This window comes from Acinetobacter sp. GRABPA_MV_2 (assembly GCF_056725885.1).
Genome location: NZ_JBWZNA010000005.1, coordinates 57,672 through 115,342, shown reverse-complemented (window position 1 = coordinate 115,342; position 57,671 = coordinate 57,672). Strand labels below are relative to the sequence as shown.

General features: G+C 39.7%; 52 protein-coding genes, 6 tRNA genes and 1 pseudogene (2 of these 59 cut by a window edge). 34 read left to right on the top strand and 25 right to left on the bottom strand.

The features are described from left to right. On the top strand, positions 1 to 148 hold the final stretch of the coding sequence (locus ACXM0J_RS06630) for an antibiotic biosynthesis monooxygenase family protein (protein WP_086264766.1). It extends 158 nt beyond the left edge of the window; 148 of the gene's 306 nt are visible here — the last part of the coding sequence; the start codon falls outside the window, past its left edge; its stop codon occupies positions 146 to 148. Positions 149 to 183: 35 nt separating this feature from the next. Here ACXM0J_RS06630 and ACXM0J_RS06625 read toward each other — a convergent pair whose 3' ends face one another. Further along, positions 184 to 1,086, bottom strand: a complete 903-nt coding sequence (locus ACXM0J_RS06625) for a DMT family transporter (protein ID WP_086264767.1) — start codon at positions 1,084 to 1,086, stop codon at positions 184 to 186. Positions 1,087 to 1,183: 97 nt separating this feature from the next. On the opposite strand from ACXM0J_RS06625, the gene ACXM0J_RS06620 reads away from it, so the two are divergent. Then, a complete protein-coding gene (locus ACXM0J_RS06620; protein WP_199964072.1) occupies positions 1,184 to 1,735 on the top strand; it encodes a helix-turn-helix domain-containing protein in 552 nt (183 codons plus the stop codon). 68 nt (positions 1,736 to 1,803) lie between these two features. On the opposite strand, the gene hisA is transcribed toward ACXM0J_RS06620, so the two are convergent. From hisA to hisB, 5 genes are all read right to left on the bottom strand, one after another. Then, on the bottom strand, positions 1,804 to 2,535 hold the full coding sequence (hisA, locus tag ACXM0J_RS06615; protein ID WP_000905538.1) for a 1-(5-phosphoribosyl)-5-[(5-phosphoribosylamino)methylideneamino]imidazole-4-carboxamide isomerase: 732 nt from the start codon (positions 2,533 to 2,535) through the stop codon (positions 1,804 to 1,806). 94 nt (positions 2,536 to 2,629) lie between these two features. Next, positions 2,630 to 3,271, bottom strand: a complete 642-nt coding sequence (locus ACXM0J_RS06610) for a 3'-5' exonuclease (protein WP_086264769.1) — start codon at positions 3,269 to 3,271, stop codon at positions 2,630 to 2,632. 86 nt (positions 3,272 to 3,357) lie between these two features. After that, positions 3,358 to 3,906, bottom strand: coding sequence for a DUF805 domain-containing protein (locus ACXM0J_RS06605; RefSeq protein WP_086264770.1), 549 nt, complete (start codon positions 3,904 to 3,906; stop codon positions 3,358 to 3,360). Positions 3,907 to 4,057: 151 nt separating this feature from the next. Next, positions 4,058 to 4,675 carry an imidazole glycerol phosphate synthase subunit HisH gene (gene hisH / locus ACXM0J_RS06600; protein WP_086264771.1) on the bottom strand — a complete coding sequence of 206 codons (618 nt, stop codon included), beginning with the start codon at positions 4,673 to 4,675 and terminating at the stop codon, positions 4,058 to 4,060. Beyond that, positions 4,675 to 5,268, bottom strand: coding sequence for an imidazoleglycerol-phosphate dehydratase HisB (hisB, locus tag ACXM0J_RS06595; RefSeq protein ID WP_002116767.1), 594 nt, complete (start codon positions 5,266 to 5,268; stop codon positions 4,675 to 4,677). Before hisB ends, hisH begins: the two co-directional genes overlap by 1 nt. A 102-nt stretch (positions 5,269 to 5,370) precedes the next feature. On the opposite strand from hisB, the gene ACXM0J_RS06590 reads away from it, so the two are divergent. The 3 genes from ACXM0J_RS06590 to ACXM0J_RS06580 all read left to right on the top strand — a co-directional run bounded on the left by ACXM0J_RS06590 (position 5,371) and on the right by ACXM0J_RS06580 (position 6,138). Further along, entirely contained in the window at positions 5,371 to 5,754 is a 384-nt protein-coding gene (locus ACXM0J_RS06590) for a GNAT family N-acetyltransferase (RefSeq protein ID WP_002116928.1), read from the top strand. A gap of 106 nt (positions 5,755 to 5,860) precedes the next feature. Then, positions 5,861 to 5,936: transfer RNA gene (locus ACXM0J_RS06585), tRNA-Phe, on the top strand. 126 nt (positions 5,937 to 6,062) lie between these two features. Continuing rightward, positions 6,063 to 6,138 (top strand) — tRNA-Phe (locus ACXM0J_RS06580). Positions 6,139 to 6,306: 168 nt separating this feature from the next. Here ACXM0J_RS06580 and ACXM0J_RS06575 read toward each other — a convergent pair. The 5 genes from ACXM0J_RS06575 to ompR form a co-directional block, all read right to left on the bottom strand. Beyond that, positions 6,307 to 6,738 (bottom strand): GNAT family acetyltransferase, encoded by a 432-nt coding sequence (locus ACXM0J_RS06575; RefSeq protein ID WP_002116887.1) that lies wholly within the window; start codon positions 6,736 to 6,738, stop codon positions 6,307 to 6,309. A gap of 130 nt (positions 6,739 to 6,868) precedes the next feature. Continuing rightward, complete coding sequence (locus ACXM0J_RS06570; RefSeq protein ID WP_002116671.1) at positions 6,869 to 8,383, bottom strand: acetyl-CoA hydrolase/transferase family protein; 1,515 nt, start codon at positions 8,381 to 8,383, stop codon at positions 6,869 to 6,871. 35 nt (positions 8,384 to 8,418) lie between these two features. Beyond that, a complete protein-coding gene (locus ACXM0J_RS06565; RefSeq protein ID WP_086264772.1) occupies positions 8,419 to 8,541 on the bottom strand; it encodes a hypothetical protein in 123 nt (40 codons plus the stop codon). Positions 8,542 to 8,574: 33 nt separating this feature from the next. Further along, complete coding sequence (locus ACXM0J_RS06560) at positions 8,575 to 10,032, bottom strand: ATP-binding protein (protein WP_086264773.1); 1,458 nt, start codon at positions 10,030 to 10,032, stop codon at positions 8,575 to 8,577. A 17-nt stretch (positions 10,033 to 10,049) separates the two neighbouring features. Beyond that, positions 10,050 to 10,814: an osmolarity response regulator transcription factor OmpR gene (gene ompR / locus ACXM0J_RS06555; RefSeq protein WP_000060753.1), complete on the bottom strand. Its 765-nt coding sequence runs from the start codon at positions 10,812 to 10,814 to the stop codon at positions 10,050 to 10,052. Positions 10,815 to 11,471: 657 nt separating this feature from the next. Between ompR and ACXM0J_RS06550 the strand changes: the two genes are divergently transcribed. Further along, positions 11,472 to 13,820: a Tex family protein gene (locus ACXM0J_RS06550; protein WP_086264774.1), complete on the top strand. Its 2,349-nt coding sequence runs from the start codon at positions 11,472 to 11,474 to the stop codon at positions 13,818 to 13,820. Between the two features lie 296 nt (positions 13,821 to 14,116). Next, the gene (locus tag ACXM0J_RS06545) at positions 14,117 to 16,303 is read left to right on the top strand and encodes a SulP family inorganic anion transporter (RefSeq protein ID WP_005067022.1); all 2,187 of its coding nucleotides are present in this window, start codon (positions 14,117 to 14,119) and stop codon (positions 16,301 to 16,303) included. Positions 16,304 to 16,371: 68 nt separating this feature from the next. Here ACXM0J_RS06545 and ACXM0J_RS06540 read toward each other — a convergent pair whose 3' ends face one another. Continuing rightward, positions 16,372 to 17,262, bottom strand: a complete 891-nt coding sequence (locus ACXM0J_RS06540; protein WP_002116932.1) for an SDR family NAD(P)-dependent oxidoreductase — start codon at positions 17,260 to 17,262, stop codon at positions 16,372 to 16,374. Positions 17,263 to 17,537: 275 nt separating this feature from the next. Continuing rightward, on the bottom strand, positions 17,538 to 18,815 hold the full coding sequence (locus ACXM0J_RS06535) for an O-acetylhomoserine aminocarboxypropyltransferase/cysteine synthase family protein (RefSeq protein WP_086264775.1): 1,278 nt from the start codon (positions 18,813 to 18,815) through the stop codon (positions 17,538 to 17,540). A 295-nt stretch (positions 18,816 to 19,110) separates the two neighbouring features. Between ACXM0J_RS06535 and ettA the strand changes: the two genes are divergently transcribed. Then, positions 19,111 to 20,772 carry an energy-dependent translational throttle protein EttA gene (gene ettA, locus ACXM0J_RS06530; protein ID WP_086264776.1) on the top strand — a complete coding sequence of 554 codons (1,662 nt, stop codon included), beginning with the start codon at positions 19,111 to 19,113 and terminating at the stop codon, positions 20,770 to 20,772. Between the two features lie 41 nt (positions 20,773 to 20,813). On the opposite strand, the gene ACXM0J_RS06525 is transcribed toward ettA, so the two are convergent. Together ACXM0J_RS06525 and ACXM0J_RS06520 are read right to left on the bottom strand one after the other, a co-directional pair. Then, entirely contained in the window at positions 20,814 to 21,197 is a 384-nt protein-coding gene (locus tag ACXM0J_RS06525; protein ID WP_199964073.1) for a tetratricopeptide repeat protein, read from the bottom strand. A gap of 366 nt (positions 21,198 to 21,563) precedes the next feature. Next, positions 21,564 to 22,256, bottom strand: a complete 693-nt coding sequence (locus ACXM0J_RS06520) for a YidX family protein (RefSeq protein ID WP_086264777.1) — start codon at positions 22,254 to 22,256, stop codon at positions 21,564 to 21,566. Between the two features lie 150 nt (positions 22,257 to 22,406). On the opposite strand from ACXM0J_RS06520, the gene ACXM0J_RS06515 reads away from it, so the two are divergent. The 9 genes from ACXM0J_RS06515 (at position 22,407) to ACXM0J_RS06475 (ending at position 31,485) form a co-directional block, all read left to right on the top strand. Next, positions 22,407 to 22,805 carry a cation efflux protein, CzcI-like gene (locus tag ACXM0J_RS06515; RefSeq protein ID WP_199964074.1) on the top strand — a complete coding sequence of 133 codons (399 nt, stop codon included), beginning with the start codon at positions 22,407 to 22,409 and terminating at the stop codon, positions 22,803 to 22,805. A gap of 56 nt (positions 22,806 to 22,861) precedes the next feature. Continuing rightward, a complete protein-coding gene (locus ACXM0J_RS06510; protein ID WP_086264779.1) occupies positions 22,862 to 23,056 on the top strand; it encodes a hypothetical protein in 195 nt (64 codons plus the stop codon). Further along, positions 23,047 to 23,664: a methyltransferase family protein gene (locus ACXM0J_RS06505; RefSeq protein ID WP_086264780.1), complete on the top strand. Its 618-nt coding sequence runs from the start codon at positions 23,047 to 23,049 to the stop codon at positions 23,662 to 23,664. Before ACXM0J_RS06510 ends, ACXM0J_RS06505 begins: the two co-directional genes overlap by 10 nt. A gap of 144 nt (positions 23,665 to 23,808) precedes the next feature. Beyond that, complete coding sequence (locus ACXM0J_RS06500; protein ID WP_199964075.1) at positions 23,809 to 23,982, top strand: hypothetical protein; 174 nt, start codon at positions 23,809 to 23,811, stop codon at positions 23,980 to 23,982. A 198-nt stretch (positions 23,983 to 24,180) separates the two neighbouring features. Beyond that, entirely contained in the window at positions 24,181 to 24,576 is a 396-nt protein-coding gene (locus tag ACXM0J_RS06495; protein WP_336237515.1) for a cation efflux protein, CzcI-like, read from the top strand. A gap of 57 nt (positions 24,577 to 24,633) precedes the next feature. After that, on the top strand, positions 24,634 to 26,043 hold the full coding sequence (locus ACXM0J_RS06490; RefSeq protein WP_086264781.1) for a TolC family protein: 1,410 nt from the start codon (positions 24,634 to 24,636) through the stop codon (positions 26,041 to 26,043). Continuing rightward, positions 26,043 to 27,248: an efflux RND transporter periplasmic adaptor subunit gene (locus tag ACXM0J_RS06485; RefSeq protein WP_086264782.1), complete on the top strand. Its 1,206-nt coding sequence runs from the start codon at positions 26,043 to 26,045 to the stop codon at positions 27,246 to 27,248. The genes ACXM0J_RS06490 and ACXM0J_RS06485 overlap by 1 nt, the downstream gene beginning before the upstream one ends. Next, the gene (locus ACXM0J_RS06480; RefSeq protein ID WP_086264783.1) at positions 27,238 to 30,396 is read left to right on the top strand and encodes an efflux RND transporter permease subunit; all 3,159 of its coding nucleotides are present in this window, start codon (positions 27,238 to 27,240) and stop codon (positions 30,394 to 30,396) included. Before ACXM0J_RS06485 ends, ACXM0J_RS06480 begins: the two co-directional genes overlap by 11 nt. Positions 30,397 to 30,528: 132 nt before the next feature. Next, positions 30,529 to 31,485, top strand: a complete 957-nt coding sequence (locus tag ACXM0J_RS06475) for a cation diffusion facilitator family transporter (RefSeq protein ID WP_057085355.1) — start codon at positions 30,529 to 30,531, stop codon at positions 31,483 to 31,485. Between the two features lie 19 nt (positions 31,486 to 31,504). On the opposite strand, the gene ACXM0J_RS06470 is transcribed toward ACXM0J_RS06475, so the two are convergent. Continuing rightward, on the bottom strand, positions 31,505 to 31,843 hold the full coding sequence (locus ACXM0J_RS06470) for a hypothetical protein (RefSeq protein WP_002117013.1): 339 nt from the start codon (positions 31,841 to 31,843) through the stop codon (positions 31,505 to 31,507). Positions 31,844 to 32,116: 273 nt separating this feature from the next. On the opposite strand from ACXM0J_RS06470, the gene ACXM0J_RS06465 reads away from it, so the two are divergent. Beyond that, complete coding sequence (locus ACXM0J_RS06465) at positions 32,117 to 33,064, top strand: hypothetical protein (protein ID WP_086264784.1); 948 nt, start codon at positions 32,117 to 32,119, stop codon at positions 33,062 to 33,064. 89 nt (positions 33,065 to 33,153) lie between these two features. Here ACXM0J_RS06465 and ACXM0J_RS06460 read toward each other — a convergent pair. The 8 genes from ACXM0J_RS06460 to ACXM0J_RS06425 form a co-directional block, all read right to left on the bottom strand. After that, a tRNA-Glu gene (locus tag ACXM0J_RS06460) sits at positions 33,154 to 33,229 on the bottom strand. Positions 33,230 to 33,257: 28 nt separating this feature from the next. Next, positions 33,258 to 33,333: transfer RNA gene (locus tag ACXM0J_RS06455), tRNA-Glu, on the bottom strand. 121 nt (positions 33,334 to 33,454) lie between these two features. Further along, positions 33,455 to 34,354, bottom strand: coding sequence for a PGAP1-like alpha/beta domain-containing protein (locus ACXM0J_RS06450; protein ID WP_086376066.1), 900 nt, complete (start codon positions 34,352 to 34,354; stop codon positions 33,455 to 33,457). 120 nt (positions 34,355 to 34,474) lie between these two features. Next, a complete protein-coding gene (locus ACXM0J_RS06445) occupies positions 34,475 to 35,896 on the bottom strand; it encodes an amino acid permease (RefSeq protein WP_086264786.1) in 1,422 nt (473 codons plus the stop codon). A gap of 128 nt (positions 35,897 to 36,024) precedes the next feature. Continuing rightward, a tRNA-Glu gene (locus ACXM0J_RS06440) sits at positions 36,025 to 36,100 on the bottom strand. Between the two features lie 25 nt (positions 36,101 to 36,125). Beyond that, positions 36,126 to 36,201 (bottom strand) — tRNA-Ala (locus tag ACXM0J_RS06435). Between the two features lie 57 nt (positions 36,202 to 36,258). Beyond that, on the bottom strand, positions 36,259 to 37,767 hold the full coding sequence (gene gltX / locus ACXM0J_RS06430) for a glutamate--tRNA ligase (protein WP_086264787.1): 1,509 nt from the start codon (positions 37,765 to 37,767) through the stop codon (positions 36,259 to 36,261). Positions 37,768 to 37,883: 116 nt separating this feature from the next. After that, positions 37,884 to 38,183: a hypothetical protein gene (locus tag ACXM0J_RS06425; protein ID WP_016142869.1), complete on the bottom strand. Its 300-nt coding sequence runs from the start codon at positions 38,181 to 38,183 to the stop codon at positions 37,884 to 37,886. Positions 38,184 to 38,582: 399 nt separating this feature from the next. On the opposite strand from ACXM0J_RS06425, the pseudogene ACXM0J_RS06420 reads away from it, so the two are divergent. The 9 genes and pseudogenes from ACXM0J_RS06420 to ACXM0J_RS06380 all read left to right on the top strand — a co-directional run bounded on the left by ACXM0J_RS06420 (position 38,583) and on the right by ACXM0J_RS06380 (position 48,164). Continuing rightward, positions 38,583 to 39,584 (top strand): annotated as a pseudogene (locus ACXM0J_RS06420) (sulfate ABC transporter substrate-binding protein). A 230-nt stretch (positions 39,585 to 39,814) separates the two neighbouring features. After that, positions 39,815 to 40,738 (top strand): 16S rRNA (cytosine(1402)-N(4))-methyltransferase RsmH, encoded by a 924-nt coding sequence (rsmH, locus tag ACXM0J_RS06415; protein WP_033848923.1) that lies wholly within the window; start codon positions 39,815 to 39,817, stop codon positions 40,736 to 40,738. Next, positions 40,738 to 41,070, top strand: a complete 333-nt coding sequence (gene ftsL, locus ACXM0J_RS06410; RefSeq protein WP_086264788.1) for a cell division protein FtsL — start codon at positions 40,738 to 40,740, stop codon at positions 41,068 to 41,070. Before rsmH ends, ftsL begins: the two co-directional genes overlap by 1 nt. 11 nt (positions 41,071 to 41,081) lie before the next feature. Next, the gene (gene ftsI / locus ACXM0J_RS06405; protein WP_086264789.1) at positions 41,082 to 42,914 is read left to right on the top strand and encodes a penicillin-binding protein PBP3; all 1,833 of its coding nucleotides are present in this window, start codon (positions 41,082 to 41,084) and stop codon (positions 42,912 to 42,914) included. Positions 42,915 to 42,917: 3 nt separating this feature from the next. After that, positions 42,918 to 44,417: a UDP-N-acetylmuramoyl-L-alanyl-D-glutamate--2,6-diaminopimelate ligase gene (locus tag ACXM0J_RS06400; RefSeq protein WP_086264790.1), complete on the top strand. Its 1,500-nt coding sequence runs from the start codon at positions 42,918 to 42,920 to the stop codon at positions 44,415 to 44,417. Between the two features lie 8 nt (positions 44,418 to 44,425). Further along, a complete protein-coding gene (locus ACXM0J_RS06395) occupies positions 44,426 to 45,826 on the top strand; it encodes a UDP-N-acetylmuramoyl-tripeptide--D-alanyl-D-alanine ligase (protein ID WP_086264791.1) in 1,401 nt (466 codons plus the stop codon). Next, entirely contained in the window at positions 45,827 to 46,945 is a 1,119-nt protein-coding gene (gene mraY, locus ACXM0J_RS06390) for a phospho-N-acetylmuramoyl-pentapeptide-transferase (RefSeq protein ID WP_002116751.1), read from the top strand. It abuts the gene before it with no gap. Positions 46,946 to 47,004: 59 nt separating this feature from the next. Further along, positions 47,005 to 47,337: a DUF7709 family protein gene (locus tag ACXM0J_RS06385; RefSeq protein WP_002116981.1), complete on the top strand. Its 333-nt coding sequence runs from the start codon at positions 47,005 to 47,007 to the stop codon at positions 47,335 to 47,337. Between the two features lie 2 nt (positions 47,338 to 47,339). Then, a complete protein-coding gene (locus tag ACXM0J_RS06380) occupies positions 47,340 to 48,164 on the top strand; it encodes a putative RNA methyltransferase (RefSeq protein WP_086264792.1) in 825 nt (274 codons plus the stop codon). A gap of 15 nt (positions 48,165 to 48,179) precedes the next feature. Here ACXM0J_RS06380 and ponA read toward each other — a convergent pair whose 3' ends face one another. Next, complete coding sequence (gene ponA, locus ACXM0J_RS06375) at positions 48,180 to 50,741, bottom strand: penicillin-binding protein PBP1a (protein WP_139841463.1); 2,562 nt, start codon at positions 50,739 to 50,741, stop codon at positions 48,180 to 48,182. A 161-nt stretch (positions 50,742 to 50,902) separates the two neighbouring features. Between ponA and ACXM0J_RS06370 the strand changes: the two genes are divergently transcribed. From ACXM0J_RS06370 to aroB, 7 genes are all read left to right on the top strand, one after another. Then, entirely contained in the window at positions 50,903 to 51,961 is a 1,059-nt protein-coding gene (locus ACXM0J_RS06370) for a pilus assembly protein PilM (protein WP_199964076.1), read from the top strand. Then, positions 51,961 to 52,602, top strand: a complete 642-nt coding sequence (locus tag ACXM0J_RS06365) for a PilN domain-containing protein (RefSeq protein WP_086264794.1) — start codon at positions 51,961 to 51,963, stop codon at positions 52,600 to 52,602. The genes ACXM0J_RS06370 and ACXM0J_RS06365 overlap by 1 nt, the downstream gene beginning before the upstream one ends. Continuing rightward, on the top strand, positions 52,599 to 53,336 hold the full coding sequence (locus ACXM0J_RS06360; RefSeq protein WP_086264795.1) for a type IV pilus inner membrane component PilO: 738 nt from the start codon (positions 52,599 to 52,601) through the stop codon (positions 53,334 to 53,336). The genes ACXM0J_RS06365 and ACXM0J_RS06360 overlap by 4 nt, the downstream gene beginning before the upstream one ends. Before the next feature lie 10 nt (positions 53,337 to 53,346). Further along, positions 53,347 to 53,874, top strand: coding sequence for a pilus assembly protein PilP (locus tag ACXM0J_RS06355; protein WP_086264796.1), 528 nt, complete (start codon positions 53,347 to 53,349; stop codon positions 53,872 to 53,874). Between the two features lie 62 nt (positions 53,875 to 53,936). After that, positions 53,937 to 56,051 carry a type IV pilus secretin PilQ gene (locus tag ACXM0J_RS06350; protein ID WP_086264797.1) on the top strand — a complete coding sequence of 705 codons (2,115 nt, stop codon included), beginning with the start codon at positions 53,937 to 53,939 and terminating at the stop codon, positions 56,049 to 56,051. Positions 56,052 to 56,062: 11 nt separating this feature from the next. Continuing rightward, positions 56,063 to 56,632 (top strand): shikimate kinase AroK, encoded by a 570-nt coding sequence (gene aroK / locus ACXM0J_RS06345; protein WP_086264798.1) that lies wholly within the window; start codon positions 56,063 to 56,065, stop codon positions 56,630 to 56,632. 28 nt (positions 56,633 to 56,660) lie between these two features. Further along, a protein-coding gene (gene aroB / locus ACXM0J_RS06340; protein WP_479750345.1) for a 3-dehydroquinate synthase crosses the window boundary here: on the top strand, positions 56,661 to 57,671 show its 5' portion. 72 nt of this gene lie beyond the right edge of the window; only the first 1,011 of its 1,083 coding nucleotides appear in the window; the start codon lies at positions 56,661 to 56,663; its stop codon lies off the right edge, out of view.

Genomic DNA, 57,671 nt, shown 5'->3' with positions numbered 1-57,671 from the left:
GATTTTCTGGGATGAAATTGAAAACCATACAGAAGGGTTTAGAAAGTCTGAGGCTTATCAGGAATGGAAGACTTTGCTCCATCCATTTTATGACCCAATGCCGACGGTTGAGTACTATCAACCGTGTACGTTATTGAAGAAAAAATGATAGATAGTAAAAAAGAGAGCATTAAGCTCTCTTTTTTATTCTTGAACACTTTTATTTTTCTTAATCGGCAGTTTAATTTTTAACTCACTGATTAAAACACCTAAGACCACTAACGCACCCCCAAAAAGGGCAATCAATGGCAAACGCTCACCGGCAATTCTGCCAATAATGCCCGCCCAAACGGGTTCGCCTGCATAGATAATTGCAGCGCGTGAAGGATCAACCACACGTTGAGCCCAGTTCATAACAAATTGAATGAGCGCACTCGCTAAACCTAATGCAACAGCAATGAGTACTAGGGGCCATGAAAATGCAGGAATCGTATGTTCACCTACCATAGGCATGATGGCGAAAGAAAGTAGAGACGCCACACCAAGTTGAATGATTGTGACACGGCGTAAATTTACCTTTCCGGCAAAGTAGCTAATAAAAATAATTTCTAAAGCAATCGCAAAGGCGCCGAGTACTGTTAAAAGCTGTCCAAAACTTAAGGAAATTTGCTTAAAGCCATTTCCCGTCAATAAAACAAGACCAGTAAAAGCCAGAGCTGCTCCCACCCAAGTCATGATGTGTGGAGTTTTTCTAAAGATGAGCCACATTAAAATAGGAACAAGTGGAACATATAGCGCTGTTAAAAATGCTGATTCACTACTCGGAATGGTTTGTAGGCCAATGGTCTGGGTGCCGTATCCTGCCGCAATCACAAGACCAATCGCGCAACCCGCACCTAAGTCTTTTAACGTAACACCTTTCATACTTTTTAATGAAATAAGAAGCAAAGTAAGAGCCGCGACAGCAAAACGGCAACCTACAAAAAACATAGGCGATGAAAAATTCAGTGCATACTGCACAGTAAGAAATGTTCCACCCCAAATGATCGTAATCAAAATGAGTGCTAACTGTGGGGCTTTGCTTGAACTCAGAGAAATTGGCGACATACTCAAATTAATATTAATTGTGCAATATACTGCACATATTGCGCTATTCTTTTGTTTTGTGCAATATATTGCTCAAATTTTCTTATTGATCCATTCTATGAGCCAGTCGAGTACCGTTTTACAGCACGTAGGCACAAATATTCGTTCCTTAAGAGATGAGCGAGATTTGAGCCAGCAAGATTTGGCAGATCAGGCCGGAGTCAGTAGACGTACCATTGCTGCTTTGGAAACAGGGCAAGTCAATATTAGCTTAGCTAAACTCGATGCAATTGCGGCAGTGTTGGGCGTCGATTTTAGAACGATTGTGAGTGCACCTGAGCACAAAGAACAAGCTTTGGTCAATGCACTGGCTTGGCAAGGTGAAAAAGAAGAAAGCAGAGCAACCTTACTCGCTTCAGTTCCATCTCGTTCCCAAGTTGAACTTTGGATATGGTCCTTGGCTGTAGGGGAGTCTTACGTTGCGGAAGCAGATGCAGATGGATGGCAGGAAATTATTTACGTACTAGAAGGTGAATTGACCATACAATTTACTGACAGCAAAAAAATAATATCTGCTGGTTCGTCTTTTATTTTTGAAAGTTCTGTTACTTATACCTATATCAATAGTGGTAACCAAGTGCTTAAATTTACTCGTAATGTGGTGTATTGATTTGGAATATATTTTCATGACAGCAATAAAAAAGAGCCTAAAGCGGCTCTTTTTTTACATCTTAAAAATTAAAGACGGTTTTCATCCAACAAAAGCTGAGCTTCACGAAGATTTAAAGTACCTTCATAAATTGCGCGGCCTGTAATCGCACCTAAAATGCCCGGTTGGCCTTTTAAGTTACGAACGTCATCAAGGTTGGTTACACCACCAGAAGCAATTACTGGTAAACCTGAGTATTGAGCCAAGTTTACAGTTTGCTCAACATTTACACCTTGCATCATGCCGTCACGTGCAATGTCCGTGTAAACAATGCTAGACACGCCCGCATCTGCAAAGCGTTTCGCTAAATCAGTTGCTTTCACATCAGTAACGTTTGCCCAGCCATCAGTTGCAACCATACCATTCATGGCATCAATACCAACAATGATGTGACCAGCAAAGCGTTTACAAGCTTCTTCTACAAATTCAGGCTCTTGAACTGCTTTAGTACCGATAATGACAAAAGTCACACCAGCTTCTAAATAGTGTTCAATCGTTTCTAATGAGCGAATACCACCGCCAATTTGAATTGGTAATTCTGGCTGAGCTTTAGCAATCGCTTCAACAACAGGCTTATGAATAGGCGTACCTGCGAAAGCACCATTCAAATCAACCAAATGCAAACGGCGCGCACCTTCATTTACCCAATGCTGGGCAGTTGCAACCGGATCGTCAGAGAAAACGGTATCGTCTTCCATACGCCCTTGTTTTAAACGCACACATTTACCATCTTTCAGGTCAATTGCTGGAATGATTAGCATGCTTCCGCTCCTTGCTTCATCATGATTATGAAATTGTGCACATCTTAGCAAAGTATTGATCAATCGCTAAGCCTTAGAAAAGACTTTTATTACTTTACGCCTGAAGCACGGTTTGAATCGTTTGTGAAATGTGGGCGGGTAATAGTTTTTGGTTTCTGAGTTCTTCAAATACCAGTAATGCAGCATAAGCATCAGCGGCGGCATAATTTATTTGCTGAGATGTAAGTGGCTTTCGTGCCCAGTTTGAAGTCCCGACTTTTTTCGACTTTGCCAGATATTGTCCAAATAACAGTGCTACCGCTTTTTGTAGACCGATCTGCTGTTTAAAACCAAAGTGACTAAATCCTTTGGCAAGGTCAACACAACTTTCTAGCTCTATGCCTTTTTTATGAAAAATGTGCTTATCATTTTTAAGGCCAAAGCCAACTTTAATTTGTTTTTGGTTAGATAAAATGGGCTGCAAGAATTTTAAAGTCGATGAATTAACATGAAATAAATAGGCTTTTTGTGCTGTAGCAAGTTGAATCAAGTGTGGCCCAGTTGAGATTTCACCCACTTTAAATGTAGGTTTAGACTCAGAATCAAATCCCAAAATTGCAGCGTTTTTTAATTCTTCTTCAATATTTTTGCATTGCTCAAAATTTTCAATCACCACAATATTATGGTGGTTAAGATTTTCAAAAGGAGGAAGCTGCTGAATAGAGGCTTTATCAAGGAGGGCAACGGCTTCGGACATATTTAATAGCGTACAAATGAATTGGGCTATTTACTTTATATATGAATAAAGCCTAGAGGACTAGGCTTTATGAATGTCTTTAAAAATTATTGAGATTGAGAAGGTGTACCAATGACCACACTTTCGCTTTTCTCAACATAGCCTTCATAGGTCGGAGCCATGATTGTAGCAACAATGGCAAAAACAAAAGCAAGTGGAATTAGGACAATATAAATCCAGCCTAAAACGCGTTCCCAACCAGGGGTAGGGCGCTGCGGACCATAATCATTATTGCCTTCCGTACCTTTTGCCGCAAAGAGATAAATCATAAAAATGAGGTTTACGGCAGGGATCAGCATCAGTAACGATAGCCATCCTGTATTATTGCGGTCATGCAAACGGCGGATGGTAAATACAAAGCTTATATAGAGGCAAACAATATAAAGAATGGCGATAACAATCATGCCTGCCGTAGAAAGGCCTGTTAGTTCCTGACTAGATGTAAATCCAAAAGTAAAAGCGATGATGACAACAGCGATACCGATCACGAGTGAAAATAAGAATGTCCAAGCAGCATAAGAGAGTCGTCCAAAACGACCACTAGCTTTAAAGGGTGAATCTTGTTGAAGTGGCTGATTTTCAAAAGGTGAATTCATTTTGTTTTCCTGATCATTTGGTTTTATTTAAAAGTATAAATATTCAATATTTTGTTGAATAAAATATCATTCTATAAATGATTAGTTGTTATTATAAATAAAAAAAAAGATCAGGCCATCTCGACCTGATCTTTTTCAGTTTTGAATCAGATTAAATATTCCATTCCACAAAGTTTTTAAGTAACTGCAAACCAGCAGTATGACTTTTCTCTGGGTGGAATTGAGTCGCGAATAAATTATCTTTGTGAATGGCTGTGCAGAAATTCACACCATACTCACATGTGGCGGCAACTAAGCTTTCATCTTTTGGTTCGACATAGTAGCTATGTACAAAGTAGAAGCGAGCATCTTGTTCGATGTTGTTCCACATTGGATGGCTTGGGTCCATTTGGTGAACTTGGTTCCAGCCCATGTGTGGTACTTTTAAACCTTCCATTTGAGGGAAATGTTTTACTACGCCGTCAAAAATACCTAATGCGTCTACACCGCCATTTTCTTCAGAACTTTGTAGTAATGCTTGCATGCCTACGCAAATCGCAAGAACAGGTTTATTAAAAGCGGCTTTACGTACTACTTCATCGATACCTGCTTCACGCATACCTTGCATGCAGTCACGCATTGCACCAACGCCCGGAAAAACAATTTTGTCAGCTTGTGCAATTAACTTTGGGTCATTGGTTACATCGACTGTTGCACCTACATGCTCAAGTGCTTTAGCTGCTGAGTGTAGATTGCCCATGCCATAATCAAGCAATGCGATACGTGTCATTAGAGGCTACCTTTTGTCGATGCAATCGTGTTTTCTGCACGTGGATCAACTTCACATGCCATACGTAAAGCACGAGCAAGTGCTTTAAAAACACTTTCGATTTGATGATGGCTATTTTTACCTTTTAAGTTATCGATGTGTAAGGTCATAAGCGCATGGTTTACGAAGCCTTGGAAAAACTCGGAAAATAAATCGACATCAAAGGTACCGATGCGTGCACGGGTAAATGGAATATCCATGAATAAACCTGGACGACCAGATAAATCTACGACAACACGAGATAAAGCTTCGTCTAATGGTGCGTAAAAATGACCATAGCGTTTTAAACCTTTTTTATCGCCCAAAGCTTGTGCAAAAGCTTGTCCAAGCGTGATACCACAGTCTTCTACGGTGTGGTGATCATCAATCTCAAGGTCTCCGTCACAATGAATATCGATATCAAATAAGCCATGTCGCTTGATTTGATCAATCATATGGTCTAAAAATGGAACTCCAGTGTTTAGTGTGCCTTGACCAGTACCGTCGAGATTTAAACGAACTCGAATTTTGGTTTCATTGGTATTTCTAACCACTTCACTGATACGTTGCGTCATGGACACGTTCCTCAAAAAACGTCAAAAATGATTGGATGTTAACGACAATTTCGCTGTGACGAATTCGTGACAGCATCATAGTTTGCTCAGGAGGGTTAATCAATGCCTATTACCGTACATGCTTATAGTTCTCTAGATAATTCAGAGATCCGCGATCAGCTTGAGCGACTGTATGATACAAGTCCGGAGTTTGGTGACGGGCACGATGCGATTGAACAACTTGAACAAGATTTACAACAGTATACCACGCTATACACTGCCGAATTTAACACCAAAATTATAGGTGCAATTTGGTCTTCAGGACAAGGCGAAAGCAAGGTTCTTGAATATATTGTTGTGCACCCTGCTAACCGTGGTCGTGGGGTAGCTGAGCGCTTAGTTGAAGAAGCTTGCCGCATAGAAGAGTCAAAAGGTGTTAAAACTTTTGAGCCAGGCTGTGGCGCGATTCATCGCTGTTTGGCTCACATTGGTAAACTACATCACTAAAAATTTCTATTATTTTGTAGTTGTGATTTAAAAATAATCACTTGTTACAAAAAACGCGGAAGTTGCTTGACGTCTTCTTATAAACATTGTTTAATACGCCCACTTCGGCGTGATAGCTCAGTAGGTAGAGCAACGGATTGAAAATCCGTGTGTCCCCAGTTCGATCCTGGGTCTCGCCACCATTATTTGTGTTTTCAATCCCTGATCCCATCAGGGATTTTTTTTAAGTATAAAAAATACTCATTTAAATCAGAAACTCAGGATAATTGTTGACTATTGTTCTGAGATACGGCTTAATACAGGCCATCGGCGTGATAGCTCAGTAGGTAGAGCAACGGATTGAAAATCCGTGTGTCCCCAGTTCGATCCTGGGTCTCGCCACCATATTCAAAAAAGCCCCATACATAATGTATGGGGCTTTTTTCATGCCTGTTTATTTAATAATAAGATTAAGACTTTACCTGTGTATAAATCTCATTTTATCCACAAGCAAAGAGGGTTATCCCCAATATCGCCTTAAGTTTTTAAAAATGGCTCAACCGAAACGTGGTTCTAATCATGAGAACTATCACGAATAAGTCGTTTTCCTAAGCACACGGCTTCTACCTCGTCATAGCCAAGTTGTTCGTAAAAATTCAATACATTCAAATTGTCTTTACGGACTAATAATTGAAGCTTTGGGCAGCCACGAGCAATGAGACGCTTCTCAAGCTGCTGAACAAGCGCTGTAGCGATTCCTAAGCGTTGTTGGTGGGGGTGAACAGCCAAATAGTTAATCCAGCCTCTATGGCCGTCGTAGCCGCCCATAAGCGTACCAATCAGTTGCTCATCTTTAATAGCAACCAAAAACAAATCATCCTGTTGTGAGACTTTCCTGAAAATATCGGTTTCCGGATTATTCCAAGGGCGGGTCAGTCCACAGCTTTCCCATAAAATAACGACATCATCCAGATCTGCATTTGTAAATTGACGAATAATAAACATATGGATTTCTACTTTTTGTTTTGATGTGCTCAAAAGATAAAATAAAAATTCGAGCTTGAGCAGTTTTTTATTAATAATTTAAACAAATAAAAAAGCACCCCCGAAGGAGTGCTTGGATTCAACCAGTGATTTAAGCTGATTTTGCAACTGGTGCTGCTTGAAGCATTTGACCTGTTTCTTCGAAGTTTGCATGCCAAGACAATGCTTCACGAAGTAAGTGAGGGGTATGTCCACCTTTAGCACATGCACGGTCAAAGTAGTCATTTAATGCATCACGATAAAGTGGGTGTACACAATTATCGATAATTGCACGAGCGCGTTCACGAGGCGCTAAACCGCGTAAGTCAGCTAAACCTTGCTCTGTCACTAAAATATCAACGTCGTGTTCACTGTGATCAACGTGGCTCACCATTGGCACGATAGAAGAGATATCGCCGCCTTTAGCAATTGATTTGGTTACAAAGATCGCCAAGTGGGCGTTACGAGCGAAGTCACCTGAACCACCAATACCGTTCATCATTTTAGTGCCGCACACGTGAGTTGAGTTCACGTTACCGTAAATATCAAACTCAAGCGCAGTGTTAATGCCGATAATTCCTAAACGACGAACCAATTCAGGGTGGTTAGAAATTTCTTGTGGACGGAGCACTAATTTATCTTTGTAAGCTTCGATATTACCAAAAACTTTTTCGCCACATTTTGCAGAAAGGGTAATTGAGCTACCAGAAGCAAATTTCATTTTGCCTGCATCAATGAGTTCAAAAGTACAGTCTTGTAGTACTTCTGAGTACATGATGAGGTCTTCAAAATCAGAATCTTTTAAACCTGTTAGTACAGCGTTGGCAATAGAGCCAATTCCTGCTTGTAATGGACCAAGGTTTTTCGGTAAACGTCCTTCTGCAACTTCTTTATTAAAGAAAGCAATTAAGTGGTTTGCAATGCCTTGAGTCTCATCATCTGGAGGAGTTACTGTTGATGGTGAGTCATGTGTATCGTTAAATACAATACCTACAATTTTTGCAGGATCGATTTGGATTGCCGTTGTACCAATACGCTCATCCACTTTTGTTAATGGAATTGGAGTACGTGTTGGACGGTAAGTCGGAATATAGATGTCGTGTAAACCTTCAAAGCTTTCGCTTAAAGATGTGTTGATTTCAACAATAACTTTTTCGGCAAAAATAGCAAAGCTTGCAGAGTTACCTACAGAAGTTGTTGGAATAATGCCGCCATCTTCAGTAATCGCAATTGCTTCAATTACCGCAACGTCTGGACGTTTAAGTTGTTGGTTACGCATTTGCTCAACAGTTTCTGATAAATGTTGATCAATAAACATAACTTCGCCGTTGTTAATCGCACGACGTAAAGTGTTGTCTACCTGAAATGGCATACGACGAGATAAAACACCTGCTTCCGTGAGTTGTTTGTCTAAGTCATTACCTAAGCTAGCACCCGTAATTAACGTGATTTTTAACGGATTTTTCTTTGCATGTTCTACAAGTGCTTGTGGAACAGCTTTAGCTTCACCGGCACGAGTAAAACCACTCATACCAACGGTCATTCCATTTTCGATGAATTGCGCAGCTTGTTCAGCACTGATGACCTTGTCATGAAGAGAAGCTAGGCGAATACGACTTAAAGACATTGGACATCCTCAATATTGTCAAAACATACGGGATTTTAGCTATGAAAAATTGAAAAGTGCATAGGTGTTAGGCTAAGGTCTAATTTTGTAAATAAATGGCGGTATAAATTATATTTATAGTATTTATTTAATTGATTTTTATTGCTTTTATTTATCATTAAAACAAGGCTTTTAATTGCTGATTGATCAAATTAAAAGCGCTCACTTAAAGTTTGTTTTATTTTTTCCAATGGATTGGTTGAGGTATTTTCTTCGGTACTCGGTTTTGGAATTGGTAAAGAAATAATAACTTCTAGACCACCTTGTTCACGGTTATGAATTTGAATCTCGCCATGATGAATATCGACAATACGTTTAACAATAGCCAGCCCAAGACCACTACCTTGAATGGTTCTTGCTGAGTCTCCGCGAACAAAAGGTTGCATTAATTCTTCAATTTGATCTGCTGGAATGCCTTCACCATGATCGGCAACAGTAATTAAAATAGATTCATTTTCAACTTTTGCACTGAGCTCTATCGGTTCGGCACCATAGCGTTTTGCATTATTAATTAAGTTGGCAATCAATCTTTTTAAAGAAAGACTACGTGCCGGAATAATAGGTACATCCTGCATCTCGAATTGAATATCGAGAGGTTTAAATTGCACAACAAGTTCTTGCAAAAGCATGTTGATATTGGTGTCTTTCAACTCCTCATCTGAGCCATCGCGCATGTACGAAATGAACTGATTAAGAATTGCATCCATATCATCTACGTCATAAACCAAACCTTCACGCAAAAACTCATCAGGTAGCATCTCTGCTGTTAAACGTATGCGTGTAAGAGGAGTACGTAAATCATGTGAAATACCTGCCAACATAATACGTCGCTCACGCTCAGTCTGATCGAGTGTATAGACCATACGATTAAAGGCTTGGTTTACTTGACGAATTTCTAGTGGACCGTGATTGGTATCAAGGTATGGCGCTGTTCCGGATTTACTGTATTCATTGGCAGCATTCTGCAAACGACGCAGAGGGCGGTTCATCTGTCGAACCAAAATTAAAATAATGATAGCCGACAGTAATGGAACACCTACGACCCAACCCACTAAAAGTTCAGGACTATAGTTAGCATAGGTTTTTAAAGGCTCACGAACCCAGTTCCCATGCATTTCAGGTGTTTGAATCCAAATGCGTGGGCTCGGTTTAAACTGGAAGTAAACGGTAACATCTTTAGTCCCAATCTCATTTGCCAGCTTATTTTCAACGTGATTGGTAAAAAACTCGGCAATGACCTTTTCTCGGACACTTGGATATTCTTTGGGGTTGGTAACGTATTCAATACCGACTCGATTACGCAACCACGCATCAATATCTACTTCATTTTCACGATGAAAAATTCGTATATCAGGATTATTGACGAGCTCAAGCTCAACCGCAAGATAACGGGCGTGCTGTTGAATTTCAGGTAAATAAAGAGTGCGCCAAAAGAACCATAACGACATAAATAAGCTAAAGAACACCACCAGCAGTACCAGAATAGTGGTACGCATGGCAGCAGAACGTGGCTTTATTTTGTCGAGAAAACGTTCCCATCGAGTCCGTTTACGTTCTGAATAGGCAACGTAATCGGTAAAGTTCTGTGGGGCGATTGGTTCTAAACTCACTCTATTTTATCTCAAGCTTATTCAGCACCGTCCGGAACGAATACATAGCCTACACCCCATACAGTTTGGATGTAACGTGCACGTGCAGGGTTATCTTCAATTAAACGACGTAAACGAGAAACTTGAACGTCAATTGAACGTTCCATTGCACCCCATTCACGGCCACGCGCCAAGTTCATCAGTTTATCCCGTGTCAATGGTTCACGTGGGTGTTGTACTAATGCTTTTAATACTGCAAATTCGCCAGTTGTTAAGGTAACGATTTGTCCTTCACGTGTCAGCGTACGAGTAGACAAGTCTAGAGACCATGGACCAAAGCTTACAACTTCAACTTGTTGGCTTGGTGCACCCGGAACTTCGCGAACTTGGCGACGTAATACTGCACGGATACGTGCTAAAAGTTCATTTGGGTTAAATGGTTTTGGCAAGTAGTCATCTGCACCAGCTTCAAGACCTGCAATACGGTCTGAATCGCTACCACGTGCTGTTAACATGATGATTGGCGTATCAATATTTGATTGGCGCAAACGACGGCAAATACTTAAACCATCTTCAACCGGTAACATAAAGTCGAGTACGATAAGTGAAAATAACTCACGTTGTAATAGGCGGTCCATTTGCGAAGCATCGTGGGCAGTTTTTACAACAAAGCCTTTATCTTCCAAAAAACGTTGCAAGAGGGTACGTAAACGCACATCGTCATCGACCACTAAAATACGTTCGACACGATCCGTTTCGTTGTGTACGGTTTCAGGATGTTCAGCAGGTACAACTAAACTCATGATGTACTCCCTTTTAAAGTCATAATTTATATATTATTGGGTCGGATAGGCTTATTGCCAACAAGCCCTCAGTATAATGCCGATGTTCTTGTTTAGACTATGTATCAATTTGCTCAAAATTACAATTTTCAAGGTGGTTTGAAACCAAAAAACAACATCTTAAGCCCATAATTTAGCAAAGATAGATCTAAAACAACAAATAGTTAAATTTTCAATAAATTTCTAATCACTCAATAGTAATAACTAATTGTTTCAAATAAGTTATTTGAAATAAATATAATAGGCTTTTGATTGTTGAATAAGATAAAAAAACTGAGTAAATAACAAATTAGAAGAATAAAGTAGTGCTCGACCTTAATATTTTTGTCTTTTGGGCTATGTATCAATATGATCAATTTCTCATAAATTATATTAATTTTTTGTCACGTTCATGACACAAGTCATACGTTTATATTTTTTAAAGATTAAAAGGGAGGGGTTGCTCTCAAATTTTTCATACTTAAATCACTGTTTTTATGTGCTCTAGTAGTCGTAAAAAGTATAAATATTCAGAGTCAATACAAAAAAACGTTTTGAATACGCAAACAAGTGTGGATTTTATGGGCTTGGTCTTTATAATCAGTGCTTTTAAACTTTATCCTTGTGGGATCAAACACGATGACTGACTTAGTTCAGCAGTTGGCAAGTGAGCTTGCCGTACGTCCAAACCAAGTAGAAGCTGCCATCCGCTTAATTGACGAAGGTGCCAGTGTTCCATTCATTGCCCGTTACCGTAAAGAAGTAACACAAGGTTTAGATGATACGCAGTTACGCCAATTAGATACTCGTTTAGCGTATTTACGTGATTTATATGAGCGCCGTGAAAAGGTCATTCAGTCTTTGCAAGAACAGAATAAATTGAATGATGACTTGTTGGCGCGGGTGAATGCAGCCGAAACAAAAAATGCTTTAGAAGAAATTTATGCACCGTATCGTCCTAAGCGTACAAGTAAGTCTTTTAAAGCAAAAGAAGCAGGTTTAGGACCAATTGCTGAAAAAATTATTGCAGAACAAGTTGACCCGACAGAAGCAGTGGCTGGGTTTAGTCATGAAGACTATCCAGATGTTGAAAGTCAGTTAGATGCGATCCAGCATATTCTGATTGATGACTGGGCACAAAATATTGCGCTTACTACAGAATTAAAAGCAACTTTTGCAAAAACTGCGGTTTTAAAAAGTACTGTTGCTTCTGAAGAAAAGAAAGAAGTCGGTAAAAAATTCCGTGATTACTTTGAATTTTCTGAAGGTTTAAACAAATTACCTTCACACCGTTTATTGGCGATGTTGCGTGGTCGTCAAGAAAATGTATTAGGTTTAAAAGTTGATGGTGAAGATGATGCGCCATTAGCGCGTATTGAAACTGAATACAACCTTGAGCAAATTCAACCTCAAGCACGTCAAGATTTCTTAAAACAAACTGCAAAATTATTCTGGTTAGGTAAAGTTCGTCCTCAAATCGAGCATTCATTGCTAACAGAGAAACGACTTACTGCCGAAGCAGAAGCAATGCAGGTATTTGCTGAAAATCTTCGTCATTTATTATTATCAGCGCCAGCAGGTGGTCGTACTACTTTAGGTGTTGACCCTGGTATTCGTACTGGTGTGAAACTTGCGGTAGTAAGCGATGCAGGTGATGTACTTGCCCATAGCACGATTTACCCATTCGCACCTAAAGAAGATAAAGAAGGTTCTATTACTGAACTTGCACGTCTATGCCGTGAATATAATGTAGAGCTTATTGCTATTGGTAATGGTACAGCTAGCCGTGAAACAGAAGCTGTAGTGGCTGAAATGATGGCTGCTAATACAGACCTTAAATTAACACGTGTGACTGTAAGTGAAGCGGGTGCATCTGTTTACTCTGCAAGTGAGCTTGCTGCGGCAGAACTTCCAGAGCTTGATGTTTCAATTCGTGGTGCAGTGTCGATTGCTCGCCGTTTACAAGATCCACTTGCTGAACTTGTTAAGATTGATCCGAAATCAATTGGTGTAGGTCAATATCAACACGACGTAAATCAAACTGGTTTGGCTAAAACACTTGATGCGGTAGTTGAAGACTGTGTGAATGCTGTTGGTGTTGATGTAAATACGGCGTCGCCAGCAATCTTGGCTTACATTGCAGGTTTGAATAAAGCCATTGCTCAGCAAATTGTTGAATATCGCAAAGAGCATGGTCGTTTTGATAACCGTCAAGCTTTGAAAAGCGTACCACGTTTAGGTGAGCGTACGTTTGAACAAGCGGCTGGTTTCTTACGCATCCAAAATGGTTCTGAACCTTTAGACGCTTCTGCTGTTCACCCTGAAAGTTATGGTCTTGTTGAGAAAATTGTTGCTGCAAAAGCGACAACTGTTAAAGACATCATTGGTAATACCGAAATCATTCGCCAAGTAAAAGCTGATGAATTTGTTGATGACAAATTTGGTTTGCCAACAGTTCAAGACGTATTAGCTGAACTTGAAAAACCGGGTCGTGACCCGCGTCCAGAGTTCCGTACTGCTAAATTCCGCGAAGATATCACTGAAGTTGGTCAATTAACTGAAGGTATGCAGCTTGAAGGTGTGATCACTAATGTCACAAACTTTGGCGCCTTTGTTGATATTGGCGTGCATCAGGATGGTCTAGTTCATATTTCTGAATTAGCGAATGAGTTTGTTTCTGACCCGCATAAAGTTGTAAAACCAGGTCAGATCGTACAAGTGCGTGTTATGCAGGTTGATGTTGAACGTAACCGCGTGAACTTAAGTATGCGTGCTGAAGGCTCTGCACCTGTAAAAGCACAGCGTCCACCACGCCGTGAACAAAGTACAGAACAGCGTTTTGAACGTAAGCCTCAAGGTAAACGTCCTCAACCACGTAAAGATCAAGCTGAACGCCCTCAGCGTAGCAAGCAAGAGAAACCACAAGAACAAAAGATCGGTGGTTTAGGTGCATTGTTATTACAAGCAGGAATTAAAGGTTCTAAATAAGAGTCTTTAGTTGATAAAAAGGCCTCCAATTGGAGGCTTTTTTATGGGTTAAATATTATGTTTTTAATAACTATATAAAAGCAAAATAAGAAAAAAGCAGTCGTAAAGATGAGGTGAATCTTAAGATCAACAAATCGTTGTTAAATACACAATTAAATACACAACGTTATAGCATAACTAAACTTTAATGATATTCAGTTGTTCGACATCATCAACCCAGCCTTGAAGCATTTACTCACTTTCAGGCTGTAATAGTACAACTTTGCTTATTTCTTTTTATTATAAATGGTTGTTTTATGTCGGTTTTAAACCTGAAAAATAGATTTCATTTAAAAGACCTCTTATCCGGAGTTGTCGTATTCCTCGTGGCATTACCACTATGCTTGGGTATCGCTTTAGCCTCAGGTGCTCCCATCATCTCTGGTATTATTGCAGGTATTGTAGGCGGCATTATTGTGGGTTTACTGAGTGGTTCTCACATTAGCGTTGCAGGCCCAGCGGCAGGGCTGACTGCTGTCATCCTTGTGCAATTAGAACAATTGGGCGGCAATTATGCCGCCTTTTTATTATGTATTATTTTTGCCGGTGTTCTACAAATTCTATTTGGATTATTTAAGTTAGGTTTTTTTGCGAACTTTATTCCAAATAATGTCATTTTAGGGTTATTAGCCGCTATTGGTGTCATCCTGATTGCCACACAATTGCCTTATCTGTTTGGACTTTCTGATTTTTCATGGAAACAGGTTTGGACTTCAACACCAGATGCATTCCTTCAACGTTTTGATGGAGGAGCGGCACTTATTGGTTTGCTCAGTCTATTCTTAATTTTAGCATGGGATAGCAGCCCGCTTAAAAAACTAGCTTTACCTTCGGCTTTGATTGCGGTTGTGCTCGCAGCAGTTTTAAATTTTATTTTAGTGAGTATGGGTTCTTCATGGGCAGTACAAATTGATAATCTTATTCAATTGCCGAATATATTACAGGCACCCGAAAAAGTATTAATTTTCCCTGATTTTAGCTACTTAGCGGAACCTATGATTTACACAGGGGCAATTACTCTGGCTGTTGTGGCCTCTTTAGAAACCTTATTGAATTTAGAGGCAGCAGATAAAATCGATCCTCAAAAACGCTCTTCTCCTCCTAATCGCGAACTCTGGGCACAAGGTACAGGGAATATCGTCTCTGGCTTAATAGGTGGCATGCCCGTCACTTCCGTGATTGTGCGAAGTTCGGTGAATGCGAATACAGGTGCGCGTAGTAAATGCTCTACCATTATTCATGGGGTATTGTTGCTGTTGGCGGTTTTGTTCTTTGTGCCATTAATGAACATGATTCCTCTGTCTGCATTGGCTGCGATCCTTATTGTGACAGGCTTTAAACTTACCCATCCAAAACTATTCAAACAGCTTTATCAAAAAGGTTGGAAACAGTTTTTACCTTTTATTATTACCTTGGTTGCAATTTTACTGACCGATCTTTTAATGGGAATTTTAATTGGTCTGTTCACCAGTAGTGCTTTTATTCTCTATGGCAATTTTAATAAAGGTATTCGTGTTTATAGAGAGAAGCGTTTACATGGCGTAGTGACTCGTATTGAACTTCCATCACAAGTGACTTTTCTTAATCGTTCTGCGCTTATTTCGGCATTAGAACATGTGCATAAACATCAACAACTCATTATTGATGCAACTCAGTGTGATTCGATCGATCCTGATATCTATCAAGTTATTCAAGATTATCAAAGTGAAACGGCTATCAAACGCCAAGTAAATCTTAAATTGGTTGGATTCAAACAGCACTATCAAGACGTTGATGATGCGGTACTTGATATTGATATTAGTACACATGATTTGCAACAAAAGCTGAGTCCACAACAGGTCGTTAACCTACTTAAAGAAGGGAACGAACGTTTTGTAAAAAATGAACGCCTTCAACGAGATATTTACCGACAAATTCGTGTGACTGCAGATGAAGGGCAACATCCGATCGCAGCAGTCCTTGGGTGTATGGACTCACGTGCTCCTACCGAAATGATTTTTGATGTGGGTATTGGTGATCTGTTCAGCTTGCGAATTGCAGGTAATATTGCTGGGCAAAAAGTATTGGGTTCACTTGAATTTGCGTGTCAGGCTAAAGGTTCTAAAGTAATCGTTGTTTTAGGACATACTGATTGCGGTGCGGTGACGAGTGCATGTCAATTGCGTTTAGAACAAAAACAAGTATCTGATGTGAAGGAAATGCCACACATCCAATATGTACTTGGACCATTAATGCATTCGGTTGATAGCGTATATGACATTATGCAACCACGTGAATTAGGTAATGCTTTTATTAGTCAAGTCACAGCAATGAATGTTCATTACAACATCCAGTACATTATTAATAATAGTAGTGTGCTTAAAGATATGGTTGATCGAGGTGAGATCGTAGTTGTGGGTGCAATTTATGATGTAAAAACAGGGCACGTTCAGTTTCTTGATTGATCAGTTCTTTAGTTAAAAAAAGCGCCTTATTTAAGGCGCTTTTTATTCGTTATGCGATTAACTCAAAATTACCAGTGTTCACCTGGGAAAATACGTGCATATGCTTTTTGTGCCCAGTTTAATTTCTCGGTTTTTTGTCCCTTCGCTGCATCTGAACTTGGGAATAAACGGAAACCAATCGACATGAACATATTATTAATGCCTGGCGCTACAGAATAAGTCATTGAAGCTAAGCGGCCTAAGTTAGTTGCCATACGTTTTGGACGTTTCACAATTGCATAAGCAATTAAGTCAGCAGCCTGCTCAGGTGAAAGTGTTGGTACATATTTATAAATTTTAGTTGGTGCAATCATTGGGGTACGAACCAATGGCATATAAATTGAAGTAATCGCAATTTTGTGTGCATGAACTTCGGCAGATAGGCAGCGGCTAAATGCATCAAGAGCGGCTTTAGACGCGACATATGCAGAGAAGCGAGTAGCGTTTGCTAAAACACCAATCGAGCTAATATTAATAATTTGTCCGTCTTTACGCTGAATCATATGCGGCAAGATATTGAGAACTAGACGAACCGCGCCAAAATAATTTAATTGCATGGTGCGTTCAAAGTCATGAAAACGATCATAAGATTCATGTACAGCACGGCGAATAGAGCGACCTGCGTTATTAATTAAAATATCAATGTGATCAACAGTCGCTAAAATTTCTTTAGATACTTGGTCAATCATTTCCATATCGTTAAGATCACACGGGAAAATTGATGCCTTACCGCCACGTTTTTCGATATCTGCTTTTACTTCTTCCAAAGTTTCTTGAGTACGGGCAACCAGTAAAACATGGGCACCAGCATCAGCAAGTTTGTTTGAAATCGTTAATCCGATTCCACTCGAGGCGCCTGTCACTAAAATGACTTTATCTTGTACCTTTTCCTGGAACAGAGCTTCTAATTTTTTATTCACAGCATTTTACCTAAGTAGGGGCAGGGACTATTTATTCCGGTATGTAATTTTTATTTTTTACAACCGTAGGTTCATCCAAATGAACTCATAAATGTTGTTCTTATCTTAATAGATGTTTAAAAATTGTCTAGTCTGTAAATATATGAAATTTAACAATTTATTTAGAGTAAAAACTCTAAAATAGTATCTTAATCCATTAATTATTTTTAGTTATATAATGAACAAAAAAATGAAAAAAGCCTCTATTTCCAGAGGCTTGATAAATAGTTTAAAAGTTATACAGCTGAAAGTGCTTGTTCTAAATCGGCAATTAAGTCATCAATATGCTCAATTCCAATGGAAAGACGAACCATATCTTCACTTACACCAGCAGATTTAAGTTCTTGTTCATTAAGTTGACGGTGAGTTGTAGTTGCAGGGTGGCAAGCCAAACTTTTCGCATCACCAATATTCACAAGACGAGTAAATAGCTGAAGAGCATCGATGAAACGAGTACCTCCTTCACGTCCATCTTGCACCCCGAAAGATAAAATTGCAGAAGGTTTGCCTTTTACATATTTTTGAGCAAGTTGGTGCTGTGGATGATCTTTTAAACCTGCGTAGTTCACCCATTTTACTTTTGGATGGGTCTGTAAATATTCCGCAATTTTTTGCGCATTTTCAGTATGACGTTCCATGCGGAGGTTTAGAGTTTCTAAACCTTGTAAAATTAAGAAAACACTCAGTGGGCTAATTGCCGCACCTGTATTACGTAATGGCACTACGCGAGCGCGTGCTATATAGGCAGCCTCACCTAATGCTTCGACATAATTAACTCCGTGATAGCTTGGGTCTGGTGTATTTAAAACTTTAAAACGCTCTGGATATTTACCCCAAGGAAATTTACCACTATCGACAATTGCACCACCAATGCTATTACCATGACCACCAATATATTTAGTAAGAGAATGAATAACGATATCGGCGCCATATTGAAATGGTTTTAATAAGGCAGGGGTGGCAACCGTATTATCGACGATGACAGGTACGCCATATTCATGTGCAATTTTTGAAATTGCTTCTAAATCGATAATATTTCCGAGTGGGTTACCAATCGACTCAACAAAAACAAGTTTAGTTTTATCATCAATTAAATTACGTAAGCTTTCAGGCTGTTGATAATCAAAAAAGCGAACTTCAATGCCTTGTTTTGGTAAGGTGTGGGCAAATAAATTATAAGTTCCGCCATATAAAGTTGAGACGGAGGCAATGTTGTTTCCCGCTTCTGTAATCGTTTGGACAGCATAGGTAATCGCTGCCATTCCAGAAGCCAAGGCTAAAGCACCAATTCCGCCTTCGAGTGCAGCAAGGCGTTGCTCAAGTACAGCAGTAGTCGGGTTCATAATCCGGGTATAAATATTGCCCTGAACTTTTAAATCGAAAAGGTCAGCGCCGTGCTGTGTATTATCAAATGCATACGAAGTTGTTTGATAAATAGGGACCGCAACCGCTTTTGTTGTTGCTTCGGGTGAGTAGCCAGCGTGAATTGCTAATGTTTCATCTTTATAAGTCATGATTACTTCATCTTCGTGAGTTAAATATTGAGCGAGTCTAGCCTAAAATTTATGTACAAAATTGCAGAAATTCTGGTTTGTTTTCTAATTTTAGGAATAAAGATAGAAAAATATACGCTGAAAAGCTGTATAAATCTTATCCATAAACATTTTGCAACTTATTGAAAAAGAAAATTGTTTGATAAATCCGTACGATGGAAATCATAACTTCAAGTTGTTGGGGTTTTCAGCGTATAATACGCGCGATTATTTATCGCTTATGCGATGTATTGGTTTTTCAATTGAGGAGTCCTGCGTGGCCCAATATATTTATACGATGAACCGAGTGTCTAAGATGGTTCCGCCAAAGCGCGAAATCTTAAAAGACATCTCTTTATCATTTTTCCCGGGTGCCAAAATTGGTGTGCTCGGTTTGAACGGTGCAGGTAAATCTACCTTGCTTCGTATTATGGCTGGCGTAGATAAAGATTTCTCTGGTGAAGCTCGTGCACAACCTGGAATTAAAATCGGCTATTTAGAGCAAGAGCCACCTCTTGATCCGACTAAAGACGTTCGTGGTAACGTTGAAGATGGCGTGCGTGAAGCTTTAGATGCTTTAGAACGTCTTGATCAGGTATTTGCAGAGTATGCAGACCCGGATGCTGATTTTGATGCACTTGCAAAAGAGCAGGAAAAATTAGAATCAATTATCCATGCTTGGGATGCACATAACTTAAATAACCAGCTTGAAATCGCGGCAGATGCCTTGAACCTTCCAGCTTGGGATGCAGACGTAACTAAGCTTTCAGGTGGTGAGCGCCGTCGTGTAGCGCTTTGTCGTTTATTGCTTTCGAAGCCAGACATGTTGCTTCTTGACGAACCGACGAACCATTTGGATGCAGAATCTGTATCTTGGTTAGAGCGCTTCTTGAAAGATTTCCCTGGCACAATCGTTGCGATTACGCATGACCGTTATTTCTTAGATAACGTTGCCGAGTGGATCTTGGAGCTTGACCGTGGACATGGTATTCCTTACCAAGGTAACTACTCTTCTTGGTTGGAACAGAAAAATGCTCGTTTAGAACAAGAGCAGAAACAAGAAGAATCTTTTGCTAAAGCATTGAAAAAAGAACTTGAATGGGTTCGTTCAAATGCGAAAGGTCAGCAAAAGAAAAACAAAGCGCGTATGGAACGTTTTGAAGAGCTTAACTCTAAAGAGTTCCAGCAACGTAATGAAACGTCTGAAATCTACATTCCACCTGGCCCTCGTTTGGGTAATAAAGTTGTGGAAGTGGAAGGTATCAGCAAATCATTTGACGGCCGTTTATTGTACGAAAACTTAACGTTTACCGTGCCTCCAACAGCAATTGTGGGTATCGTTGGTCCAAATGGTGCGGGTAAAACGACTTTATTCCGTATGATGACCGGTGAACAGCAACCTGATACAGGTACTGTGACTTTAGGTGAGTCAGTTAAAGTGGCTTACGTAGGTCAGATTCGTGACACTCTAGACAATAACAAAACTGTTTGGGAAGAAGTGTCTGGTGGTTTAGATATCTTGAAAGTGGGCGATTATGAAATTGCTTCACGTGCTTATATCGGCCGCTTTAACTTTAAAGGCCAAGACCAGCAAAAACGCGTAGGCGAATTGTCTGGTGGTGAGCGTAACCGTTTACAACTTGCGAAAATTTTACAGCAAGGTGCAAACGTTATCTTACTGGATGAGCCATCAAACGACTTGGATATTGAAACTTTACGTGCGCTTGAGGATGCAATTCTTGTATTCCCAGGTACGGTAATGGTGGTATCGCATGACCGTTGGTTCCTTGACCGTATCGCGACACACATCTTGTCATTTGAAAATGAACAGCCAGAATTCTACACAGGTAACTATGCAGAATATGAAGCATACCGTCAGTCACGTTTAGGTGAAGACGCTGTTCAAAAACGTACTAAATACAAAAAAATTAGCGGATAATCTCTGTTAATTTAAAAAACCAGCCTAAGGGCTGGTTTTTTTTATGAAAATGCGAGTTTACTAAAAGCTTCTTGTAAGCAATGCTCAGCATCGGGATGTCCCTGACTTGCTGCTTTTCTAAGCCATTTTTCAGCTTCGTTATAGTTTTTATCTAATCCAAATTGACCATTGAGATAACCAATACCAAGTTTAAAAGATGCATCGGGACTACCTCGTAAAGCTGCTCGTAAGTAGCACCACATAGCATTTCGGTCATTAGCAGTTACATCTAACCAGTTTTGCATACGTTCATGATCTTGCTCAGCTAACTCTTCAAAGCGTAAACCCTGTTCAATTTCATCAACTGCTTGCGAATGCATATCAGAAGGTAAGTTTTCAAAAGCAAACAAGTGATTAAGTCCATGCTTGATTGATTTCATATTCATGATAGTCTCCCTTGTTCCTCAATTTGATTGAATTGACTCACACTTTTAAGCTAGTCCCTTATATTGAAATATTATGTTTTTTTTTGTAAATGTGATATAGTGTATTTGGATGAAAAATAGTGAAGTTTTGGCTTACATAAAAGTTACACGTGTTTTTATGCTAAGTGAAATTAATCTAGCTCTTCTCTATATACTTTATCTATAGCGGTGTTTTGATAGCTAGAAAATAATCATTTTTTGATAATGTATCTATTTTCTTTTTGATCAAAAAAGCATGAGTAAAAATTATAAATAACAAACAAAAGATAAATTTTTAAACAAAACCAGCCTAAGGGCTGGTTTTTTAAATTTAAGGATTTGGAAATATTAATTATTAAATTCGCCTCGTAAATCAGCCCACATCAGTGATGGAACGACCGTAATCACATCGAAGGTCATGGCAAATGGATAGAGCACCATACGGGTCGCCTTTTTCAAAGGATGTTTTTGGGTAATTTTATTTTCCTGTTGCAGGATAATTGGATAAGGTTGCACTAAAGTTTTTTGGATCTTTTTAGCTTCCTGTGATTGATAAAGCTGGCCCTTAAAGAAAATATTGATATAAGGATAAGGTGCCGTTTGTTGATTTTGAATGATATTGAAATTTTGTCTAAAGCCGAGAGACTTTAATAAATTTTTTTGCGAGTCATTTAAATCAACCATACGTGTGTTATAGCGTATTTGTAAAACGCCATGAAAATGATTGGGGTCATCCATGGTCAGTACTAGTGGGGATGGACTGGTCAGACTCCGTTGGTCTGCCGGGATTGCATGAAGAAGTTTTGATAGCTCAGCGCTTCCCTCGGTCATTAAATAGCTGAAATCTTGGCCTACAAATACGATCCCTTGTTCTTGCTGGTTTTGAACAGCTTGCCCTAAAGCAATGATTTGATCTTTTGCTAAAATGATCTTCTCGATTCTTGTGGTTTCATTAGGAAGGGCTTCTGAAAGCAATGTCGTGGCACAAGCACTCAAATTTAAACAGACGATAACGATTAGGGTGGAAAATAGTTTATACATTGCAGGAACTCAAATAGGAAAATAATTTTTCTAAAGAAAAAACTTTTTTAAAACAGCGATAAATTGACCAAAAATTATTTTGTAATTTTATTACATTGGTATCACTTGCTATAGTGACTTTGTGCAATTTCTAATTATCATGGTGTACGGTTGCCACGTTCTACAATTTTTATGTCCGTCTTGTTTAGCTTGCTCATATTCCAAAGCTTATGGAATGTGGCGGCGGCATTTTGCGTGCATGAAAATAGGGGAGCGGCATTACAACATTTCGGTCATCATGCAGATTTAAATGTGTATCAATCTTCAGACCATAGGCAGACTGAACATGTTGGTATTGTAGAAAATTCTGATAATGCTCCATTAAGCTGGCAAGATCACCATGATCATTTACCTTCGTGTTTTCATGTAGTGATGACTGAAAATGCACAACAAGCTCAAGAACCTTTTGTGCGTGTACATGAGCTTTCACAAATTTATTACTGGTCTAATTCTTATCAGTCTCCGTATCTTGGCTCTTTAAATCCCCCTCCTGTCTTAACCCTGCTATAGGTGGGGTAGCCGAAAAATAACCCACCAGAAATTTATTTATTTCAAAGGGTTATTTCATGCTTAATTATATGTGCAAACAAAGCGCAGCAATCTTCTATGTAGATTACTCGCTTAAACATTCACGTCCTTATGTTAATGACAAGGCGGGATATAAGATTCTGTCAAATCTTTCCGGAAAACAAAAATATCATTTTAATGAATCGGTTATCTCATCTCTGATGATTCACAGTGATGGAGGTTTATGGAGATGAATATTTTATTTTCCCCCCGCGTTAGAACTGTGAGCTCCCGAGTGATTGGGTTTATTTTAGCTATTATTCTCGCTTTCAGCTTTAGTAAATGGCATTTCCAGGCGGCATTTATAGAACATATTTTATGGTTCTTTGGATGGTTTTTTGTGGGCATAGGAGTAATGGGAAGAATATGGTGCAGTCTTTACATTTCTGGATTTAAGAATGCCAAGTTAGTAACCGACGGTCCCTATTCTTTATGTAGAAATCCACTCTATCTGTTTAGTTATCTGGGTGGGGTCGGGATTATGTTGATTACAGAGACGTTTATCTTCCCAATATTATTCACGCTTTATTTTCTCTGTTACTACCATTATGTCATACGCCAAGAAGAACAGTTCCTGAGTGAAAAATATGGAACTGCATATTCAGATTATATAAAGACAATTCCACGCTTTTTACCAAGTTTCAAAAATTTTAAAGAGCCTGAGTTCTATCTGGTTTCGCCGAAGCATTTCCGCATTTTTTTGACGCAGGTGGTGTGGTTTATCTGGGTTGCGGCCTTAGTCCAACTTTTTGATGAGTTGCGTCTCCACGGTGTTCTCCCTTCATTGTTTAGTTGGTTCTAAAAATGAAATGAAAGTATATCCGCATGTTTCTTAGAGACTCAGAAGATTTGTCCTGAGTTGATTAACTAAAGCATGCGAAAAATTAATTTTATTTCTGGGTTAAGTCCTGAAATAAATTCGGAATATTTAGATCAGGTGATTATTATGTCTATTAAACTAAACACAAAATCAGTTTTGATGGTTTTACTTCTTTCAACAAGTTTGGCTCATGCTGATGGAGGGTTAATATTCCTCGAAAAGAATATTAAGTCTCAGCAAGAAACAAAAGCTAAAGCTGAAAAAAGTAAGAATCCTCATTTAACTTGTAAGCGTAAATAATTTTTATTTTTTAGGAAACTAATTACTTAATAATTAGTTTCCTATGAGTAAAGATAAAAATTCTTAATGATTTATTCTTATCTTTACTCAGGCGAGATTAGGATCGCTTCTATACTGCTATTTATAGATGTAATTTTATTACATGCCGATAGCCTGCTATAGTGGCTTTGTTCAACTTCTTAGTTTAATGGTGTGCTGTTGCCACGTTCTGCACTTTTCATGTCCGTCTTATTCTGTTTGCTTATATTCCAAAGTTTATGGAATGTGGCAGCGGCATTTTGCGCCCATGAAAATCAGGAAAAGGCATTACATCATTTTGGTCATCATGCAGCGTTGAGTTATGAAGCTTTACAGCATAGCCATACGGAAAAGTCAGATATCGTAGGAACTACTCATAAAGCTCCTTTAACTTTGTCTGATCATCATGACCATTTACCTTCATGTTTTCATGTTGTGATTGTAGAAGCACAAGAAAAACTTGTTTCACCGTTAATACTGTCATCTGAGCCAAAACAACAATATTATTGGTCCAATTCTTATAAGTCCCCTCATATTTCTAAACAAGACCCGCCTCCTGTTTTAACCCTGCTATAGGTGGGGTAGCCGAAAATTAGCCCACCAGAAATATTATTTATTTCATAGGGTTATTTTATGTCTATTTTTTTATACGAAAAGCGTTTCGTTAGTCTGAACACATCTTGGGTACTTAAATCATTAGTTGTTGCAGTTGCGCTTTCAACTAGCGTTGTAACAACTGCTGCTAATTCAAATCAGAATCTTGCTGAGAATACTCAATCGCAGCAGGTACAGAATGTTTTAACGTTTGAGCAGGTGCTTGATCAGGTTAAGCAATTTCAGACTCAAACAGGAATTTGGCAAACTCAACAAGATATTGCCGAGAGCAATATCAAACAGAGCCAGCTATGGGAAAACCCGACGGTTTCTGTACAGCAAACGGGTTTTAAATCTGGAAAAGATCAGGAATTAGAACTCGGAATCTCGCAAAAACTAGATATTTTTGGTGTACGTTCCGCAGCAAAAAAACTAGCAAGTGTTCAGCAAAATCAAGTTGAGTTAAATCAGGTTTTATATGAGGCTCAACTGAAGCTGGCGGTAAAATATTTATGGTCACAAGTATCTATTTTAGAGCTTGAACATGAAGTTGCTAAAGCCCAGTTAAAAACGAGTAAAAATCTTCTTGATGCTACCCGCTTACGCTTTCAGGCCGGCAGTATTGCTCAGGTTGATTTAGATCGAACTCTTATGACGCATGTTGAAAATCAGCGTTTATATCAGGAAGTTGAATTATCATTGAGTAGTGCTAAAAGAAAATTGGCTAACTTATGGGGTGAGGCAGAAGATAACTTCACCTTACGCCCGGATATAAAAAGTGCGTGGCCTTTAAAAAATGAAAGTGATATCGACCAATATCTAAAACAGAATTTGTTAGAACAGTCCCTACAGCTTCAAGCAATACAACAAAATTCTGAAATTAATTATTTAAAGGCAAAAAATCGGCCTACGCCTACTGTAAATATGGGCGTGGTTCGTAGTAAAACCGCAGAAACGAGCAGTACCGAAAATCAGATTCGAGTAGGTATAGCAGTTCCTTTAAATATCTTTAATCGCCAGCAATATGCCCTCAAAGTTGCTCAAAGCAAACTCGATTTAATTGACCAGCAGCAAAGCTTTTATAAAAAGCAAAGCCAGAATTCTATCCGTACTCTACAGTACGAGTTAGCGGGTTTAAAGCAGCAGTATAATTTAATGAATGAGCAGCAAATCCCTTTATCAGAGACGGTACAAGAGAAAATGTTGCTTGGCTTTAAAGTCGGTAAATTTGCAATTACTGATGTTCAGCAATCTACCCTTCAATTACAAGAACAACGTTTGAAAAAAGTTCAACTACTTAAATCTGCTTGGCAAAAAGCAATTGAGGCAGAAAGTTTAGCTCTCGGGATTGATCCAAATGTGGTGATGTCTGGAGATGCATTAAATCAAATTAATCAAAATTTATGGCAAGACACCTATAAGTTGCCGACAGTTGGAGGGGCAGAGTAATGTCAGTTAAAAAAATGAAAAACCAATGGTTTATTGCTATTTTGCTACTGATTGTCTGCCTTGCTTTAAGTGCTTGGTTATTTTTCTCTGGAAAAAAACAGCCTAATACTGAAGGTGAAGAAGAGCATGCAGAGGGTGAAGCTGGTCATGAAGAATCTGAAAAAGAGGAAGGCAGTTTAAACCTCACGTCTAAGCAACTGGTTGAATATGGAGTGAAGTTAGAGCAAGTAGGACGTGGAGAAGTTGAACAGAATCTCTCGTATCCTGCCAAACTGGTCGTAAACACAGACCAGCAAGCACATGTCTCTTCAACTTTTTCTGCACGAGTAGACAGCGTAAATGTTGCGCTGGGACAACAAGTTGAAAAGGGTCAGGCACTTGCGACTTTATTTGTGCCGGATTTAGTCGATCAACAAGCTAACTTAAGTATGGCGCAAGAAGCGTTGACATTAGCGCAGCAAGATTATCAGCGTGAAAAACAATTGTGGGAACAAGGTGTTTCAGCACGTCAAGATTATCAGCGTGCTTACAATGCTTATCGTCAGGCGCAGATCCAGGTGCAGGCTGCAAATAGCCGTTTATCTGCATTGGGAGCAAATCGCTCAAGTAAAGGCCGATATGTTTTAACTGCACCTTTAAGCGGTGTAATCAGTAGTAAAGATATTGTCATTGGTGAGCAAATTGGTCCTGAAAAACAGTTATTTGTTATTGATCGCCTAGATCAGTTATGGGTTGAATTTGTGCTACCAAGTGCAAATACCAATATTCAGCCTAATCAGGAAATTGAATTTAAATCACTGCAAACGAATAATATTTTTAAAGCACAGGTACAAAGTTTAACTTCAGAAGCAGATACTCAAACTGGTCGTCTACAGGTTCGTGCCAAGGTACTCACACCTTCAAAAGAATTACGTCCTAACTTAATGGTCAATGTGTTACTGAAACAAAATAATGCAGCGACTGTATTACGAGTTAACAAGACAGCGATACAACAGATTGATGGCAAGAATGTCGTCTTTATTGCAAAACAAGAGAAGGACAAAATTCATTTTGCTCCTGTTGCAGTTGAGTTAGGTAATTATTCTTCAGATGCACAATGGGTCGAAGTTAAATCCGGAATTACTGAAAAGCAGCAATATGTGACTCAAGGTAGTTTCTTGCTCAAGTCCGAACTTGAAAAAGGGGAGGCTGAGCATGGACATTAATAAACCTGATCTGCCAAAGGCTGAAGGTTTGTTTGATCGAATCATTCAGTTTTCAATTAACAACGCCATTTGGGTCATGATGTTTGTCGTGGCTTGGATTGGTGTCGGAATTTATAGCTACCAAAAACTTTCAATTGATGCCGTGCCTGATATCACTAATGTACAGGTACAAATCAATAGTCAGGCCAATGGTTTTACAGCACCTGAAGTTGAGCAAAGGATTACTTATCCGATTGAAAATGCCATGTCTGGTATTCCAAATCTGGAACAGACTCGTTCAATTTCCAGATATGGCCTTTCTCAGGTCACGATTATCTTTAAAGATGGTACTGACATTTACTGGGCAAGACAGCTGATTAACCAACGTTTACAAGAGGCTAAGAGTGCTTTACCAGATAGCATTGATCCGCAAATGTCTCCAATTTCGACTGGACTCGGTGAGATTTATCAATGGGTGGTAAAAGCAGAGCCAAATGCTAAAAAAGCAGATGGTTCAGCCTATAGCGCGATGGACTTGCGAGAAATTCAGGACTGGATTATTCGGCCCCAGTTACAACGCGTACAAGGGGTGGCCGAAGTTAATAGCATTGGTGGATATAACAAAACCTATGTGGTCTCTCCAGATCTGACACGGTTACAACAGTTGCAAATTCCACTCACTGATTTACAGGATGCGCTTCAAAATAATAATGAAAACCGTGGTGCTGGATTTATTGAAGAAAATGGCCAGCAACTCACCGTTCGTGTTCCGGGCATGCTGACATCGATACAAGATATTCAGAACGTTACGGTTGCCACTAAAAACGGTTTACCCATACGGGTTGCAGATGTTGCATCAGTATCGATTGGTCATGATTTGCGTACAGGTGGTGCTACCTATAATGGACAGGAAACTGTTTTAGGTATCGCCATGATGATGATGGGTGAAAACAGTAAAACTATTGCCAAGGCGATTGACGACAAAGTTCAGGAAATTCAAAGATCACTCCCTCAGGGCGTTGTGATCGAAACAGTCTATGATCGGAGTAGCCTCGTAGATAAAGCGATTAAAACTGTAGCTAAAAATTTGATTGAAGGTGCGATTTTAGTCATCGTTATCCTTTTTATTTTTTTAGGAAACTTTCGCGCCGCTTTAATCACTGCTTGTATTATCCCATTGGCAATGCTTTTTACCTTAACAGGTATGGCAGAACAAAAAATCAGTGCCAACTTGATGAGTTTGGGTGCTTTGGACTTCGGGATCATTGTTGATGGAGCAGTTGTTATTGTTGAAAACTGTATTCGGCGTTTAGCTGAAGCGCAGCATTTAAAAGGTCGCTTATTAACACGTTCAGAACGTTTCACTGAGGTCTTTCTAGCCGCTAAACAGGCACGCCGGCCATTAATATTTGGTCAGATCATCATTATGGTCGTGTACTTGCCAATTTTTGCTTTGGCAGGCGTAGAAGCAAAAATGTTCCATCCTATGGCAATGACCGTCGTTTTAGCGTTATTGGGTGCAATTATTTTATCTGTGACCTTTGTGCCAGCAGCTGTCGCTTTGTTTGTTACAGGTGAAGTGAAGGAAAAAGAAAGCCGCTGGATGATGTCACTGAAAAAAGGTTATGCAGACTTACTCGATAAAGCATATGCCTTCCGATATGTTGTTGTCACAGCAGCGATCAGCATCTTGATTTTGACAAGTGCTATTGCAACACGAGTGGGAAGTGAGTTCGCACCTCAACTCAGTGAGGGGGATTTTGCACTACAACTCATGCGTGCACCGAGCACAGGCATAGAAGAGTCACTTAAGATTCAGGAGAATGTAGAGAAGCAGTTACTCAAAGCTTTCCCTGAAATTAAAGCCATTTTTGCAAGAACAGGAACAGCCGAGGTTGCGACCGATGTCATGCCTCCTAATATTTCCGATGGTATTGTTCTATTAAAACCGCACGATCAATGGCCAAACCCTAAAGAAACGATAGATGAATTGCGTACCAGAATGCTGCAATTTGTGAACCAGATTCCTGGTAATAACAGTGAATTCTCGCAACCCATCGAACTACGTTTTAATGAACTCATTTCAGGTGTACGTAGTGATATCGGGGTGAAAGTTTTTGGGGACGATATGCAGGTCCTCAATCAGGAAGCGGAAAAAATAGCCCAACAGCTACGTAGCATTCCAGGTGCCAGTGAAGTCAAAGTTGAACAGACTGACGGTTTGCCATTACTCAATGTTGATGTTGATCATGCTCTGGCTGCCCAATATGGATTATCAGTCAAGTCTATTCAGGATATTGTCGCTGCGAGTATTGGAGGACAAAGCGTAGGGCAAATTTTACAGGGGGATAGACGTTTCGATTTTGTGATTCGTTTGCAGGAAGACATGCGTACGCCTCAGCAGCTAGCGCAATTACCGATTCGCTTACCAAACGGCGGTCTGATCCAGTTACAAGATGTTGCCAAGGTTGAGAATATTCTGGGCCTTGCTCAAGTGAGCCGTGAAAATGGCAAACGCCGAGTGATTGTGACAGCAAATGTGCGTGATCGTGACCTTGGGTCTTTTGTACAAGAGATGCAAAGCAAACTGGCGCAGCAAAAGCTACCTAGCGGTTATTGGTTGGGTTATGGAGGACAATTTGAGAATCTTGCTTCTGCCACTGCAAGAATGCAAATCGTTGTGCCGATGGCGCTCATCATGATCTTTGTATTGCTGATGGCGGTATTTAGTAACTTTAAAGATAGTTTACTTGTATTTAGCGGGGTTCCTTTCGCTTTATCTGGTGGATTAGTGGCTCTATGGCTGAGAGATATTCCGCTTTCTATGTCTGCTGGAGTCGGGTTTATCGCTCTATCAGGTGTTGCGGTATTGAATGGTCTGGTAATGCTCACATTCATTAAAGAGCTAAGAGCAACTCTAGATGTTCATGCTGCAACTTGGAAAGGTGCGGTACTGCGATTACGCCCTGTATTAATGACAGCATTCGTTGCTTCACTCGGTTTTATTCCAATGGCTTTGGCAACTGGAACGGGTGCAGAGGTACAACGACCTTTGGCAACGGTAGTAATCGGTGGCATTATTTCATCTACGATACTAACGCTGGTTTTATTGCCAGTCATTTATCGATGGATGAATGAAAGCAAGCCGAATAAAGTTGAGCATTCATAATGTCATCGATTTGAGATATCTTTTTTGATGAAAAAGTTTGAGTCAGAAAAGTATTTGAAATAGGTAAAGGTAAACATGAATTCATGGTTACTTTTACCTCACCATAAAGATAAATAATAAGGAGTCCGCAAAATGGGTGGACAACATGGTCATGACCATAGTCATGCTGTAGTGACTGAAGGTAATGCCAAGAAACTAACGATTGCCTTGGCGCTTACTACGACATTTTTAATTGTTGAGGTCATTGCAGGTTTAATCACACAAAGTCTGGCATTGCTCTCTGACGCTGCGCATATGTTTACAGATGCAGCTGCTTTGGCAATTGCTCTGGTCGCAATTCAGATTTCAAAACGCCCTGCTGATAATAAACGTACTTTTGGTTATCAGCGCTTTGAAATTCTGGCCGCTTTATTTAATGCACTCATGCTGTTCGTTGTGGCAATTTATATTTTATATGAAGCCTATATCCGTTTCTCTAAGCCACCCGAAATTCAAAGTGTGGGCATGTTGATCGTGGCAACCATTGGTTTGTTGATTAACCTCATCTCAATGAAAATCCTGATGTCGAGTGCCAATAACAGCCTAAATGTGAAAGGTGCTTATCTAGAAGTATTGAGTGATGCACTAGGTTCAGTAGGCGTTATTATTGGTGCAATTATTATTTACTTCACTAATTGGTACTGGATTGACACGCTTATTGCAGTACTGATTGGATTTTGGGTATTACCAAGAACATGGGTTTTACTTAAGCAAAGTATTAACATTTTGCTCGAAGGTGTACCTGAAGAGGTCGATATTGAGAAGCTACGTGCAGATTTACTTTCTTTAAATGGTGTTGAGAGTATTCACCAACTCAAAGTGTGGGCGATTACGTCTAAAAACATCCATTTAACCGTGCACTTATTTGCGCCTGAAGCTGATCGTACCAAGTTGTATCAAGATGCGGTTGAAATGCTTTCTCATGAACATGGTATTGGTGAAGTGACATTGCAGATTGAGGACGATGCCGAGATCAATTGTCAGCATATTGCTCAACATGCTTCGCATAAACATGATGATGCAGATAATGCACATTCACATCAGCATTGAGCTGATGTGAACAGTTTTTTTAAATTTCCCATTCGTTATTGCAGTCACGGCATTTCCAGTGTTTTTGTGACTGCATAAATGCCTGCATAGACAATTTGAAATCAGGCAAATCACGCCAGAACATAAAACCTGCCCCTACAGTAACCACAAATGCAACTACTGTTGCGATTTGAAGAGAACTACCTGCACCATTGCCAAAAATCCACATAAAGATGCTAATGACTACTAACAGTAAAAGCACAAAAATTGCAGGAATCAAGATAACCAGACTTTTAGGAACGACAGGTTTTGCGCTGTTAACGCCTTGGCTCACAGGCATAATTTTAACACTTTGACATTTAGGGCAACGATATTGCATGGGAACTCCACATTTAGTTTGAATCTATTCTAACGGAAATGTGCAGAAAGAAAAAAATTTGTAATATATCGATGAAATGTATTGAGTTAGGAGAAAAATTACTTATGGATAAACAAAGAAATATAAAAAACGGATGATTTATCCGTACACATAAAAAATAAAATAATATTGTAGAGCATGCTAATCTACAGAAAAATGAAGTGTGATTAGCACAATAAATGAGCTTAAATACTCGAATAGGATGTGGGATAAATATAAAAAGGAGAGAGGGACTTGGGTCAACAAGATGACAATAAGTCGCAGCCTACAACGACAGCACCGGTTTTAGCTACCCCAGATACTGCTAAACCGTCATTATCTCGTCGATTACTGCATAAGACATTGCAACATGCCCAAGATGCAGTTGGGTTTGCTAGTGACACGACACGTAATATTGCAGAGGTTGCTGATGCTGCTTTGGGCGCGCTCGATCAAGTAACTACGCATACACGACGTGGAGTTGTCGGAATGACAAATCTGGCAGCAGGTACTGTAAGAGATATGGTGTCTGAAACCAGTGAAACAGCACGCCAAGTCGCGTTGATTATGGCGCGAACTTTTTTAGGCAAAAGTACCTTAACGTTGTACTTACCCGAAATGTTATTAAATAATCAGATTCGTAAGCGCATAGATCGCTCAGAAATTGATGATATTAAAATCAAGTGCGGCAATGACAGTTTCCAAGTCGAGATCGATGGGCATTATCATCGCTTCATGTATCGTTTGAGTTTAGATTTTAAAGTATTGGAATGCCGTATTGGGCAGGAAAAATTCTTACGCTTGCGTCAAATGGATGAAAGTCTTGATGTCCAGATTCGTCATGGCGGCACCTTGTCAAATTGGGCTGTGCGACGTATTGGTCGAGTTGGTTTCGAAGTGGTAAATATGTTGCCTATTCCATCACTCATTAATCACTTGATTGGCGATATTCCCGGAATCCAACGCGATGGGCATCGCATGTGGTTTATTGACCTAGAGCAAGCAGGATTTATTGACTTTATTAACAACCGTTCATGGATGGTTGAAAAGCTTCTGAGTTTGACTGATTTTAGTATTTTACCGGGCTTGAATATTTTGAGAGAAAGTCGCGAGCTTGTGCAGCAGCTCGTAGATCAGTTTGAAATTAGAGGACTACGAGTGCAGTCTGGTCGTCTTGAAGTACAAGTAGGAATTGCAAGTTGATAGAGCATATAAAAAGTTAATCATAGATTAGCTTTTTATTTTTTAGGCAAAAAAAAGCCACTGACGTTATGCAGTGGCTTTTTAGAATTTGGCGTCCCTACGGGGATTCGAACCCCGGTTACCGCCGTGAAAGGGCGATGTCCTAGGCCTCTAGACGATAGGGACTTATATGAGGCATACATCTGAAAAATATTGGCGTCCCTACGGGGATTCGAACCCCGGTTACCGCCGTGAAAGGGCGATGTCCTAGGCCTCTAGACGATAGGGACGTTTCAGAGGTGGGCGTATATTAGGTCGATTTAATAAAAGTGTCAAATAGTTTTCTGAAGAAATATTAAAAAAAACAATCAAGCGATTAAAAATAACTCAAATTGTAGAAAATATATACATTTAGCCCTCATTTTTCTGAAAAGGTTCAATAATTGCCTTTATAACCGATGGATGTTGTAAATATCCTAAAATCTCATGTGGTTGGTGGGCAAAGGTATAAATTTTCTGATTGATAATGGCAGGATCAAAATTAAATGGGGCCTCGCATAAGGGAAAAGCGGTCAAAAAATCATCTTGAGAGTAAAAATTAAACCAGTCACCATGAATACAGGGTGGTCTAGAAATTGGATTCGGGAGCTTACTTTGAATCACGCGAAAAGCTAAAGGCGAAGCTAGGGTAATAAAACGCTTAACTGAGAATTGATAAGATGGATCTGATAATAATTGGAAAGCGATAACTGAACCAAGAGAGTGTCCCACCACAATATAATCTTCTTCTTCTCGCATTTTCTTTAAAATTCTTTGATGTACTTCCTGCATGAACTCTGGATTAGATAAATACATATAGGTTTCGATAAGGAATTGTTGAATCAAACTTTCATGCAGTTTAGGAAAGTTATTTAATAGAACAACTAGTTCTTTCAGTACGCGATCTTTAACTAATTGAGAAGTGAGATAAAGTCGTTCTGAGAAGCTTTGCTCAGCTTGATCGGTTGAGGGACGTAACAACGGAACAAATGGAGTGTGCTCTTTAGGTGGGGGATTACTTGGGTGTACGTTAATAGGGAAATAATTATTAAAAAATGATTTAGGTAACAACGTGTTAAGGTCTAATTGATTGCTTAATTGGTATTTGGTCATTAAGTCGCCATAAAATGGCATGTGAATATGAAGATCACGGATATTAACTCTGCAAGGCATTTGTTTTAGGCCGAGCTTAAACACTTTTAACCAATGCTCTTTCAAGCGATGTGCTGTGTAGTTTTGTTGATTCATCCCATGGATAAATATAATTTTCATTCTATACAAAGAATTGTTTTTAATATAAATTTTAATCTACCGTGGTCTGATACATAAAACCAGTATGTAGGCAAAAAAAAGTGTAGCTTTTTGCTACACTTTAATTGAATAACGACAGTTTTAGTCTTTATTACGATAAAAAATGAAATAACTGGCATAGCATAAAGCTGTGAAAATGAGACAGCCTACAAAGCCAGCTCGCATTTCAGGGTCTGCTGCCATACTTAAACAAGTAATAAAACAGAAAATAAAACCTAAAATTGGCACAATAGGAAATAAAGGCGCAGCATATTGTAAGTCTTTAACAGTATGGCCTGATTTATACCATTGGCGGCGGAAATTGAACTGGCTTAAACAAATGCTCATCCATACAATCACCATGGTAAAAGCCGCTACGCCAAGCAGATTCTTAAAAATAGTCTCTGGTGCAAATTGCTCTGATAGCAAACCTGGAATTGCTCCAAACATGGTTACAACTAGAGCAACGATTGGTGTTCCACTTTTTGATAAAGTCGCAAACACACTAGGTAGTAATTTTTGTTCTGACAGAGACCACATCATACGTGAAGCTGCATATAAGCCAGAATTTGCTGCTGAAAGTAGAGCAGTAATAATTACAAACCTAATAATGTCATCCGCATATGGAATGCCAATATAATTAAATACGGTCACGAAAGGACTGCTACTTACACCATCACCGCCTAGACCTGCGAGTTGGAATGGGAGTAAGGCGCTAATAACAATGATGGTACCTACAAAGAAAATAAGTAGGCGCCAGATCGCGGCATTAATCGCTTTTGGTACATTTTGAGCTGGATCTTTTGTTTCGCCAGCTGCTACACCAATTAATTCGGTTCCTGAGAAAGCAAAGTTAACAATTAGCATGGTCGTAAAAATAGGAATTAAACCATGAGGGAACCAGCCTTGAGCTGTAAGATTGCTAAATAGTGGAGCAGTCTGGGCACCATGGAATGGAATTAAACCAAAAATTGCTAATAAGCCAAGAACAATAAAAGCAATGACCGTGACGACTTTAACAAGGGCTAGCCAAAACTCAGACTCAGCAAAAATACGCGTTGAACTAATATTTAAGCCAAAAATAGTAACTGCAAAAATAATTGTCCAAATCCACATTGAAATCTGAGGGAACCATTCTTGCATGAGCAATGCTGCGGCTGTGAATTCTGTTCCAAGTGTTGCAGTCCAAGTTAACCAGTACATCCAAGAAATCATATAGCCTGTACTTGGACTAATGTATTTTTTGGCATAGGCTCCAAAAGAACCTGAAACAGGCATGTGTACAGCGAGTTCTCCTAGGCAGAGCATGACCATGTAAGCGATCGCGCCACCAAGAATATAGGCAATAATTGCGCCAATAGCTCCAGTTTGTGAAATGACTTCCCCTGAACCTAAAAATAGACCAGTTCCGATCGCTCCGCCCAGTGATAACATCACAAGGTGGCGAGTACTCATGGCTCTTTTTAAAGGTGCAGTACTGTTCTGATGCTGATGAGCATCTAGTTGTTTGTCAGATGGCTGCATATTACACATTGAGAGAATTAAGAAAGACGCTATTTTAGATAAAATAGACAAATGTGCAATCTAGAAAGAGATAAAGAATAAACAGTAAGGTGACGATAGAGTCTTTTAATAATTTTTAAAGCAGAATATGGCGTCCCTACGGGGATTCGAACCCCGGTTACCGCCGTGAAAGGGCGATGTCCTAGGCCTCTAGACGATAGGGACTTAATGAGGCAAACACAAAGGAGCGTGGTGGAGTCAAGCGGGATCGAACCGCTGACCTCTACAATGCCATTGTAGCGCTCTACCAACTGAGCTATGACCCCAGTTTGTGTGAGCGCAATCTTAGGGTGAATGCGCTCACACGTCAACAAAAAAATGAATTAAACTTCGCTAGTTGCGTCATTTTTCGGCAATTTTAAGCTCTCATTGAGTTTTTCCCAATTTTTAACTTCTTTCTTGCTTGGTCCGCCTACAATTTCTAGGGCATGACGTAAGCGAGCGAAAGTTAAATCAGGTCCAAGCGTAACCATTGATTGCATCACTGGGGTCGAACTCGTTGAACCGGCGATTGCAATAAAGAACGTTGGCATGAAATCACGTAATTTAATGCCCATCTGATTCGCAAGATCCATTAGGGTTTGGCTAACGGTGTCATTATTCCAAGTAAACTGACCTTCAAGACGCCAAATTGCAAATTGTAAACTTTGACGAACTTGCTCTTGAGTCAATTTTTTACTTTCAAACATTTCAGCAGTAATTTGTGGCATATGGTTAAAATAGAAACCAGCCCAATTTACAGCTTCTGAAAGTAAATTAATACGTGGTTGAATAGCGGCAGCAATATCTTCTAAAGTGTTGCGATCACTCTTCCATGTTAATAAACGGTCTAATAATTGGCCAGGTGTTAAACCTTTGATCCATTGACCATTTAACCAATTCAGTTTTTCAACATCAAAAATTGGTCCACCTAGTGATACACGCTGAATATCAAAGTTGTCCATCATGTCTTGTAATGTGAAAACTTCTCTTTCATCCGGCATTGACCAACCCATGCGGCCTAAATAATTTAACAAGGCTTCTGGTAATACACCGATGTCGCGGTAGTAGTTAATTGATGTCGGGTTTTTACGTTTAGATAGTTTTGATTTATCAGGGTTACGCAACAGTGGCATATGGCAAAGTGTTGGCATTTCCCAACCAAAATATTGGTAAAGCAACTGATGCTTCGGTGCAGATGGAAGCCATTCTTCACCACGCAATACATGAGTGATTTCCATTAAATGGTCATCAACAACGTTAGCCAAGTGGTAAGTTGGTAAACCATCTGTTTTTAGAAGGACTTGCATATCGACTTGTGCCCAAGGAATTTCAACTTCTCCACGTAGCAAGTCATTAAATTTACAAACACCTTCTTCAGGCACTTTCATACGAATGACATGAGGTTCACCTGCTTCAAGACGTCGAGTCACTTCTTCTTGAGAAAGTTTTAAACCGCGGCCGTCATATTTTGGTGTTTCGCCACGTGCCTGTTGTTCAGCACGCATTTGATCAAGTTCTTCTGCTGTTGCGAAACAGTAAAAAGCATGACCTTTTTCAACAAGTTCTAATGCGTATTGCTTATAAATTCCCATACGTTCAGATTGGCGATATGGCGCATGTGGGCCACCTACATCTGGACCTTCAGACCAATTCAGACCTAACCAACGTAATGAATCCAAAATCATTTTTTCAGATTCTGGTGTAGAACGAAGTTGGTCTGTATCTTCAATCCTTAAAATAAATTCTCCGCCATGTTGTTTCGCAAAACACATGTTAAATAAAGCAATGTAGGCTGTGCCAACATGAGGAAAACCGGTAGGGGAAGGTGCAATACGAGTACGAACTTTCATAGATAATGGGTCAGAATAAAAATTGAAACTATTATAACGAAAAAGCCCAGTATTCTGACGTTTTATTTAACGTCAGTCTGGGCTAAGACTGAAACGAAGAGGGGATGTTTCAGATTTTAAGAAGCATGCGGCTGAAAGATTGCCTGAACAAAACGTGAAAAACGTTCGTGTTGTGCAGCAAGAAAATTTTGGGTTGGAGTAACGCGAATAGTATTAAGAACCTTAAGCTCATCATTTGTAGAAGGTAACACGATAGGGTTACGTTTCTGCTGATCTAAAGCTTTTTCAATAAGCGAAGTTTGCTTATCTGAACCTGTTTTGTTTGGAGTGTCTTTAAGTACTGCTGCTGCAGAAAACTGTGATGCTAAACCCAGCACCAAACTTAAGCTTAAAGCTTTTCCATAATGAATTTTCATTGTTAATCATCCCCTCTGTTCATTACATTTCATCTATTTTTTGAGTTTAACAAAATGTAAAATTACGGTAATGCTACGATTTAAACATAAATATTAATAAAAAAGTGGAACTGTGTCACACTTTTTACAAAATTTACCTATATTTTAAATTGGTCGACTCAAATGTAGACCATATGTATCCTTTACACTTCATTATTTAACAAATTAATGTGTAGATAAAGTGAAGGTCCTAAATAAGTTGTAAGAATAATTACAAAATTTTTCAAAAATGAAATAACTTAGACATTTTCAGCTATATATCTAAAAAAGATTAATAAAAAAGATATAAATATAAGTAATTGATTGTAAAAAATAAAATTAAAAATATAGTTAAACTAAAACGAATGATGGGTTTTGTAAATGAAAAAAATATCAATAATAGCGGTCGCTTTATATATGGGAATAGCGACAACAGCGGCTCAAGCAGCTACCTCTTTTTTAAATGTTTTTTATGATCCGACTCGAGAGTTTTATCAAGAATATAACCAAGCATTTGGTAAATTTTGGAAACAGCGAACAAGGCAAGATGTTTAATTTAAACAGTCACATGGTGGATCTGGTAAACAAGCCCGCGCGGTAGCCACAGGACTTGAAGCTGATGTAGTAACGCTAGCGTTAGCGAATGACATTGATGAGATTGTGAAAGCTGGGTTTATTCAGCCGAACTGGCAAAAAGAATTCCCAAATAATTCTGCCTCTTATACGTCAACTGTCGTGTTTCTAGTACGAAAAGGTAACCCGAAAAATATACGCGACTGGAATGATTTAACAAAACCAGGTGTGGAAATTATCACCCCTAACCCTAAAACAGGTGGTGCACCGCGTTGGATTTATCTCTCTGCGTGGGGATATGCTTTAAAACAGCCGGGTGGAAATGATGCTAAGGCTCGAGAGTTGGTGAAAAAGCTTTATCACAATGTGAAAGTTCTAGATTCGGGAGCCCGTGGTTCACTTACGACATTTGCCGAACGTGGCATTGGTGATGTTTTGTTGTCTTGGGAAAATGAAGCTTTGTTGGCGACGAAAGGACCTGATAAGGATAAATATCAAATTGTTTATCCATCAATTTCAATTTTGGCAGAACCATCTGTAGCGATTGTAGATAAAACAGTAGATAAAGATGGAAACCGAACCTTGGCAACAGGTTATCTGAACTTTTTATATTCACCTTTAGGCCAAGAATTGGCTGCTAAACATTATTTCCGTCCGCGGAATGCTCAAGTGGCTGCGAAATATGCAGCGCAATTTCCAAAAATTAAATTATTTACCATTAATGATGTGTTCGGTGGTTGGGCTAAAGCTCAGAAAACTCACTTTGCAAATGGTGCTATTTTTGATCAAATTTATGATGGAAAGCAGTAAATAAAATGATCTAAAACAATAGTCCAAAAAGAAAACTTAGAAGTTAAATATTCATAAATAAAGCAAGCAAACTTAAAAAAGTGAGCTTTCTTTATTTTTTTGCTTAAAAAATGCTAACAAAACGGTTTTATCTATGAAAAATTAATATTTTCCTACAAAAAGCCGTTTGGCGTTGATCATAAACAAGGTGATAATGTGCAGTTACATTTTTACGCAATGATTTAACACCTATGTCGCATATTTCTGTCTTACTTTTCGAGACCGTTGAGAGCTTATTGGCAGATCGCACAACAGGGGTGTATATCGATGCAACCTTCGGACGAGGTGGGCATACACGTTTATTGCTCTCAAAACTTGATGAAAATGCACGAGTATATGCATTTGATAAAGACCCTCAAGCTTTGGAAGTTGCGGCTGCTTTGGCAAAAGAAGACCCAAGATTTACCATTATTCATGCCAGTTTTGCTGATATTAAAGAAAAAATGCAGGAAATTGGTGTGATGAGTGTTGATGGCATTATGGCTGACTTAGGGGTGTCATCTCCTCAACTCGACCAAGCTGAACGTGGTTTCAGTTTTATGCAAGATGGTCCTCTAGACATGCGAATGGATAATTCTAAGGGGTTAACCGCAGCTGAGTGGTTACTTGAAATTGAAGAAGAACAATTAGCAAATATTATTTATCAATATGGCGAAGAACGTTATAGTCGACGTATTGCAAAAGCGATTAAACAAGCTGGAAAACTAGATACAACAGCCCAATTGGCAGAACTTGTTAAAACAGCTCATCCAAAATGGGAAAAGCATAAGCATCCAGCAACACGGACATTTCAGGCAATTCGTATTGCTATTAATAAAGAACTAGATGATATTGAAGTATTTTTACCACAAGCTGTAGACTTACTAAAACCAAAAGGGCGTTTGTCTGTGATTAGCTTTCATTCTCTTGAAGATCGCTTGATCAAACAATTTATTCAAAAAGAATCGACTTTGGCAGAAGATATTGGCTGGGGAATGCCACAGCAACAGGTAGATACAAGAAGGTTAAAGAAAATTTCACGGGTTCGTGCGAGTGAAGAAGAAGTAAAAGCGAACCCACGTTCACGTAGTGCATGGCTTCGGGTTGCTGAACGCTTGGAACAAAAAGGCGCGTAATGAAAAGCAGTGATGAAATTGAAACCACTGAAAATAAAGTGGTGAAAAAAGTTGTGGCATACACCGTATTAGTGGTGCTTGTTTTTATCAGTGCCATGATGGTGGTATTTCAAGTGTTTGAATATCGTCATGATTATAGAGAGCTTAGCTCTTATATGCGTGAACGTGATGATCTCAATGCTGAATGGGGACGTTTGCTTATTGAGCAACAAACCTTCGGTGCAACAGCACAGATTGGTACGCGTGCTGTAACCCAGCTACGCATGTTTTCGCCACCTGCTGCAGAAACGGTGGTAATTTCTTTACCGATGACCTCAGAGCAAAATAAGTAAGGCCTTGCTGTATGGTAGATAAGCGAACAAAGCAAACACGGAAAAAACAGCAGTCTATTTCGGAAAAGCCAACTCTTGCCTTCGATATGTGGCGGTTTTATCTGCTATGGGCAACAGTACTGCTCTGTTTTGTTGTTTTAATTGCACGTGCATTTTATGTGCAAGTGATTAATAAAGACTTTTTGCAAAACAAGGCCAATGCCAATATTTTGCGTACTGAACGTATTGAGGCAATGCGTGGGGTTATTAGTGACCGTCATGGCGTGCCTTTGGCCATTAGTACGCCTATTATGAAAATTGTCATTGATCCACGTGATTACTTTGATACCAAGCATTTATATGACGAAATTACAGCCGAATTAAAAAAAGATCCAAATAATCGTAAGTTAAAACGACAATTACCAGATAAAAACCTAAACCTTGATGAGTTGGCGGATGTGGTTGGTTTAGATCGTGCAGATCTAAAGAAACAGATGAATGCACGTCCACGTTCTCGTTATTTGGTTTTGAAAAAAGAAGTTCCGCCGCAACAGGCAGATCTTATTACAAAGGGTAACTTCCAAGGCGTTTATGCCGAGAAAACATATAAACGTTATTATCCTCAACCGCAGCCAAATGCTCAGATTATTGGTTTAACCAATAGTGAAGGCCAAGGGATTGAAGGCTTGGAAATGCAGTTGAATAAACAACTGTCTGGGGTAGATGGCGAACAAAAAATTATTCGTGATAAACGTGGTAACCGCTTAAAAGTTTCAGAGGTTATTCGTGAGGGTGAACCAGGCGAAAACATCACTTTAAGTATCGACTCTCGTTTGCAATATATTATGTACCGTGAGTTGACTGCTGCTGGTGTTGCAAATAACGCTCGTTCGGCGACAGCAATTGCTGTTGATGTTAAAACAGGCGAAATTCTGGCCATGACCAGTTGGCCATCTTATAACCCGAATGATAAAAACGGTTTATCTAATAAAGATGCCATGCGTAACCGCGGTGCGATTGATATGTTCGAGCCAGGTTCTACCATGAAGCCTTTTACAGTTTCTGCTGCACTCGAAACTGGACAATATACGCCAAATACTATTGTCAACACTTCGCCAGGTTCAATGCGTTTAGGCTGGCATACTATTCGTGATACGCATAATTATGGTGCTTTGACTGTCAGTGGCGTAATTATTAAGTCATCAAACGTGGGTTCAGCAAAAATTGCGTTGTCACTTCCTAAGGAAACATTACCAAGCTTCTTTAACCGTGCTGGCTTTGGTAAACGTTCTGCTGTGAAGTTCCCCGGTGAAAGCTCTGGTTTAGTACTTCCTGTAAGCAAATTAAACTCTTCCCAAATTGGTACCATGGCTTATGGTTATGGTCTAAATGCAACTATTCTTCAGTTGGCGCAAGGCTATGCAATGCTTGCAAACCATGGGGTAAAAATGCCTCTAAGTTTGCATAAGCTCGATCAAGCTCCTAAAGGTGAGCAAGTTCTTGCTCCAAAAATTGCTGATCAGGTTTTGCTTATGCTTGAGCAAGTGACGATGCCAGGCGGTACCGCAAAGCAAGCTAATATTCCAGGTTATCGCGTTGGTGGTAAAACAGGTACGGCTCATAAACTTCGTGCAGACCGTAAAGGTTATTCTAATAATGAATATCGTGCTTTATTTGCAGGTGTAGCTCCGATTAGTGATCCTCGTTTAGCGGTTATTGTAGTTGTTGAAAATCCACAAGGCCGTTATTACGGTGGTTTGGTTGCGGCCCCTATTTTTGCACGCATTATGCAAGAATCATTGCGCTTAATGAATATACCGCTTGATAAGCCCCTTGATACTCCAGAAAATCCTATTCGCAGGTAAGCTATGTCTGTTTCTTTCCAAGAAATTAATCCAGTCGAGATCGATGCACAGTGGTCTAAACAGCCTTTTCAAGGCTTTAGTTTAGACAGCCGTAAGGTTGCGTTAGGCCAGATCTTTATCGCTTTGACCAGTTATAGCCAACCTGAAAAAACACGTGCTTTTGCTGAGTCAGCTTTAGCTAATGGTGCTCTTGCCATTATTAGTGAGACTGAGTTGGGCGTAGCAAATGAGTGGGTATGTTCTGATGTACGTCAACGTATGGGTGAGTGGCAAGAACGTTATTTACAGCATATAGATCCCGTAGCACCAGTGCGTATTATTGCAGTGACTGGTACAAATGGTAAAACCACAATTTCGCGTCTAGTGGCTGAATTAATTAGCTCTCAACAACAACGCTGTGCTGTGATGGGTACTACAGGCAATGGTATTTTACCAGACTTAACACCATCAACTCACACTACGCTTGATGCTTTACAACTGCAAAATGCATTACATGATTATGCAAAACAAGGTGCGACTTTTGCTTCTTTAGAAGCAAGCTCACATGGTTTAGAACAAGGTCGTTTAAATGGTTGTGCGATTGAGATTTCTGTTTATAGTAATTTGAGTCGTGACCATCTGGATTATCACGGTACTTTAGAGGCTTATGCAGAAGCGAAGGCTCTTTTATTCCGTTTTAGCTCTTTAAAAGTAGCCGTTATTAATTTAGATGATGAGCATGCTACTCTCATGATCAATGCAGCAAAGCAAAATCCTGCTCAACCGAAAATTTTAACGTATTCACTTACTCAAAATACTGCTGATTATTATATTACTGACCTGAGTTACAGTTTAGCAGGGGCGACATTTAATTTAGTGAGCCCGCAAGGTTCTTTTGCTGTGCAAAGTCCATTGTTAGGGCATTTTAATGTCGAAAACTTGGTTGCAGCTCTTATTGCTACTGAGCAAGCAGGTTTTGATTTAAAAGCGCTAGTAGCTTTCGTTCCTGAGCTGATTGGTGCCCCAGGTCGAATGCAAGTTATTCGTGATGGTGAGCGTTTATTTGTTGTTGATTATGCACATACACCAGATGCATTAATTCAAGTGCTTAAAACATTAAAACGTCATGTTTCTAATCAACTTTGGGCTGTATTTGGGTGTGGCGGGGACCGTGATCGCGGTAAGCGTCCACTCATGACTCAAGCAGCTCTGGATGGCGCAAATCCAGTTATTTTGACGTCGGATAACCCTAGAACAGAAGACCCTGAACAAATTTTTGCTGACATGAAGCAAGGAATCGATTTTTCAGGGCACCGTATGCATGAAATTCATGACCGCCGTGAAGCAATTAAATTTGTTGCACAGCAGGCTCAGGCTGGTGATATTGTTGTGATTGCCGGTAAAGGACATGAAAATTATCAAGAAATTAATGGCGTACGTCACTGGTTTGATGATGTTGTTGAAGTGCGTTCTGCGATTGATGCACAACATCACACTGTAGACGCTGCTTACCCTGCACAATAGGACAAATTATGCATACTTCAACCACCAGTACCGTGCCTTTGGAACCGTGGACAGCTCAACAATTACAACAGGCAACACAGGGCTACTGGCATAAAGACCAAATCCCTCAAACTGAAATTAAACGTATTTTGACGGACTCTCGTCATGCGGAAACTGGGGATGCCTTTTTAGCACTAAAAGGTGAGCGTTTCGATGCGCATGATTTCGTTGCACAAGTTGTTGCAAATGGTTGTCAAATAGCTATTGTTGAACGTCCGCTAGATGTAGATATTGCACAACTCGTTGTTGCCGATACCCGATTGGCTTTAGGGCAACTCGGTGCTTATCGCCGTGAGCAAAACTCACAATTAAAGGTGATTGCCTTAACGGGAAGTAGTGGTAAAACTACAACCAAAGAAATGCTGGGAAGTATATTGTCGCGCTTAGCACCGACACTAATCACCCGAGGCAATTTAAATAATGACCTTGGTGTACCAATGATGTTGCTAGAGCTTCGCAAGGAGCATCAATATGCGGTGATGGAGTTGGGTGCAAGCCATCAAGGCGAGATTGATTACACATCAAAACTCGTTCAGCCTCATGTTGCGGGCATATTAAATATTGGTACAGCTCATTTAGGCGAGTTTGGTGGTCGTGAAGGTATTTGCCGCGCTAAATCGGAAATTTATCGTCATATTTTACCAAATGGCGTTGCAATCGTGCCAAAACAAGATGACTTCACTGCTGAGATTGTTGATGCTGCAAAAGCTCATCGTATTTCTACATTTGGTGTAGGAGGTGATGTCTATGCAACAGATGTGGAATTGTTGCCTCAATCAACGAATTTTAACCTTCATACACCGCAAGGTAGTAGTGCAGTTAAGCTTCCTTTTGCGGGGGAGCATAATGTTCAAAATGCGACCGCAGCTGTAGCTTTTGCTTTAGCAATTGGTATTGGACTAGAAGATATTGTCCAAGGTTTAGAGCAAGCTCAGGGAGCCAAAGGTCGTCTTAACTTTATTCAAAAGTCACCTTACTTATTTATTGATGATACCTACAATGCCAATCCGACTTCTATGCGCGCTGCTGCACAAGTATTGTTACAGCAACAAGGCGTAAAAGTGATGGTCATGGGGGATATTGGTGAGTTAGGTGATAGTAGTTGGCAAGAGCATCATGATTTAGGTCGTGATCTTGCTGAGCTTCCTTTAGATCATATTATTGCGGTGGGGCAATTTGCTTCAGCGGCTCTCGAGGGTGCAGACTCTCATTCTAATAAAGTGAAAGCATTTCAGACACAAGCTGAGGCGCTTCCATTTTTAATTAATCTAATCCAAACACATCAACCCCAGTCCATGAGTTTCCTGTTTAAAGGTTCTCGCTTTACTCATATGGAAACGTTGATGGCTGATTTGATGGAGAAACTTTAAATGCTGTTATGGTTGTTTGAACAACTTGCGGGCTATCACAGCTCGTTTCAGGTCGTTCGTTATTTAACATTACGTTCTTTACTCAGTGTACTAACTTCACTGACCATTGGTCTGGTCCTCGGCCCGATCATGATTCGTAAATTACAAGCGTTAAAATACGGTCAGGCAGTAAGTTCGTTTGCTCCTGAAAATCATGCTAAGAAAATGGGTACACCGACGATGGGTGGGATTTTAATTCTGCTCTCAATTGGTATTAGTACTTTGCTGTGGGCTGATTTGTCTAACCCTTATGTCTGGATTGTGCTTGGTGTAATGGTTGTGTTCGGTGCCGTAGGCTGGGCAGATGACTGGATTAAAATTCGCTATAAAGACAATGCGGGATTACCTGCACGTAAGAAATTTTTCTGGACTTCTGTTGCATCGCTGGGTGCTGGTATTGCGTTATATTTAATCGCAACTCAACAGTCCAATGCAGAACATACCGCAAACATGCTGGATTTATTGATTCCATTTTTTAAGAATCTTTCAATTCCACTCTCAATTGTTCCGTTAGGTTTGGCATTTATTGTATTTACCTATCTGGTGATTAATGGTGCTTCTAACGCTGTTAACTTAACAGATGGTTTAGATGGCTTGGCAATCATGCCGGTTGTCATGGTAGCTACGGGCTTAGGCGTATTTGCTTACTTGTCTGGTGACATCCGTTTCGCTAACTACTTACATATTCCATATGTGAAATATACTTCTGAGCTTGTAGTGATCTGTTCTGCCATGATTGGTGCAGGTTTGGCATTCCTTTGGTATAACGCGCATCCTGCTCAAGTATTTATGGGTGATGTCGGTGCTTTAGCTTTAGGTGCGATGCTTGGAACAATTGCAGTTATGGTTCGTCAAGAAATCGTATTTGCAATTATGGGCGGTGTATTTGTAATGGAGGCAGTATCTGTATTTTTACAAATTGGCTCTTTGCGTATGCGTAATAAACGTGTGTTCTTAATGGCGCCGCTGCATCATCACTATGAAAAGCAGGGCTGGAAAGAAACGCAAGTTGTGATCCGTTTTTGGATTATTACAATTATATTAGTAGTTTTAGGTCTAATGACTTTAAAATTGCGATAGATCTTATTTTAGTGTCAATATAAAGCCAGTTCTACTGGCTTTTTTTATTGGAGAGGTGAATGACAAAAGTTGCTGGTCTAGACCAATTATCTGTGATTAATCAAAAAGTAGTTGGAGAGGGCGAAGTATTACCTCAAGTTGTACTTAAAGATGGAAGTCAGGTGCAAACAGGAACTGTAGCGACAATGCTGCACAATATTGAATTATATAATGCAGGTCAAAGAGGACAAATTGAGGAAGAGCTAAAGATCGCAATTCCAACTTTAGTCAAAGTAGGTCTGTTTGATTTGTTTCAGGTAGATGAATGGATTAATGGTACAAATGCAGGTCGCACCTTTGTTGGACTACACGCAAAGACTTATTTACAACAAAAAGAACAAGAGAATAATTAAAAGTGGCTAAGCAAATTTTAATGTGTCCTGTGTGTCGTCAGTCCCTGAATTTAACTGAACGAACTTGGCGATGTGAGCAAGGACATAGTTATGATGTAGCTAAACAAGGCTATGTCAATTTACATGTGGTGCAACATAAACATAGTAAAAACCCAGGGGATACACCCGAGTCAGTAGATGCGCGACGAGCTTTTTTGCAAAGTGGTTATTATCAGCCTTTACAACAGGCTGTAGTCGCTTTATTAAAGCAACTAGATGTAAAAGCAATACTCGATATCGGATGTGGTGAGGGCTACTATACAAGTGCTATGCAGCAAGTCGTTGAGCAGTGTGTTGGTGTTGATATTGCAAAAAATGCGGTACAGCGCGCAGCAAAGCTCAACACTGAAGTAACTTGGGTGGTGGGAACAGGAGCAACTTTACCTGTGCTAGATCAGAGTATGGATGTTTGCACCAGTTTATTTAGCCCGATTCCGCAAGCCGAAATTGCGCGTGTTTTAAAAGAAGATGGTTATTTAATTGTTGTTACGCCTGCCTCTGAACATTTGTATGCCATGCGTGAAGCTCTTTTTGAACAAGTGAACCCTCACACACCAGAAAAGTTTGTAGAGCAGCTGCAAGATTTGTTTGAGTTAAAGCAAGAGCAAATTATTGATGCCCCTTTTGTGCTCGATCAACAAGCCCTAAAAAATCTGATTGCTATGACGCCTTATGCCTATAAGGCTTCTCCCGAGCGTCGCTTGCAGTTAGAGCAACAATCGCAATTAGAAGTAACGGCGTCTTTTCAAATTTATGTTTTTCAGAAACGCAATAAAAAAGCCATCTAACGATGGCTTTTTCTATTATTCAATCTGATTAATCAGATTTTCTAGTTCATCTTTTTCACGCTTAGGCACAGGCTCCTGTGAAGGTTTTATAGCAGGAGGTGCAGCTTTAGATGGAATAACAATTTCTTCACCTGGTAAATCGGAAAAGTCATTGTCATTGCTCAGTTTTGGTTGAGGCGGTGCTGGACGATAGAGCGGACGTGCCAGTGGTGGAGCCGCACGATAAGTTTTCTTATCGCCTACTTCAGTAACGGTTTGTTGTTTGTCACGGGAAATAGGGCCTTGAGCATCTTTATCTAAGCGAACCCAAGCTGCTGGCGTACCTTGCAATGCTTGCCCCATAAAGTTAATCCAGATTGGTAATGCAGCAATACCACCATATTCACGGCGACCAAGCGTAGTCGGTTGGTCAAATCCAACCCATGCTACAGTCACTAACTTGCCGTTGAAACCTGCAAACCATGCATCTTTTGCATCATTCGTAGTACCTGTTTTACCACCTAAATCACTACGGCCAATTTTAAGCGCAGCACGACCTGTACCATGCTCAATTACATCACGTAAGATGTTCGCCATATCGTAAGCAGAGCTTGATTTTAAAATACGTTGAGCTTGGCGATATTGACTGTTGTTTTTATCAGTCTGTTTAAGATTAAGCTGCTTAGCGGCCTTTTCGTTCTGCTCTACGTCTTTATTTGTAACTTCGATGACTTCATCATCGGTTGTTTTAGCCTTTTGCTCATCATTTGTTGTGTCAGGCGCGTTAATACATGGAATACATGCGTATTCTGGTTTAGCTTCATAAATGACTTTGCCATAAGCATCTTCAATACGTTGAATGAAATGCGGTTGAACACGGTAACCGCCATTTGCAAACGTTGCATAACCAGTTGCCATCTGAATTGGTAGTACTTGAGGAGTACCTAAGGCAATGGTGTAGTTACGTGGAATTTGGTCTTCCTGTAAACCAAAATCCATAAATAACTGACGAGTACGTTCAATACCCACTGTTTGTAGAAGTCTTACTGATACGGTATTACGAGACAAATACAAAGCACGACGTAATGGGATCATGCCTAAGTAACGGCCATCAGAGTTTCGCGGTGTCCATTTGCCAATCGTAATAGGGCTATCATTCACCATGCTATACGGTGTCATGCCTCTTTCTAATGCTAAAGCATAGAGGAAAGGCTTGATTGTAGAACCCGGTTGACGCCAGCCTTGTAAGGCGCGGTTAAATTTTGATTGGTAGAAGTTATAGCCACCTACAATTGCTTCAATTGAACCATCATTCGGGTTAATTGCAATGAGTTGACCTTGAACTTTTGGAACCTGAACTAAAGACCAAGCTGTTTTATTGTCATTTGGGCGTAAACGAACAATATCTTTAACTTTAACAATTTGAGATGCACGTGAAGGAGCGCCACCTACGCTATTTGCGTTGCGATAGGGGCGTGCCCATGACATGCCTGACCACTGAACAGTAACAGTTGAGCCATCTTGCATTAATGCTTCAAAAGAGCTGCTATTTACCTTAGTGACTTGTGCAGGATAAGTGTTGGCATATGCTCTAAATTCACTTAATGGTTTGTCATGTGCTTCTGCACCACGCCAGCCATGGCGACGGTCATAAGCTTCAAGGCCATCTTGCACAGCTTTTTCTGCAATCGCTTGGCGTTTAGCATTAATTGTTGTGTAGACTTTATAGCCAGAATCAATGGCTTGTTCACCAAAATGCTTTACAAGTTCTGAACGAACCATTTCACCAGCATAGGGATGAATATTATTTAAATCCCGATTGGGCATGTTTAGGTTAATCGGTTCTGCTACACCTTTTTGATATTCTGCTTGAGAAATATAACCCAGCTGTAACATACGGCCTAAAATCCAGTTGCGTCGTTCGAGAGCGCGTTCTGGATTAACTACAGGGTTATATTTAGATGGTGCTTTGGGCAAACCAGCGATCATCGCCATTTGAGCAATGCTGAGCTCATTAATGCTTTTGTTGTAATAAATTTTGGCTGCTGCTGCGATACCGTAAGCATTTTTTCCTAAGAAGATTTTATTCACATAGAGGCTGAGAATTTCTTCTTTGGATAAATTTTGCTCAATTTTTCGAGCCAAAAAGATTTCGGTTATTTTACGCTTTAGGGTTCTTTCTGGACTCAAATAATAGTTCTTTGCAACTTGCATAGTGATTGTTGAACCACCAGTTTGCACATCTGAACCCGTCACACTTTCGCTCAAAGCACGACCTAAACCCTTAAAACTGATCCCGCTATGTTCAAAGAAAGAAGAGTCTTCTGCTGCTAAAAATGCATGAATAAAAGCAGGAGGGATTTGTTTGTATTCAACAGGAATGGAAAGCTTACCACCGTACTCGGCAATCAGTTGATTGTCTGAAGTGTAGACCTGTAATGGTTTTAAAAGGGGAGCTTTTTTTAGTGAACTCATTTCTGGAAGCGATGGGGCGATATAGAGATACATGCCATAAAAGCCCATCGGAAGTGAGACTAAGATAATAATAATGATCAAAAAAATTGGACGCACGAAGCCCAAACTGGATAGCTTTTTCATGATAAGTAAGCTTTAATAAGATCGAATACAAACTAATTGTGGTCAGTATAGCCTTTAGACATGCGGATTGTTAGATGAGATATTGTATCCGTGTAAAAATAAAGACCGAGATTATTGGTTTGTAATTTTTTTTGGGGATAAAAAAATAATAGGACAATAGTGTGCTCAGGTTATATCGTAAACCGAATAAGGGGTTAATGGGCGTCGATATTAGTTCGACTTCTGTTAAGTTGTTAGAGCTCTCTGTTAAGAACGGTAAATATTGGGTAGAAAGCTATGCTTTGACGCCTTTACCTGAGAACAGTGTAGTTGAAAAAAATATCTTGAATCCAGAAGCAGTTGCAGAAGCTTTAGAACGGGCGATGAATTTAGCAAATCCCCACACCACTAACGCTGCAATTGCTGTTCCAACATCGACGGTTATCCATAAAACCATCGAAATGGATGCAGATATGAACGATGATGAACGTGAAGTTCAGATTCGATTAGATGCGGAGCAATATATACCGTTCCCTTTGGATGAGGTGAGCCTTGATTTTGAGGTTTTGCCAGATCGACTGCCGAATCCAAATCGTGTGAATGTACTTTTAGTCGCAACACGAACAGAAAATGTTGAAACACGTGTAGAAGTACTGGAACTGGTTGATTTAACGCCTAAGCTTGCTGATGTTGAAAGTTATGCTGTCGAGCGTGCTTTTAGTGTGTTTGCTGATAGCTTACCCATGGGTGCAAATACCATTGGTATTTTAGATATCGGTCATACTATGACCACATTATCGGTTATGCAAAATGGCAAAATCATTTATACCCGTGAACAAGTCTTTGGCGGTAAACAGCTTACTTTGGAAATTCAAAGCCGTTATGGTTTGTCATTAGAAGAAGCGGGACGCGCTAAAAAAGAACGTTCTTTGCCAGATGATTATGACATCGAAATCTTAGAACCATTTTTAGATGCTGTAGTGCAGCAAGCTGCTAGATCTCTGCAATTTTTCTTCTCTTCATCGCAATTCAATGAAATTGACCATATTTTGCTAGCGGGTGGTAATGCCAACATTCCAGGGCTTGCTAAATTGTTGCAGCAAAAACTTGGTTACCGAGTCACTATTGCCAACCCGTTTTTACAAATGGGTTTCTCTCCTCAAGTCGACATTCAAAAAATTGAAAATGATGCTTCTTCATTAATGGTGGCATGTGGCTTGGCTTTAAGGAGTTTTGATTAATGGCAACAATTAATTTACTCCCTTGGCGAGATGGGCTTAGGGAGCAGCGTAAAAAACAATTTATTATTTTATGTCTTGGGGTCGTTGTTTTGGGGATAACCACTGTATTTTCAGGGTGGTTTTATTTGAATCAAAAATTAAATGATCAAGAACAAGCAAATCAGCTCATCATCAGTACAAACCAGAATCTAGATCAACAACTTAAAACCTTAAATGGCTTGCAAGAACAGCGTGACGCAATTATTGAGCGTATGAAGCTCATCCAAGGATTGCAAAGCCAGCGTCCAGTTGTTGTACGTTTAGTGGATGAATTGGTTCGTGTGACTCCTGCAGCCATGTATTTGACTAAATTTAGTCGAACTGGAGATAAATTCACCATCGAAGGTAAAGCGGAAAGTCCAAATACTGTTGCAGAGTTATTACGTAATCTCGAGGCATCACCATGGTATCGCAATGCATTTATGAATTCTTTTTTGGCGACCGAAGAGAAAAAAGATAAGGCTGTAAGTTCTTTGCTTCCTAGAGTTGAAGATAGCTATGGCAGTTTTGTTGTTACTGTTGATGTAGGGGAAATGGGGGTGACTACAATAGATGATACCGCTAATACGTCTGTAGGTACGGATAAGGAGGTAGCAAAATGAGTCCTGATGAACTGTCTTTAGAGCAAGCTCCATCTAAGAAAAAAAAGATCACCTTAGAAAAATTTCTTCAGCAATTTAACACGCTCGATATGAACAGTTATGGCAGCTGGCCATTATCTGTGAAAATTACGTGTTGGATTTTTATTTTCTTTGCTGTATTGGCTTTGGGGTATTTTGTTGCTATTCAACCAAAGCTACAAGCAATTGATAATGCTCAAGCACAAGAAAGTAATTTATTAAATGAGTTTCGAGAAAAAGACTCAAAATTACGTAACTTGCAGCAATACCAACTTCAAGAGATGCAAGCCAGCTTCAATCAGCAGTTAGAACAATTGCCAAAAGAAACCGAAATTCCAAGTTTAGTTGAAGATATTAACTTAACGGGGGTGAATTCTGGTCTGAAGTTTAAAAATATCCGCTTAGAAGATGAAGTGAAGCAGGAAATTTTTATTGAACAGCCTATTACTATCGAAGCAACTGGGGATTATCACGCTTTCGGTGCTTTTGTTAGCAGTATTGCGGCGTTGCCACGTATTGTGACGATGCATGATTTTGTTGTTGAAGCTGCTCCTGTTAAGGATGGTAAATCAGATATTCCTGTTCTTAATTATTCTATCAAAGCAAAAACTTATCGCTATATGGGTGCTATAGAAAATCCTGAGCATCAGGAAAAAAATGCTTCGGCTTCTTCGGTAGCCCCTGATTCTTCTACTGCCAACGCACAGCCGAAATAGGAGAATTACGATGAAACTTAAAAAATTTTCTCTTTCTATTTTGGCATGCTTGGCTTTAGCTGGATGTGAGTCGAGAATCGACGCTGTAAATCAACAAATGGCCGATATACGTAATCAACCACCACAAGCCATAGAACCAGCACCTGTTTTTACTCCTGTGCCACAGTTTAATTATGCAGCCCATCAGTTAAAGAGCCCATTTTTACCAAGCTCACTTGCTGCTGAGCTCAAAATTATGGCGGGGAAACGAGTATATCCGAATTTCTCACGAGCACCACAGCCACTCGAAAGCTATGCATTAGAGTCCTTAAATATGAAAGGAAGCATGCGTAACAGTCGTGGACAAGTCATGGCTCTGATCCAAACGCCTGATCACCAAATTGAGCGAGTGCAGGTAGGGAACTATATTGGGATGAATCAAGGTCGTATTACCCATATTGGGCCGACTCAGATTGATCTGGTAGAAATTGTTCCTGATGGGCGAGAAGGTTATGTGGAGAGACCAAGAACCTTAGTGTTAATTGGACCTGCACCCTAGAATTTAGGGAATAACAAAGAAAAAATTATTTTTAAAGATTATTTATTGGGGATGGTTAGACAATGAATCACGTATTCCGTCAGTTTTCGATGGGGGCTGTAGCGATTGCAGTTATGCAGGTTGCATCTGCACAGGTCAGCATGACCAATATTGTACCGACACAAATAGCGGGACAGGGTACAGAAATTCGGGTTATGTTTAATGGTTTGCCGCCGCAACCACAGGCATATCAGCTTGAGAATCCTTCACGTTTGATTTTGGATTTTAATAAAGCGCAGCAGAATCTAACACAGTCAAAAGTAGCGATTGGTACGAATGAAGCAAGTTCGGTCGATGTAAGCTCTGATGATCAGCGTTCACGCCTAACTGTAAATTTGAAAGAAGCTGGTGCTTTTACAACTCGTATTGAAGGTAACACTTTTATTTTAAAGATTAATTCTATACAAGCCACAGTTAAACCTGTATCAACAAGTACGATGCAATCCCAAGGTGTTTCAAATATTGGCTTCCAACGTGGTAGTCAAGGGGAAGGCCTCATCGTTATTGACCTGTTGGGAAGTAATACTCCTGTTGATGTGCAACAACAAGGTAGCAAAGTTGTAGTAAAAACATTAGGTTCTAAAATTCCCACGCATTTAGCTAAGCGCTTAAATGTAAATGATTTTGCAACGCCTGTTTCGACCATTGAATCTTATAATGATAAAGGCAATGGTGTTATTACGATTCAATCTACTGGTAGCTATGAATATATGGCTTATCAGGCAGAAAATAAATTAACTATTAGCCTAAAGCGTCCTCAGGATAAAAATGTAAGTGCTTCATCTAAGCAAGCTAATTATTCAGGTAATAAGCTCTCTCTTGATTTTCAAGATATTGAAGTTCGTAGGGTCCTACAGTTACTGGCTGATTTTACCGGCATTAATATGGTTGCGGCTGATAGTGTACAAGGTAATATCACTTTGCGTCTAAAAGATGTACCTTGGGATCAGGCACTTGATATTATTTTAAAAACCAAAAATCTCGATAAACGCAGAAATGGGAATGTAATTTGGATTGCGCCAGTTGCGGAGCTAATCAAAGCAGAAGATGATGAGGCAAAAGCGTTAGCACAAAGTATTAAATTAGCACCAATTCAAACAGATTATATTCGCTTAAATTATGCAAAAGCAGCAGATGTGCTTAAGCTAATTGAAGATACTCGTGATGGTAAGACAGCTGTCGCAAACCGTACCGCAAATTCAGACTCTCTTGCTTTAGAAAGTTTATTGAGCTCACGAGGCAGTGCTGTTGCTGATACGCGTACTAATACTTTGATTGTAAATGATACAGCCCAGAACATTGATAAAGTTCGTAAAATGATTGATTTGCTGGATGTGCAAGTTAAACAGGTTATGGTTGAGGCGCGCATTGTAAGAGCATCTACTTCTTTTACTAAAGAGCTTGGCGTGAAATGGGGAATATTATCTCAAGGGGTAAATAGTAATAACAGTTTACTGGTAGGTGGTAGTGATACAACGCTTTGGAATTTAAGAGAGCCGGATGACGACGGGAAATACACGATTGAGCGGCCAGATAATTTAAACGTTGATTTGGGTGTTACATCGGCTGGAGCTAGTAGCATAGCTTTTAGTTTAATCAGTATGTCTGATTTTATGTTGGATTTAGAGTTATCGGCATTGCAGGCGGATGGTTATGGTGAAGTTATCTCAACACCAAAAGTCATGACTACAGATAAACAAACTGCGAGAGTAGCGACAGGTCAGCAGGTTCCTTATCAAACCACGACTAATTCTGCTGCAGGAGCAACAGCAAGTACATCATTCAAAGATGCACTATTAAGTCTAGATGTTACTCCAAGTATTACGCCAGATGGTAAAATCCAAATGAAATTGGATATTTCTAAGGATTCCGTGGCAGGTGAGGCACCAAATGGCGAGTTGATTCTAAATAAAAATAATATCAATACTAATGTACTGGTGAATAATGGAGAAACAGTCATTTTAGGTGGAGTATTTGAGCAGACTACAACTAACTCACAAACCAAAGTTCCTTTCTTTGGAGATCTGCCTGTAGTTGGACGTTTATTTAGAAAAGATGTGAAATCTGATGATAAGCAAGAGTTATTGATTTTCGTTACGCCACGAATTGTTAATGACACTTTGGTGAGAAATCATTAATATATTTTTCAATGAAAGCAATTGAAATAGGTGGCGCCTTGCCAAGCAAAGCGTTTGAAACCCTGCCAAATATTTATTTGGTAGGGCCCATGGGGGCAGGAAAAACAACCGTTGGACGTCATTTAGCCGAAATATTAGGGCGTGATTTTTTAGATAGTGATCATGAAATTGAACGCAAAACAGGCGCCACTATTCCTTGGATTTTTGAGAAAGAAGGGGAGTTAGGTTTTCGTACTCGTGAAACTGTAGTGTTAAATGAGTTGACTTCCCGTAAGGCCTTGGTGTTGGCGACAGGGGGAGGTGCGATTACTCAAGCACCTAATCGCGAATTTCTAAAGCAACGTGGTATCGTTGTTTATCTTTACACTCCTGTAGAATTACAATTACAGCGGACCTACCGCGATAAAAACAGACCTTTATTACAAGTTGAAAACCCTGAACAAAAATTACGAGATTTGTTAAAAATACGTGACCCTTTATATCGTGAAGTTGCTCATTACACGATTGAAACCAATCAGGGTGCTGCTCGTGATCTTGCTCAAAAGATTTTGCAACTTATTTTGTCCAACCCGCTAAAATAGCCAAACTTACTTGTGGTTTTATAAACTCATGCAAACTTTACATGTTGAATTAGGCGAACGCCGTTATCCTATTTTTATTGGCAGTCAACTTGATCCGAAACAGTTGCTTGAGCCTTATCTCCATGGTCAACAGGTCATGATCGTGAGTAATGAAACGGTCGGACCTTTATATTTGTCTCATTATCAAGATGCTTTAAAAAGTTTGGGTAAAACTGTAGCGACTTGTATTTTGCCGGATGGTGAGAAATATAAAGATATTCAACATCTAAATTTAATTTTTGATGCTTTACTTGAAGCTGGTTTTAATCGTGATTGTACGGTTTTAGCTTTAGGTGGTGGTGTTATGGGTGATATGGCTGGCTTTGCATCGGCATGTTTCCAGCGCGGTGTTTATTTTGTTCAGGTTCCAACTACGCTCCTTTCACAAGTAGATTCAAGTGTGGGTGGTAAAACCGGTATTAATCATCCACTCGGTAAAAATATGCTGGGTGCATTTCAGCAACCTCAAGTTGTTTTGGCTGATATGGCTCAACTCAATACTTTACCTGATCGAGAGTTATCTGCTGGATTATCAGAAGTTATTAAATATGCTTTGTTGGGAGATGCTGATTTTCTCGTTTGGTTAGAACAGAATATGGATGGTTTAATTGGACGAGATGCTAGCCTTTTAGCGGAAGCTGTTTATCGTTCATGTGCTCATAAAGCGCGTATTGTTGCTAACGATGAAAAAGAGCAAGGCGAACGAGCTTTACTCAACTTGGGCCATACTTTCGGTCATGCGATTGAATCTTATCTTGGCTATGGTACTTGGTTGCACGGTGAAGCAGTAGCGACAGGCATGGTGATGGCAGCTGATTTATCACAACGTTTAGGTTGGATTTCAAGCGATGATGTAGAGCGTACAAAAAAAATTATTCAACGCGCTAATTTGCCGATATCATGTCCAAAAATTCCATTGGATGAATTCCTTGGATATATGGCGCATGATAAAAAAGTTCTCAATGGTCAATTACGTTTGGTGTTGTTAAAACAACTTGGT

Coding starts and splice junctions, on each gene's coding strand:
- ACXM0J_RS06625 (WP_086264767.1), bottom strand. CDS start 1,086: ATGTCGCCAATTTCTCTGAGTTCAAGCAAAGCCCCACAGTTAGCACTC.
- ACXM0J_RS06620 (WP_199964072.1), top strand. CDS start 1,184: ATGAGCCAGTCGAGTACCGTTTTACAGCACGTAGGCACAAATATTCGT.
- hisA (WP_000905538.1), bottom strand. CDS start 2,535: ATGCTAATCATTCCAGCAATTGACCTGAAAGATGGTAAATGTGTGCGT.
- ACXM0J_RS06610 (WP_086264769.1), bottom strand. CDS start 3,271: ATGTCCGAAGCCGTTGCCCTCCTTGATAAAGCCTCTATTCAGCAGCTT.
- ACXM0J_RS06605 (WP_086264770.1), bottom strand. CDS start 3,906: ATGAATTCACCTTTTGAAAATCAGCCACTTCAACAAGATTCACCCTTT.
- hisH (WP_086264771.1), bottom strand. CDS start 4,675: ATGACACGTATCGCATTGCTTGATTATGGCATGGGCAATCTACACTCA.
- hisB (WP_002116767.1), bottom strand. CDS start 5,268: ATGACGCAACGTATCAGTGAAGTGGTTAGAAATACCAATGAAACCAAA.
- ACXM0J_RS06590 (WP_002116928.1), top strand. CDS start 5,371: ATGCCTATTACCGTACATGCTTATAGTTCTCTAGATAATTCAGAGATC.
- ACXM0J_RS06575 (WP_002116887.1), bottom strand. CDS start 6,738: ATGTTTATTATTCGTCAATTTACAAATGCAGATCTGGATGATGTCGTT.
- ACXM0J_RS06570 (WP_002116671.1), bottom strand. CDS start 8,383: ATGTCTTTAAGTCGTATTCGCCTAGCTTCTCTTCATGACAAGGTCATC.
- ACXM0J_RS06565 (WP_086264772.1), bottom strand. CDS start 8,541: ATGATAAATAAAAGCAATAAAAATCAATTAAATAAATACTATAAATAT.
- ompR (WP_000060753.1), bottom strand. CDS start 10,814: ATGAGTTTAGTTGTACCTGCTGAACATCCTGAAACCGTACACAACGAA.
- ACXM0J_RS06550 (WP_086264774.1), top strand. CDS start 11,472: ATGACTGACTTAGTTCAGCAGTTGGCAAGTGAGCTTGCCGTACGTCCA.
- ACXM0J_RS06545 (WP_005067022.1), top strand. CDS start 14,117: ATGTCGGTTTTAAACCTGAAAAATAGATTTCATTTAAAAGACCTCTTA.
- ACXM0J_RS06535 (WP_086264775.1), bottom strand. CDS start 18,815: ATGACTTATAAAGATGAAACATTAGCAATTCACGCTGGCTACTCACCC.
- ACXM0J_RS06525 (WP_199964073.1), bottom strand. CDS start 21,197: ATGAATATGAAATCAATCAAGCATGGACTTAATCACTTGTTTGCTTTT.
- ACXM0J_RS06520 (WP_086264777.1), bottom strand. CDS start 22,256: ATGTATAAACTATTTTCCACCCTAATCGTTATCGTCTGTTTAAATTTG.
- ACXM0J_RS06510 (WP_086264779.1), top strand. CDS start 22,862: ATGCTTAATTATATGTGCAAACAAAGCGCAGCAATCTTCTATGTAGAT.
- ACXM0J_RS06505 (WP_086264780.1), top strand. CDS start 23,047: ATGGAGATGAATATTTTATTTTCCCCCCGCGTTAGAACTGTGAGCTCC.
- ACXM0J_RS06500 (WP_199964075.1), top strand. CDS start 23,809: ATGTCTATTAAACTAAACACAAAATCAGTTTTGATGGTTTTACTTCTT.
- ACXM0J_RS06490 (WP_086264781.1), top strand. CDS start 24,634: ATGTCTATTTTTTTATACGAAAAGCGTTTCGTTAGTCTGAACACATCT.
- ACXM0J_RS06485 (WP_086264782.1), top strand. CDS start 26,043: ATGTCAGTTAAAAAAATGAAAAACCAATGGTTTATTGCTATTTTGCTA.
- ACXM0J_RS06480 (WP_086264783.1), top strand. CDS start 27,238: ATGGACATTAATAAACCTGATCTGCCAAAGGCTGAAGGTTTGTTTGAT.
- ACXM0J_RS06475 (WP_057085355.1), top strand. CDS start 30,529: ATGGGTGGACAACATGGTCATGACCATAGTCATGCTGTAGTGACTGAA.
- ACXM0J_RS06470 (WP_002117013.1), bottom strand. CDS start 31,843: ATGCAATATCGTTGCCCTAAATGTCAAAGTGTTAAAATTATGCCTGTG.
- ACXM0J_RS06450 (WP_086376066.1), bottom strand. CDS start 34,354: ATGAAAATTATATTTATCCATGGGATGAATCAACAAAACTACACAGCA.
- ACXM0J_RS06445 (WP_086264786.1), bottom strand. CDS start 35,896: ATGCAGCCATCTGACAAACAACTAGATGCTCATCAGCATCAGAACAGT.
- gltX (WP_086264787.1), bottom strand. CDS start 37,767: ATGAAAGTTCGTACTCGTATTGCACCTTCCCCTACCGGTTTTCCTCAT.
- ACXM0J_RS06425 (WP_016142869.1), bottom strand. CDS start 38,183: ATGAAAATTCATTATGGAAAAGCTTTAAGCTTAAGTTTGGTGCTGGGT.
- rsmH (WP_033848923.1), top strand. CDS start 39,815: ATGTCGCATATTTCTGTCTTACTTTTCGAGACCGTTGAGAGCTTATTG.
- ftsL (WP_086264788.1), top strand. CDS start 40,738: ATGAAAAGCAGTGATGAAATTGAAACCACTGAAAATAAAGTGGTGAAA.
- ftsI (WP_086264789.1), top strand. CDS start 41,082: ATGGTAGATAAGCGAACAAAGCAAACACGGAAAAAACAGCAGTCTATT.
- ACXM0J_RS06400 (WP_086264790.1), top strand. CDS start 42,918: ATGTCTGTTTCTTTCCAAGAAATTAATCCAGTCGAGATCGATGCACAG.
- ACXM0J_RS06395 (WP_086264791.1), top strand. CDS start 44,426: ATGCATACTTCAACCACCAGTACCGTGCCTTTGGAACCGTGGACAGCT.
- mraY (WP_002116751.1), top strand. CDS start 45,827: ATGCTGTTATGGTTGTTTGAACAACTTGCGGGCTATCACAGCTCGTTT.
- ACXM0J_RS06385 (WP_002116981.1), top strand. CDS start 47,005: ATGACAAAAGTTGCTGGTCTAGACCAATTATCTGTGATTAATCAAAAA.
- ponA (WP_139841463.1), bottom strand. CDS start 50,741: ATGAAAAAGCTATCCAGTTTGGGCTTCGTGCGTCCAATTTTTTTGATC.
- ACXM0J_RS06365 (WP_086264794.1), top strand. CDS start 51,961: ATGGCAACAATTAATTTACTCCCTTGGCGAGATGGGCTTAGGGAGCAG.
- ACXM0J_RS06360 (WP_086264795.1), top strand. CDS start 52,599: ATGAGTCCTGATGAACTGTCTTTAGAGCAAGCTCCATCTAAGAAAAAA.
- ACXM0J_RS06355 (WP_086264796.1), top strand. CDS start 53,347: ATGAAACTTAAAAAATTTTCTCTTTCTATTTTGGCATGCTTGGCTTTA.
- ACXM0J_RS06350 (WP_086264797.1), top strand. CDS start 53,937: ATGAATCACGTATTCCGTCAGTTTTCGATGGGGGCTGTAGCGATTGCA.
- aroK (WP_086264798.1), top strand. CDS start 56,063: ATGAAAGCAATTGAAATAGGTGGCGCCTTGCCAAGCAAAGCGTTTGAA.